A 57,671-nucleotide genomic window follows, 5' to 3' on the forward strand; every position below is an offset into this window, starting at 1 on the left:
CAAAACTAAAAGGCATGAGTCCGGTACGGTACCGGATTCATGCCCAACAAGTTGCTTAAAGATATAATGTGTCTAACTTTACGGGGTCACTTCATTGGACGGGTGGTCCTGATTGCAGTAGAAACGAACTGGGATGCTCTATCCTGGGTTTATTTGTAATAAAATAAGATCAATAGCACAAGCCATTTACTAGATTTAAGCATCTAATGATAGAAAAGGATGTGAATACATGAGCATAAATCCGTTTAAGGGATATCGGATTACGAGTTCATTTGGCTATCGAATTCATCCTATTTCTGGTGGTCAGACATTTCATCGTGGAATCGATCTCGTCACAGAGCCATGGAATGGGCCCATACATGCATTTATGGACGGGACTGTACGTTTTGCTGCGGAAGGTGCTACAGGCTCAGGATTCGGTGGTTACGGGCTTACGGTTGCAGTACAGGATCATAGGGGCTACTTGCATTGTTACGCTCACCTTTCCCGAATTGCAGTGAAAGTTGGACAGCAAGTGAAACAAGGACAGCTTCTTGGCAACCAGGGGAGCACGGGTGAAAGCACGGGTCCGCATGTGCATTATGAGGTACGCAAAACGAGCTCCCCTTCGTATGGATACACGGCTAGTGAAAATGGTGTTGTTGATCCAGGGATATATTTGCAATCTGAATATAGTTCGACGGTTGAAGGACAGGAGGGGACCCCAATGACGACGGAGGAAAGGGCACGATTAACAGCGATGGGGAAGATGCTGGAATCCCAGTCAGCCTGGATTCAGCAGCAGAAGAGCATTTCCAGTATGGCTTGTCCGTCTTGGGCTGAGGAAGCTTATCATTACTACCAACCATATATAATGAACGAAACAGGCAGTTATGACTTTTGGAGATTACTTGTCATCATGTATCGTAAGGAGAAGGGAATCAAGGTCTCTTCCAGTTCCTCAGGTTAACGAACAGATCAGGAGTATACGTGAAGATTGATTTAGGCAAAAGCAGGCAGACAACCATTTATTGAATGTTTCCAGTTCGCCCGGTTCATCCCAACGCAAACGTCATATGTTAGGGTATACCTGATGAAGAGGAGGCAATCACATGAGCGAAGTAGGATATGGCTGTGGGGGCAACGTAGGCGGCGTAGGCGGATACAATATGTTCACAAACACGGGTGCGATCTTGGTACTGTTCATTCTGTTGGTTATCATCACTAAAGCATTCTTTATTTAATATGATGAACAAATCGGTATTCAAAAAGGGAAGCCTTAACGGCTCCCCTTATTTGCGTCAAATAATATAACCGTGTAAGAAGTTCACTTGAGCTTGGGTTACTCTAACTGCTGCTGCGCATACCTAAATACTAATGGTTACTGGATATAAATTTCAACGATAGCTACATCTCTTTCCTTCGCTAAATCAATGAAGGCTGTAGAGGTCTGAACGAGTGGGCGGAAGTAATCCGCAGGGTTATTCAAGATAATCAGACCGGTTTCGCCGGTCGTGAGCAGAACCCTTTTGCCAATAAAATTGGGTAGCATGTGTTTGATGAGTTCCTGCGTAACTTCAGCATTCAACTGGCCGAAGCTGAGGCTGTACAGTTCGCATAGCACGGAGATTAATTCCTGCTTGGTCTGATACACCCGATTAGTCGTCATCGCGCTGTACACATCGGCTACAGCCGTTATACGGGCAAATGGATGAATCTCGTCACCTTTCAGTCCGTAAGGGTAGCCGCTTCCATCCTCGCGCTCATGATGCTGGAGGGCAACGGTTGCAAGGATCTCGTCCTGAGTGGACTCTTTGACAATCTCATAACCATATAACGTATGTTTCTTCATTTCTTCGAATTCTTCCGGCGTTAACTTGCCCGGCTTATGTAAAATTTCAGAAGGAATCTTGGACTTGCCAATATCGTGAAGATATCCTGCTTTGGCCACGGTTAGACACTCCTCAGGATTGTAGCCCATCCAGCCGGCGATATAAAAAGCGAGCATTCCGACTTGTAAGGAATGGTTGTAGGTATAGTCGTTATCCCCGTCAAGCATCAGCAGCAAGGAGACAACGTCCTTTTGTTTTTCAAGCTGTCCCGTTAGGGTTATCAGTATTTCATCGACCTGAGTCTCATCAATAAAACCCTTCTCCATCGCTTGTCCAAACAGAGATTCTGTACCTTTGATCGTATCGTTAAACAGGTTAGTTAACAGACGGGTTTGATCGGAAGGTAAGGTTTGTGCATCAGAGTGGAGGTCAGATGTTGTATGCTCTACATCTGCGTAATCGATTCCGTGCTGCAGCAGCTTGGCAATATCATCGTCGCTGAGTGTGGAACCTTTCATCAGCATGTGGAGACCCGAACTGTTGTACACATCATTTTTTAACAGGTCGCCAGTTTTAAGATCAGTAACATGCACTCTCACGTGTAAACCACCTTTTCCTCGACTAATATCGACATATATGATTATAATAACAAGAAAAAAATGGGTTGACAACGACTTATTTACTAATTTCATCACCCGTCGAACAGGTCGAATGACTAGTTATTTAATTGTCTGTGGGGTTCCAGGGTCCTAGTTGATGACCTTTCCACTCGGAACCATCTTCCCATATTTCTTTTTTCCAGATGGGGACATTCTGTTTGAGTCTTTCAATCGCGTAACGGCTTGCATCGTAACAGTCACTGCGATGAGGGGAGGAAACGGCAATAACGACGCTGATCTCCGCTACGTCTACCTTCCCAATCCGATGGCTAATCGCACATTTTACGCCTGGCCAGCGTTCATTGATTTCACTGCCGATAGCTGCCATCTGAGAAAGTGCCATAGGTACATAGGCTTCATATTCAAGATAAACCGTTCGTTGTTGTCCGGTCATTTCACGGGTAGTGCCAACAAAGGTAAGGGCAGCTCCATGGTTTGCCGTAATGACGAGCTCCGTTGTAGCTTCGACGGACAGTGGGGACTGGGTGATCAGAAATAATCCATCATCCGTACGATGCTCAGGATGGGATGAACGATGTCCGTCACCATTCAAATGGGAACCATCTCCTCCCGATACAGGGGGAATTAAGGCGAGTTCATCCTGGGCCTTGATTATAATATCGGCAGAAGCATACTGCTGGTTTACTGCCAGAAAAGAAACACGTATTTGAGCAGCCGCTTCAGGGTAAGCAAGGCCCAGTTTTTCTTTTAATTGCACAGGAGTTGGATCCGTTCCGGGATAATCATATTCAAGCAGGGATGTGCCCAGACGTTCAGCGATTCCTGCAAATAGTTGAATTGTTAATTTCATGGAAATTACTCACCTCTTTTTAATCTCTAAACCCTATAAATATATCATAACGACGCGGAAAATGTTATGCTTATCCATTAGAAGAATGTACGTTATCGACGATAAGAGGGAGGCGGTGTGATGAGCACCAAGAAGGCGCAAACATTAACGATTCTACACACCAATGACATCCATAGTCATTTTGGCTCCATGAGCTCCATCGCCGCCATGATCGGACACGAGAAGGAACAGGCTGGAGAATTTCTGGTAGTGGATATCGGAGATCATATGGACCGGATGGCAGTTGAGACGGAGGGTACCTTGGGGGCAGCCAACGTGGATGTCATTAACCTGACTGGTTATGATGCGATAACGATTGGGAATAATGAAGGACTAACATTTACATCCGAGCAACTGGCGCAGTCTTACTCTGGACTTCTGTGTCCTGTTGTATGTGGAAATGTTGTGGACCAGGCTACAGGCCTGCCACCAGTCTGGATGAAATCCTCTCTCATTTTGGAGAAGGGGCCATTTCGCATCGGTTTGCTTGGTGCTACAGCACCCTTTACCGCTTTTTACGAATTGTTGGGATGGGATGTATTGGACCCGGTAGAGACGCTGCGTGGGCAAGTTGAAGCTTTGCGTCCTCAGGTGGATGTAGTCGTTATCTTGTCCCATCTGGGACTTTCCACAGATCGCAGATTGGCTGAACAGATCCAAGGCATCGATGTCATTCTGGGCGGACATACACATCATGTACTGGAAGAACAATTAATCATTGGTCAGACGGTGCTTGGGGCGGCAGGCAAGTTTGGCCAGTGGCTCGGTAAGGTGGTACTGGAGCGGGAATATGAAGCGAATGAACTTACACTGGTGAGCAGCGGCTGTGTTCCGGTTCAGAACATGTTGCTCGAAGAAAGCGTATCGCTGGCTATAGATACACACCGGACGGAAGCTGAGCGTGCGCTGGGCCAAACAGCCGTTATTACGGACAGGACGCTGACCATTGATTACGATCATGAGTCACCGTTTGCGTCATTGCTTGCCCAGGCAGTTCGGCAGTTCACTGGAGCGCAGTTGTCTCTTGTTAACGCTGGGCAGCTCCTTGGAAATCTTCCGCAGGGGAATATCACGAAGGGAATGTTACATTCCCTATGTCCATCTCCCATTAATGCCTGTACAATATGCTTGAATGGAATTCAGATTCGGGAGGCTCTGGAGCAGTCCCTGTTGTCAGAGTTTTCACGTAAACCGATTATCGGGTTTGGATTTCGTGGGGATATTTTAGGAACATTGTGCATGGATGGTATGGATGTGGAGTATGACCCCCATTCGCCTCCATATGAGAAAATCCGTGCCATATATATTGAGGGCGAGCCGATTCATGATGAACATGAATATGTGGTAGGAACACTCGACATGTTTACCTTTAACGTGGGATATCCGTCCCTTGCTCTTGGAACGGATATATCGTATCGACTTCCTGAATTCATACGTGACCTGCTCGAAACGGAATTAAAAAGGCCTGGGGCGCTGGATGACAGCCTGCGATCCCGTTGGCATAAAATCTAACAAGTACTTGCCTTCTGCTGAAGCGGCGGCTAGTGGAAATTACATCTACGGAGCGGGAGAGGATAGGCTGTGCGTTTAGTACATATAAACCTATTGCAGCCTGGCATGAAGCTGGGGAAACGAATTTATAGTGAAGAGGGTTTGGTTCTGCTGAGTGAGGGAGTGGAGCTGACCAGTCGGTTGATTGGACGTCTGAAGGACCTGGGGATTGGATATGTGTATATTTCGGATGCAGCAACAGAGGATATCATCATTCCGGATATGCTGCAGGAAGAGACCAGGCGCAGAGCGTTGGTTGAGATTAAACAGCAGTTTCAGAGTATGTCGGGTCTCAAAACCAAAAGCCGAATCCCACACTTCGGAAAAGCACTTAGCGGGTTAATGAATACGATTCTGGAGGACATCGGCAGTCAGAAGGAAGCAATGATTATGCTGATGGATATGAACGCCAGTGATTTTGACCTGTATAATCATTCTCTTAATGTATGTGTGTATACGCTGGTTCTTGGTGTGGCATCGGGTTATACCCGCCAGCAATTAATGGAGATTGGTCTGGGTGCCTTGTTACATGATATTGGAAAAACACAGATTGCTCCAGAAATTCTGCACAAGCCTGCCAAATTGAGCGATGAGGAATTTAAAATCATACAGCAGCATACTACATATGGACATCGTATTCTCAAAGACGAACCGGGTATACCGCTCCTTGCTGCCCATTGCGCATTACAACACCATGAACGGATTGATGGCAGCGGCTATCCTTTTGGTTTGAAAGACAAAGAGATTCATGAGTACGCCAAATGGCTGGCTCTTGCCGATTCGTATGATGCGATGACAACCAATCGGGTATATAAACAAGCTTTGCTGCCACATCAAGCTGTGGAAGTATTATACACGGGTTCAGGAACTTTATATGAACAGCGAATGCTGGAGAAATTCCGTGACTGCGTAGCCATTTATCCCTTAGGTATCTCCGTCACGCTGAGTACAGGGGAGGTCGGGGTTGTTGCAGACATCCATACGCGCATTCCGCAACGACCACGTATTCGTGTTCTCAAGGATGCAGACGGACAGACATTAAGTGCACCCTACGAGATCGATCTGTCTACAGCGTTGTCTGTTATGATTACAGGTGTTGAGGGTGTGGAAGACGCTACGCCAGCTTCAGCGCGTGGCGAATTATTTTGATATCCTTACGTCAAATGGCGAATGGGTCAACGCTCATTTCGTAATATCCGGGCCAGCAAGGCCTTGATATTACGCGGGCGTTTTTTGTCATGTAATGGACAGAGCATGCTCATGCCAGAGCACAGGAAATTGTGCTATGATTAAAGATAACTCCAAAAGTTGCAGACGGGGTATGTTGTAAATAAAACTTTTTAGGTTAATAAAAGGAATAAGGTGAAGAACAATGACCATGCTAAACTCAGGATCGGTAGAACCGATGCCTTTATCGCCGACTAATGATCCTTGGGATCCGATCGGCTCTTTGCGTACATATGGACGCCATGTGCTGACCAGTGTAGAAATGACCGTGACTCATCTGTGCAATATGCGCTGCGAGCATTGTGCGGTAGGAGATATGTTAACGATGCGCGAAGCACCTGCGCTTCCGCTGCCTTTGATGATTAAAAGGCTGGATGAGGTTGAGCACCTTCAGACGATCAGTCTGACGGGTGGTGAGCCGAGCTTCAGCCAGAAGACCGTGGATGAGATGATCATTCCGCTCCTCAAATATGCCAAGGAACGGGGCATTCGTACCCAGATTAACTCCAATCTGACGCTGGATTACCGTCGGTACGAGCAGCTTCTGCCTTATCTGGACGTTATGCATATCTCATTCAATTATCTGAATGCCGATGACTTTCACCAAGTCGGGTTTGCCAACAGTGGTAGACCTGTAAAACGGGAAGTCGCGGTGAAGATGTATGAGAAAATGATTGAAAATTCCCAAAAACTCAGTGAAGCGGGCATGTTTATCTCTGCGGAGTCCATGATTAACTTCCGTACTCATGACAAGCTTGAGGGCATTCATCAATTGATCCGTGAGATGGGCTGTGTCCGTCATGAAGTGCATCCGATGTACAATTCGAATTTTGCTTCTTCGCTGCCGGTGCTTTCCCTTGATCATATGAGAGCAGCAATTCATCGTTTGTTAGATGTGCGTGACAAGGATATGTGGATGCTGTTTGGTACACTTCCGTTCTTCGCATGCAGTGCAGCAGAGCAGGATCGCGAACTGATCAACCGCCTGTATAGCGAGCCTAAAGTGACGGTTCGTAATGATCCCGATGGTCGTAACCGAGTTAACGTGAACATGTTCACTGGGAACGTGTATGTTACCGATTTTGCCGACATCCCGGCGTTTGGCAACATTAGTGACCGGAAGCTGGATGACGTATTCCATGAGTGGTCGGCGGAACATCCTTTGAATCAGACAGTGAACTGTCATTGTGATGCTGCTTCTTGCTGCGGTCCGAATCTGCTGGTGGCAGATATGTATTATAAAGGTGTGGATTTCAAATCGAGAAAAGCAATTACACGTTGATATTCCAGGTGTATTCCTGAAATAGAGAGAAAAGGGGAGTTTCGACTTGGGTATTCATACCGAATTTCATCTTGGGCAGTTGGTTTTTAATCTGGTCTGTGTGTTTCTGCTCGTATTTTTGAATGGTGTATTTGTCGCAGCGGAATTTTCTCTGGTCAAAGTTAGACAAACACGCCTCACTCAATTACAGAGTGAAGGGAATAAGTTGGCTGGTTATGCACTGAAGGTGAATGGTAAATTGGATGCCTATCTATCGGCAACCCAGTTCGGAATCACGCTGACATCGCTGGGGCTTGGTTGGCTAGGTGAACCGGCTATTTCCGAATTGCTGGTAGAACCTCTGATGTTCAAGCTTGGTGTAGCGGACACAGGACTTATATCCACGGTATCGGTCATCATTGGTTTCTGTATCATTACGTTCTTGCACATTGTACTGGGTGAGCTTGCGCCCAAATCTCTGGCGATTCAAAAAACAGACGGAGTGGCTTTGTTGCTATCGGCGCCGTTGCTGTTATTTTATAAAATTTTCTTCCCATTCATCTGGGTACTGAACGTATCAGCCAATGCACTGCTGCGTTTGGCGGGCATCGAACCCGCCAGCGAAGGGGAGGCCCATTCGGAAGATGAGCTTCGCATCTTGATGAAGCAAAGTGCGAAGAGTGGTGTTATCGACAAGGATGAAATCAAACTGATGGATAACATCTTTGATTTCTCCGATATGCTGGCACGTGAAATTATGCTGCCACGTACGGATATGGACTGTCTGTACACTCATATGTCGCTGGAAGAAAACCTGAAAATCATTAATGCAACGAAGCATTCCCGTTACCCTGTAGCTGTTGAGGATAAGGATGAGATTATCGGATTTATCCACATTACCGATCTGCTTCTCGCTGAACCAGCCCAGCAGCATGATCTGGCTGCGCTTGTTCGACCAATTCTGAATGTTCCTGAATCGATGGAGATCAGTCATGTACTTCGTCTGATGCAGAAAAAGCACTCCCAGATGACGCTGGTGGTCGACGAATATGGCGGTACAGCCGGCTTGCTGACTGCTGAAGAGATTTTGGAAGAGATCGTTGGTGATCTATATGATGAGTTCGAAGACGAACGTCCGCATATGGAGCGCAGTGGAGAAGCCTTTTCCATCGATGGTCGTTCCCTGATTGAAGAGGTCCATGAATGGACAGGAGCTGTCATTGAGGATGAGGAAGTCGATACGATTGGCGGCTGGCTATTCAAGGAATTGGAAGGCAGCGCGGTCAAAGGTAAAACACGGGAGCAAAACGGTTATGTCTTTGAAGTGGAAGAATCCACCCGTCTCCGAATTACCCGTGTGAAGGTATATAAGCGACCCGATCCTGAAGAAGATAAGGTGGAAATAGAAAAGGAACCAGGTTCGATGCAGGATGATGATCGTGAACGTAACAGGGACTGAGTATTGATGAAATAATCATTGATGCTTATGCCGCCATATCAAATGAAGTGACCTTTGGACACTGCCCAGCGGGGTAAGTTGTTCGAAGGTCTTTTTTTGCGTTCCGCTAAATATGGGATTAACTTGGGGGACAGCGACATATGGTTATAGAGACGGGAAATGAAAGCTTGTAATGTAGGGATGTCGAATGTACCAAATCAGTGATGAAGGAGGCGTTGTTCTGTGTCAGATCCGCAGCTTCGTGCTTACGCCCCTTTTGTGGGGCCGTTTGATCCATGTCCACCGAAGACGATTCGGACGTACCTGGTTCCTCCGCAATTGTTTATCCCATTTCAGCCGATGGGCTGGCCGCAGTACAGTCCCGCAGAAGCTTTAAGAATTGGAACGTTGTGGCCTGCTTTATACAGTCCTTATACACCTGCGAGCTCGAAGGGAAGGAAGGTGGAAGCAGATGGAACCTGAAGCACCCAAAGCCTGTGATGCAAAATACTATGAGCTGCTGGAGGAACTTCAGGCCCTGGATTTTGTATTGGTTGAGCTGAATCTGTATCTGGACACCCACCCGGGCGACTATCAAAGCATCGAGCAATACAACAAATTCAGCCAGGAGCGGATGAGAGTGGCACATGAGTTTCAGCAATTGTACGGACCGCTGATGAACTTTGGGCATGCTTTCTCCAAATATCCGTGGGAATGGTCCCAGACACCATGGCCTTGGCAAGTGTGAGATAACATCCTCGGGTTTCCTTGCAGTCGTTCCAGGCCGGGAACTCGAGGGATCGTAACAGGTAGGATTTGATTTAAAAGAGGAGGCGTCTGCATGTGGGTGTATGAGAAAAAATTGCAATATCCCGTTCGGGTTAGCAAATGTGATCCTCATATGGCGAAATTGCTGGCTGAACAGTATGGAGGCGCAGACGGAGAACTGGCGGCTGCCCTGCGGTATCTGAACCAGCGGTATACAATTCCGGACAAGATTATCGGGCTGTTGAATGATATAGGGACGGAGGAATTTGCTCATCTTGAGATGATTGCAACAATGATCTACAAGCTGACAAAGGATGCGACTGTGGAGCAACTGGAAGCAGCGGGGCTTGGGCCGAACTATGCACAGCGTGATTCTGCTTTGTTCTATACGAATTCTTCCGGTGTACCATTTACAGCAGCCTACATTGCTTCGAAAGGGGATCCAATCGCAGATTTGTACGAGGATATTGCAGCGGAAGAGAAGGCTCGGGCTACATATCAGTGGTTGATCGATCTGACGGATGACGTGGATCTACAGGACAGTCTCAAGTTTCTGAGGGAACGGGAGATTGTGCATTCCTTGCGTTTTCGTGAGGCAGTCGAGATTCTTAAGGATGATCGGGAGACAAAGAAGATTTTCTGATGAGGACAACATATCATTCTCATTGCCGTTCTCTGCAAAGGGAGCGGTTTTTGCGATGAAAGGAACGTTTAGAGCATGCTCCTCGTTGGTTTTGAAGTAATGGGGATGGAATGTTATCCAATGTAAGTTATCATTCAAATATAAAATAATAAAAAAGCAGGACCATCCTTTTTTTGTTAAAAAAGGCTGCCCTGCTTTTTGGAATTCCGTGTCAAGCTCTCAGTATTCAACGACCATGGCAACATTTTGCCACCCAGCTCCGACTGTCCAGAACAGCACTTTATCACCACGCTGAATTTGGCCGGATGTAATGGCTCGATGTAATGCAATAAACGGACTGCTGGTTGAGGTGTACCCGAACTCGTCTCCGATGTAGACGGCAATATCTTCGCCAATGCCAATGTTTTCGGATACAGCACGTATATTGCCAATAGATAATTGGGAGAAACAAGCGGCTTTGATCTCGTCGGCTCCTATCTCGTTACGACTCAGCAAAGTTCGAATCGATTCAGAGGCTGCACCTACACAGATGGAATCATCAAACGGTATGAATTTGACATGGAAGGCCCCCGCGTCAACACCGGTTTGGCCCAGTTTTGCAAGACCTTGTGCCGGGAAAAGAGAATTGCCGTACACACAGGTATCGGTCTGATAGATCGAGTCAATAAAACCGACAGCCTGCTCATTCCGCTCAACAATGACAGCTGCTGCTGCGTCCCCAAAGTTCGCGAAGTATACAGGATCATCCGGACTGGCGTGAGGAGCCACGTAATCCGAGCCAATAATCAAAGCACGACGAATTCTGGGATTGCTCATCATCTGACGGCTAACTTGTTCAAAGGCTGCGGTCATGCCCGCACAGTTGGCATTGCTATCAATGCAGATCGTATGGGATGCCCCGTTAATCAGGCGATGAATCATTAAGGAATTCGTAGGAAAGATGTATTCCGGCGTTTGACTTGCATAAGCAATCAGATCGATATCGGCACCGGTGAGTCCGGTCTTTTCGAGCAAATTACTGGCGGCCTCAAAGGCCATGCTTAGTGAGTTTTCATCATCGTTGTCAATTTTGTAACGTGTATCACGCCCAAGTGCCTTTAACAATCCCCGAATATCTACACCTCTTGCATCAAAATGTTCAATATAAAAGTCATTGCCCACCTTGTTCGTTGGATGATAGATATCGATATCTACAATACGAATTCCAGCCATCTTCATTCTCCTTCTGAGCGGATGGGTGAACCCTCAGCTTGTCCGCCTGGTTTATTAGGTCGTAACCGTGGAGATGATCTCAAGATTTTCCAGTCCGACAGACCGTCCAAGACGGGACAGCTGCATTTTCAGAATGGCATTATTCTCAAGCGTCAACACCACTTTTTTATATTCATCTTTTTTGAACATCTGCAGGCAGCCCTCGAGAAGAGGCACAATTTCCGGAGCGGTAACATTCAACTTTTTGCAATCAATATTCAGCTCATACTCCTTGGTGTTAATCGGAGCGATCGTGTCCTGATATGCCGAGATGGAACGTAAACCGTCTTCTTGAGAGAAAGAGCCCTCCAGTTCAATGTTCAACACCTTGTTCGGAACGTCAGTATTCAGTATAAAACTTCCCATGATTGTTATCTCTCCTTTAAATGAGTTAAGGCTATCCCGCTCACCAAGACATAGGCCTTGAGGCCCTCGCTGAATGCTTCTGAGATGTAGGCGGATTCGAAGGATAATTTAACCATATTATAAAGGTAGAGATGTAATAAGATCAATAAAAAAGTCGAATCGTGTATAAAAATGTAGAAGAGTGAATTATTGGATTTCATCCAGTGTAGCGAGCAATATATTAAAAGCACTGATGATCCGCGGTGCTCCAACACAAGGTGCCAGATGCAGCAAAATTCCTTTGAGCTGATCTACAGTTACACCGACACTTAGCGCCATCGTATAATGAACCCCCAACTGCTCATACTGCCCTTGTGAGATCAGTGAGGAGATAATCGCAACTTCCTTCCATTGATCGGTAATAGTGGTACGTTGAAAAATATCACCGTAAGCCGTTCCCATAATAAACTCGGCGAGCTCAGGGAACTGATCCTTAATGGGTGCCAATGCTTTTGCACCATATTCACCCGAAAGCTTTGCAAAACGCTCCAATCCTTGAGTTACTTGTTCACTCATGCCTATGTTCCTCCTAATTCAAAGTCACGGTACGGTGAGCCGTGGGTGGAATCTCGTCGCGATCGGTAAGAAGCTCAATTACAGTAACTTGGTTCAGCTGCTGCGCGGTCTGTAGAGCAGATGTGAATTCGGCCCGTGTTTCCGCCCGGAAAGCAACAGCGCCGAGAGACTCCGCAAACTTTGCCGCATCCACGGGAACCTCGTACAAGGTGCCATCGATCCGGCCTGTTGTTTTTTCCATGCCTTTCAGTGCCATATCCAGCTGTTTATTGTTCACGACGATGAAGATGACATGCAGATTGTTGCATACAGCAGTGTTAATCTCGGTTCCAAGCATCATGAAGCATCCGTCACCTGTAATGCATACGATGGTTTCTTCCGGTGCGGCAGTCTTGGCCCCAATAGCCATGCCGATGGCATTACCCATGCAGGCAAAGTAGGCGTCAAACACAAAGCTGCCGGGTTTCTTGACTTTATATCGTTGAACGGCATGAAAACCATGACTACCATCATCTACAAACAGCTTATGATCATATGGAAGCAGTTCACTCATTTCTTCCAGCACGGATGCCAGGGACAGGTTCGGCAGATCCGGGAGAGGTACGGTGTAATCTACAGTTGTCGTTTCTTTTGGAACAATAGGTTGTTCTGTCAGTGTACCGAGCAAAAACTGCAGGTTGTCCTTCAAGTCTCCGGTGATATGTAAGGTTTGAGCGTTAAGTATTTTACCAACGAATGTAGGATCAGCGTCGAATTGAATCAGATGTGCAGGATGGTTCTCAGGCTTCAAATTACAGATCGTCATATCACTTAGACGTGAACCGAGTACGATATAGAGATCACTTTGATTCAGTAGTTCATCTGCATGAGGGAAGCCACCAACACCGCAGGGCCCATGATATAGGGGATGATCCCAAGCAATGGCACCTTTTCCGCCAGGAGAAGTAATGACAGGAATATTGAAATGTTCGGCAAAATGGAGCAATTCATCATGGGCTCTGGCGCGGCTGACGCCTTTGCCTGCAATAATTAAAGGATGACTGGACTGTTGAAGTAAGGGGAGGATACGATTCAAGTTGGATACGCTAATCAGGGGTTCTGGCTCCGGGATGACAACCCGAAAGTCAGCAAGCTGTTCGGTTTGTACATCAAAAGGAAGACAGAGATGGACGGGCCCTTTGTTGGGACCGAGTGCAATGGAAAGGGCGTGATTCAATATGGTGCTGAAATGATCACCACGCTCCACCAGTTTGCTGAATAGCGTGGCAGGACGGAACATCTCCGCCAGATCAGCCAAGTAGGAAGAAGAGTCCTGACATTGCGGAAGCCCCAATTCCTGAATGGATTGATGACCCGTAATAAACAGGACGGGCAAATTATTGGCCTTGGCATGGGCTGCAGCGGTGAGCAAGTTGGTTCCGCCCGGACCAGAAGTGGCGAAGGCCACACCCAGTTTCCCTGTTTGGAGGGCATAGCCCGATGCGGCAAAGCCTGAACTGGATTCATGGCGACCTGGAATGAATTCCAAACCGTAATCGACCATTTTCAGGACAGCAGGACAGATGGATTTTCCGATAATACCAAAGACATGAGTAACGCCTAAATTACGCAGAGCTTCTGCCAAATAGTCCGCAACTGTTCTCATGCGGGACACCTCGCTTCACAAAATAGGTTTTTGGACCCACAGGTCAAGTTCCATTTTTGGAGTGTATGTCGTTGTCTAAGGTTGTAAAAGGAAATAAATCCTTGTTAATAGGAAGAGTAGCTTTTTTTGTGGTTTTTTGTCAACCGCTTTTATGAGTATAAGTTCCTGATTCTTAGGTTGGAAACGCTTAATGTCTTGTCCCATATGAGAAAATAAATTGGTTATATATTCCTGCAACGAATTACCTATAAACAAGATTTATAGAATTAAATGTAAAATAATATATAATATGATGTATTTTTTTGTGTAGATCAAATTAGAAGCGTATGCTTTCCATTTCGTCCCGTGCAAGGATTGGCAATATTATGCTTTCTGTTATACTGAAATTCGATGGGAGTGAGTTAAATGACAACGATAAAAATGGCCGTAATTGGTCTGGGCAAAATGGGAATACATATGATACATCAGGCAACAGAGGCAGAACTATCCGAAAAAGTAGAGATTGTAGCAGTGTGCGATTCCAGTGAGGAAAATTTGACATCGTTTGCTTCCTCGCATCCGGAGACGAAGACGTATATGGATTTCAAGCAATTGCTCGACACACATCCGGTTGATCTGCTGTACATAGCAGTTCCACCTAAATATCATTATCCAGTCGTTATGGGGGCATTAAAGCGCAAGATTCATGTATTCTGTGAGAAGCCATTGGCCAATAGCGTGGAGGAAGCTAGAGCAATGCTCGAGGCAGCCGAGAAGGCTGGTGTAGTACATGCAATTCATTTCTCCATGCCGCATGAACCATCAGTAGTGAAATTGCAAGAGCTGATTCGTCAGGAAACGATTGGTGAGATTCGCAAAATCGATCTGATTCTGCAATTCCCTCAGTGGCCACGAGCGTGGCAGCAAAATGCCTGGATTACCAGCCGCGAGCAGGGCGGATTCATTCTTGAAGTGGGAATCCACTGGATTCATATGATCCAAAATGTGTTTGGTGCTATCCGTGTGATTAACAGTGAGGTTCAATTTCCTCAAAATACAGGTGAATGTGAACATGAAATTCAGGCCGCGATGGAGCTAGAGGATGGAACCCGAATTCAATTAAATGGGATTGCTCATTTTGCAGGTGAAGAGCGTGTATCCATGGTGGTTTACGGTACAGAAGGAACGATTGCCTTGGAAAACTGGGACCAACTATGGAGTGGGCGCATCGGAGAGCCGCTTGTTCCCGTCGAAGTAGATGAATCCTTAAGCCAGCTGCCTGTACTTAAACACGTCATTGCCCGTATTCAAGGCCAACCTGCCAAAATATACGATTTCAACGATGGCTATCATGCACAGCTTGTCCTTGAAGCGCTGCGTAATCCGGATCAATCCTGATCGAAAAAGGTACTGAGCTAGAAAAGGATTCATGTTAAATGTTCTTTCATTTTGAAAAAAAGAAGCAGATCCCTATAGAGTGGGATCTGCTTCTTTGTGTTATCTGGGACTGATCAATAGGGTCAGGACAGCTTGAATCGGTTAACCAATTGATCAAGCGCATCTGACATTTCGTTCAATTGCTTGGACGTATCCGCCATTTCCTGTAACGACGCAAGCTGCTCCTCGGTCATAGCCGATACTTCCTCCGTGGCAGATGCGGTGTCCTCTACAACGGCTGATACTTCGTTAATGGATGTCATTACTGCTTCGCTGCCTGTGGTGAGCTCTTCAACCACAGCGGATACATCCAGCATCTCAGCGCTGAGGTCTTGAATGTGCTGCGTAATATTCGCAAAGGCTTGGCCCGCGTCTTCAATCGTCTGTAAGCCTTCGCTGACATGCTGTGTACTGCCTTCGACTTCATGAACGGTGCTCTGTATACCAGCTACGACCGTCTCCAGAATGCTTGTAATTTCTTTGGCAGAGGTGGCGCTTTGATCTGCCAGATTCCGAATTTCGCCAGCGACTACAGCGAATCCGCGTCCATTCTCCCCTGCACGCGCCGCTTCAATTCCAGCATTGAGCGCGAGTAGATTCGTTTGTCTTGCAATGCCTGACATGGAATCGGCAATGTTGATGACCTGATCGGACATTTTGGATATTTCATGAATGGCTCCCTGAACAGACAGGAAGGATTGTTCGATGGTCCCCATTTTGCCAACCGCATTATTAATTCGCTGCTGTCCATCGAGTGCAATGGACTCTGTGCGTACAGCGCGTTCAGCAACCTCCGATGCGGAGCCAGCAACCCGGTTGAGTCCGGTCAGGGATTGTTCCATGGCGGCAACCATCGTCTGTGTAAGTGCAACCTGCTCATCTGCGCCTTCGGCCACACGTTCCATGGCTGCGGCAACCTCTTTTCCGGCCAGATGACTGTCGGACACGCCTTTATCCAGCCGGTCAGATGCGGCGTTCAGGGTGGTAGCGTTGCTTTGGACGTCCAGCATCATCTGCTGCAAACCAAGGAGCATCGTATTGGCTGCCTCCGCAAGTTCCCGCGTTTCATCCTTCATCGGCGTGGCAATGCGCAGTGTCAGATCGCCATTGGAGGAGCCGATGTCATTCAGCGCGCGGATTACTGTTCGGATGTTTTTTACAATGGAACGGGATAGAATCAAGGCTGCAAAGATCGAGATCAAGGCCACAACGATAAGCGCTCCGTAAAGCTCCCAGTTCAAAATTTTGTTCTTTTGCTTCAGCGCTTCGGTGCGATTTTCAGTCAACGCCAGCTCATTGGTGCGAAATGTATTCAATAAACCGCGAATCTCATCCATATCCTTCTTGCCGGGGTCCTCCACAAAAAATTGCCTTATCGCCGCCATATCATTCGCTTTTCGAAGCGCAATAACCGGTTCGCCAGCGATTTGAATCCAGTCATCCATTTTAGCTGAAATTTTTTCAAGAAGTGCCTGCTGTGCCGGGTTATCCGAGACAAGCACCGCAAGCTGATCCTTGAGTATATTCTTCTGTTGAACGCCTGTGTTATAAGGGTCCAGGTAGTTTTCTTGTCCTGTAATTACATAACCTCGTTGTCCTGTCTCCATGTTCACCATAATATTTTCAATCTCATAGGTTAGATCATGTACCTTCATATCGTGATCCACCAGAAAGTCCAGTTCTCGTTGCAACTGGCTGATACTGTTTTGAATCAATAAAATAGAGCCAGCGAGCACCGCGAGTACGAGCAAATAACCTAAACCAATCTTATAAAAAATTTTGAAGGTCCTGTGCTTTTTCATGTTTGTTATGCCTCTCCTTGGGGTATATGTATTTGTCGAAAAAACTTGAACAATAGCTATTATAGTCCTTTAGGTGTGGTGTCTAAAGAACTATTTTCAGTATTATACTTAAAGGATGTTTACTTGTATATAGTTTGTTTAATTTAAGTATAATGTTTGTGGATTTTGTATGGCGTCGACGATACAGATGTTTTACATTGCGCGGTTTACACTGCCAAACGTTTATGTTTATCATGGAAGGGGAACGATTCCGAATACATATCCCAATCCGAAAGGAACATTGGACATGACAAAAGAGACGGTATTGCGTAAACCGGAAGCGATGATTTTTGATATGGATGGTACTTTGTTTCAGACGGAAACTCTGTTGTTGCCAGCCTATCATCAGCTGTTTGATACATTGCGGGCCGAAGGGCATTTTGAGGGAGAGACTCCTCCTGAAGAACGAATGCTGGGAAGCCTGGGGATGTTGCTAGAGGATATATGGAAAGTGGTTATGCCCGAAGCTTCAGTTGCGGCCCATCGACGTGCAGACGAATTGCTGCTTCAGTTGGAGATTGAAGGGTTGGATGGGGGAAGCTCGCAGCTGTACCCACAAGTAAAAGAGACGCTGAAAGCGTTGAAAGAACAGGGTGTGCGGTTGTTTGTCGCCAGCAACGGGCTGGAGGACTATGTCAAAGGCGTGGCCTTCGCCCATGAGATCATGCCGCTCTTTGAAGGCGTGTATAGTGCTGGACAGTACAAGACCGCTTCCAAAGTTAACTTGGTTCAGATCCTGCTTGAGAAGCATCGGATTCAGGATGCATGGATGGTAGGGGATCGCTCTTCGGATGTGGAGGCAGGCAAAATGAATAACCAGACCGTTATCGGCTGTGCCTATGCAGGGTTCGGACGGGACGAAGAACTGGCAGGATCAGATGTACTGATCTCTGATTTTACGGAACTGCTTCGTTTGTATCGGGAAGCCGAGTAGAACAAAACCCAAAAAACCGACCACCCCTAGTCCATTCGGACATTGGAGTGGTCGGTTTTTTAGTTCAAGGAGGATTTGGTTCACTACCAATGAAGTCTGACGGTCATCACCGGGATCCTCTGGTTCTTTTGAGGGTGGCGGATTTACCTTTTACGCGTTTGACCGGTTTAGTTACCTTCACCCCCCGAGGGGGACGAATTGTATTTGCATGATTGCGGTACACCCACAAGGCGTACTCCAATGGTTGGGTGATCGCTTTGGAATAGATATCATTCTCACCAATGCGGGCAAACACCTCACGCGCAGGCTTCGGATTCACTTCAAGCAGATAGATGTGCCCGCTCTTGTCAATCGCCAAATCGAGAGCCAATTCACACAAGTTGCCATAGGTGTTTTCCAGAAACGTAGCTACATCAATCCCGAATTTCTCGGCCGTTGCGTAAATTTCTGTTCGCTGCTTCTCATCCGTGATCCATTGTTTCATCAGTTTGTGCATCGCTATGGCCTGACCACCACCATGCAGATTAGAGGTAACACTTTTCTCCGCACCCATCCGTCCGGCACATCCGGTCAATTCCCACTGTCCTTCGCCGTTCTTCTGGACCAGCATTCGATAATCATGAACACGGCCATTCGGAAGCTGGAGTTGAATCCCCTGTTGAACCAGATATTTGTCTTTCATATTCCAGTTCTGGAGAAGTGAACCCAAGCGTGACAGATGGACTTTACGCGGGGTGATGATCCGCCGCTTCTGGTCCCGTCCTTGTACGAGAACTGTATTGGCCTCGCTGCCACTGCGTTCAATGCGGAGAATTCCGCGCCCTCCGGTTCCATTAATGGGCTTCAGGTAGAGCAGGGAGGAGGCCTTCAGCATTCGATTGACGTCGGACATATCCTGATACAGAAAAGTGTCGGGCAAATGCTCACGAAAGGCTGATTTCGCCGAGAGTGTCTGATGGATGGTCCACTTATTACGCAATGGGCGGTTGAGAAAGAGCAAGTGACCATACCTTTGCCGAAAGGCAAGCAGCTGCTGGAATCTGCGATTGCGCTGTATGCGGCAGCGGTCGAAGATGATATCCGGGAATGAACGCCATTCCCGGGACCAGCCTTTTCCCGAATGAAAGACCATGGCCTCAATCTGTTTGCCTCCTGGATGTACATCGGCAGGTGTGAACACATATATATCGAGTCCCCGCTTGCGCCCTTCAAGGATCATTCTGCGGTATATGCTCCGTTCTTCCAGAGCGCGATGTTCATTTAAGTACAACGTCATAATGCCCAGAACAGGTGAGGACACAAACAATCACCTTCTTTAGCTGTTATTCCTGTTCATCATCGTTTGGACTGACGGGCAAGGTAGGCGCTGTACTGAAAAATACGTTCCAATGACCTCCGCCGAATCTGCGGTTCATCGAACTTCATCGGCTTTGCATTCGCTTCAAAGAACCAGATCTCGCCCAGATCGTCAATGCCCAGATCCATGGACATTTCACCAAGCGTATGGCCTGAGCCTCGCTCCACTTGTCTCGCGATCAACAATGAAGTGGACTTCACCCGCTTCATCAATGAAGTCGACATTTCTTCCCCGAACAGATCAGTGAGCAACTTCTCTGGGTCCTCCACCGTACCTCCACGCGGAACGTGGGTGGTAATGCTTCGGGAGCCAGCGAGACGGGCGCCAACACCGGTCACGCTCCACTGTCCTTTGCCGTTTTTCTGCACAAGTACCCTGAGATCGAATGGGCGCTTGTGAGACGACGCCAGCTCAATACCCTGTTGCATGATATAAGGTGTGTGCCCGGTCTCCTTGCGAATTCTTGCCCATAACTTGGAAAGGGTTGCTGCTTTGTAGGTGGTGCTTTTTCGGGTACTCTGTATTTTAAGCCGGTAAGGGAGACGTTCTTTTTCCTGAAACTTGAGCATCATGATGCCTTTGCCAGCCTTGCCGCTCTCTGGTTTCAGATACAGGTAGGGATGTGACCTTAACACCGTTCCCAGAGAGGATGCAGTTCGCATCCGTCTAGTATAGGGAATCAGCTGCTGGGTAGACTTGGATTTCTTGAGCCATTCGAACAAATTCCATTTATTGAAGAAAAACGGGTTATACAGTTCGATTCCAGAATGCATGCATTCTTCAATTTTTCGCTGTACTGAAGGTTTGCGTTCATCTTCCCGATTGGGAATCCGATTGTAGAGTACATGGGGAAGGGGGAAGGACTGTGAAGTCCATCTCCCAATCCCATTGTTGTACGTGTATCCTTTCACGGTGGGGCCGCTCACATTCAAATCTCTTACAGTCACGACGTACACCACATATCCCATATTTTCGCCTGTCTGCACAATATCCAGGAAATTTTGATGGTTTCCTCTGAACATCCGTTGATCATCATGCATGGTCAGGACGGCAATGACGGGTTTAAAATCATCATGCAGGCTCATCAAATACCGTCTCTCTTCCGGAATTTGCTCAAATACAGGCAGTGTTCCAAAATGTGCTCCACCGACGATTTTCCTTCCACCCGCAGAGAAGGGTGGCGGAAAATGGAGCGCCCTGGTTTGGCGTTCGCTTCGAACATCCATACATGTTCCTCCTGATCAATGCCCAGATCAAAGCCAATCTCACCAATCAGATGCTGGTGCTGGGTTTCAATCGCCTGGGCAAGTGTAATAGCGACGGATTTGGCATGCTGAAGCACTTCACCCGCTCGGTCGCCAAAGTTGCGGCTGAGCGCCTGCTCAGGGGTCATCAGGGAACCGCCATTTTTGATATGTGTGGTTACGCTGCCTCGGCCAGCTTTCTTGGCGCCAATACCAACAACCACCCATTGATTGTTTCCATTTTTATGCATGTGAAAGCGGAAATCAATCGGACATTCGTCGATCTCAATGAGCCGGATACCCTGTTGAACGACATAACCGCGAAGCTGTTTGCCGTGTCTGCCTTGAAGCATACGCATCAGGCTATTAAATGAACCAAAACGCAGCAGGGCGTTGCCGCCTTTTTTGCGATAACGGGCGAAATATCCACGTTTGGGCGAATAGGTCAATCGATAGATCCCGTTGCCCAGACTTCCTGCTGTTGGTTTGTAATAGACAAACTGATGGCGTTCCAGCATTTCTTTCATCTGCTCTACCGTCGGGTTGGTGATGGATTCAGGAATATAGCGTCCTGCTGCCGGGTCGTTCTCCAGCAGTTTATAAATATCCGACTTGTTGAAGAAACTCCAATTGAAGAAAGGAATTTTGCGCCGAACGAATCGCTCCCGCAGCTGATTGATCGCTGGTGAGAAGTCAGAGCGGCGGCTGGGTAATCGGTTATACACGACGTCTGGCAGAGGTACCGTTTTCCGACTGAAGCTTCCGTTGTCATTAAGGAAAAAACCGGACACCGTTTCGTTCTGCCAGTTGATATCTCTTGGAGTGAACGCATAAATATAGGATTTACGGCTTCCTTCTCGGAGCAGTTGTTTGATAAAACCGGTACGGGAACCAAACGGATTGGAGCCAGACGAAGGTCCGTCAGACAGCACCCCGATCAGTGGACCCAACTGGACTTCATCGTTCTGCAAGTTGCGGAGGTAGATGCTGCCCCGTTTCGGAACGTTCATCAGATTGCGTATGCCAGAAGCGAGATAGAGATGTTTGCCAGCCTTTTTGATCGGTTTGATGGTTGCGGGCACCCGGTCACGGCCAAACCGCAGATGAATCGTTTTTTTGCCGGTTAGATTTAGGCTTTTCATTAATGCGTTGGATACATAAACCACTTTATCCGGTTGCTGTGTGAAATGCAGATTGCAAAAGGTCAAACTCATGATTTATCCTCCTATCCTGAAAAGATCCTTCGGCTCCATGGCAGCGGGGCGCTGCGTGCCTCAACCGCCGTGAATCGGGATGGGTTTCAGGCCAGCTGTGCTGGATGTATTCGGCATTTTCATTGGACGCTTCACGTCCGTGAGAACATGTTGTTGCAGCAAATAACGGGCATAGGCAAGCGGCTGGGTGTAGGTCAGACTGTGCATACGGGGGTCACCCGCCTCTGCGAATGAGGAACGTCCCGGTCTCGAATTCACTTCGATCAGCCAGAGGCGACCCTGAACATCTGCTCCGAAATCAAGACCCAGTTCGGCCAGTCTGCCAAATTGGCTTTCCAACAGGGTAGGGATGCGGGCAGCAGCCTGCCTGATCTTCTCCAGTAGAGTGCTGGTTTGCTTGCTCCCATATCGTTCCAGCAGATAAGGATGCACAGGGTACGCCTTTCCCCCTCCATGCAAATTGGAAGTGAGTGAGCCAGCCGGCCCTTCCCGTACCATACATCCGGTTAGAGACCAGCGTCCTTGCCCATTTTTTTGCATCAAGGCTCTAATGTCGAATGGTCGTCCGTGATGACTCAGTTCCAGGTACGGCTGTAAGATCATCTTTTTACCGGCCTTGTGTGAATCCAGCCAGGCAGAGACATCCTGGCGATGCTCAAATGTACGGTGAATCAATTCATTGCGAGTATTTCTGCCCTCCATAATCCAGGAGGTGTGGTGATCTTCGCGATAAAGGCGAAACGTATCTTTACCATGGGTGCCCGATACAGGTTTGAAGAAAATGCCTTTCGGCCAGCGCTCCAGCCATTTCTCCCATCGGGTATCCGACTGAAGAAGTGTCGTAGGCGCAAGAAGAGCACGCAGTCTTATATCAGTAGACAAGGCGCGATATACCTTCCATTTACCAGGCAAGGAAGCAGACCAGTAACGACCGTGGTGTCCGTTGCCTGAGGAAACTAGCTGCTGAAGCTGCTGTTTGAATGTTCTGGGAAGTGGGAGCAGACAGCGGTCCATGATTAGGTCCACAGCAGGAAGAGGCACGATGTTCCATTCTCCTCTGTCAAATACATAGCCCTGTGTGAGCCGAGATACGCTGGGGTTATTCGCTACGGCCAGCACAATGATATTTAGGCCGTAACGGTCGCTTTCCAAACTGAGACGACGACAGAAGAGTTCATCCACGAAAGGAGGCGAGCCTTCTGTTGCCCGAACCAGGATGGCTAGTGTGTTTGTCTGATGTTGCAGGAACATGCCGCTGCACCTCCTCTAATGGATGACTCTTCAGAATCCGGCCAGATAGGTAGAGTATTCCAGCATCGCTTTGACCGAAGGCCGGATTTTGCTCTCGCTAAGTGGCGTATTATCGTTCTTGGATGGTTTGGAGTTTACTTCAAGCAGCCAGACCCTTCCGCTGGTGTCCAAGGCAAGGTCGATGCCGAGTTCACCGAAATGGGCGGGGATGGCACCTTCAATGCCTTTGGCGATATCGAGCGCCGCCGTATGCAATCCTGCATACGCAGAAGCTTTGGCTGATGAGGATAATTGGGTTTTGGCTACAGCTTCCTTGACGGTGCTGAGACTTCCACCTCGTGCCAGGTTGGATACATAGTGACTGCCGCCTGCAATACGTGCGACGATGGAAGTGACACTCCATTTGCCCGTACGGTTTTTTTGCACAAGCGCACGGAAGTCTACGGGTCTGCCGCTGTTATCAATCAGGGAAAGACCCTGTTGGATCTGGTAGCGCGTTGTTTTCATTTTCCCAGACAGACTGGCATACAGTTTATCCAGAGAAGCATACGTTTGTTTTCGGGTCCCCCCAACGCTTGTAGCGAGGGTGAGGAAGCTGCCGTCGCTTTGACGAGAGACCCGGATGATACCTTTGCCAAGCGACCCGCGAACAGGCTTCAGAAAGACAACCGGATATCGATTGCACATCGTTTTGAGTGTGGCGGAAGCTTTGAGCAAATGGGATTCGGGTAGTACCCTCTTCAGTGTTGAAATGGACTTCAAGGCATCGAATACTTCATTTTTGTCCAGAAACTTTTCGTTGAAGGTTTGTGTACCGTAGAGCGATTTTACTTCTTTCATAAAATGCTGTACGCTAGGTTTGTTCTCAAGCTTACGGGACGTCAGCCGGTTATTGACGACGTCTGCTATAGGCAGAACGGTCTTTTTCCAGCCGTCATCATACACCCAGCCTTTCATATAACCCGTTACCGCTCCAATATCCTCCGGTGTGAAAAAGGATACATAGGCGCCCTTCTTCCGGCAGGCGTTCACCAGTTCTTGACAGAACATCGTGATGGAGCCAAAGGGCCGATCGGGCTGATCGGGGTAATCCTGGCTAACTAATACACTGATGTAAGGTCCAAGGCGCAGCGTACGGCTGGCTGAACGATAAGATATGCTCAGGACCGAACGGGGAACAAGGCCGGTCTTGCTGGCTACCGTCTGATTGATGCGCAGACCGTCATACCTAGGAACAGGGATGACAGTGACCTCACGGCGGAAAGAGCCGAATTGCAGCTTAAGCGGCCTTCCCGAAGGGATTTTAAGCGCCTTGAGCACCCCTTCGCCCAGCATGATGACGTCGTCCTGCAGGATGCCCGAGCCGGTAACCTGAATCGTTACTTTTTTAGTGGACATCACGGATCTCCTTCCGGGCGGCAACTTGATGTCTGATCTCGAAGTTGAACGGCATCTGAACATGGCATGTGCTTCATCATATGAGGACATATAACCCTTGGTGATTGACCCATTTGGATTAAATGCATTTGATGCTCGGGAGGTAATGGATGGCATGTTTCCGCAACCTTTGTTTGACGGAAGTGAAATACGTGTATTAACACGGGTGAACGTTGCGATGAGAATGCGAATGAATACGAATGGATAACAGAAGAACAACCCAATTTGAGGAGGAATTATAGTGAACATTTATGACAAAGCCAATGATTTGGCCAAAGCACTGAGAGAAAGCAGCGAGGTGGAAGAAATTACTTCTGCGATGAAGCTGATCGAAGTAGATCCGGAAGCAAAGGCTATGCTGGATAATTTTCGTGATCAACAGATGGAATTGCAACAACGCATGATGAGTGGGGATATGCCTGCACCGGACGAAATGGAGAAAATGGAGAAACTGTTCGAAGTATTGAGCCTGAACCTGAATATCCGTCGTCTGTTTGACGCTGAACGTCGCCTGAGTGTCATTATCGAAGACGTGAACAAAATTATTGCAGACAGCCTGGGTCATCTGTACGGTGGCGCTGAAGCCTAAACCTTGTCCCGTTTTTTTGCCTGAACCTCTCATATTAGCTCCTTATCGTTCATAGACTAGACATATAGAGTCGATCAAGAACGAAGGAGCTGTGAATGGTGAAAAGGTTAAAGAAAGCAAAACATGTGATCTATCTGGTTATCGCGTTGTCGATGCTGGTTATTGCGTTGCCGCGGATTTCCTTTGCTGGTGGAATGGACTGGGTTAATATTTTTGGCATCGTATGGGTGCTGTTCTCGTTATTAATCATTGGTGCACATCTGCATTTTATTCTTGGTGTGGATGAAGAGAAGAAGCGTGCACTGGAAGCTGTTCGGCGGGCAAAGCTTCGGCAGTGGGAGATGAAACTGGTGGACAAGCAGGAGCAGAGCAAATCTGTATAAGATTTGGATCACATACGACATGGTAATAGAGATGGTTCTATCTGTCTAAGTAAGGCCGGATTCCCTTTGGCATAAAAGGAACCGGTCTTTTTTTATGCCCGTAATTGCTGTTCCGATTATTCAGATCAATGTAGCGAGGTTCTTTAGGAGAAAGGTACGTAGAATGGGGTTATTTTCCTAAGGTCGTGTTATAATAGATACAGAATAGTACAGATGCATCTTGGGGGGTGGTACAGATGGACGGACAGGAAGAAAACGTGACGAAGCACGAACAATTGCTTCAACATATTGAACAACTGAAGGTAGGCAGTAAAATATCGGTACGCGGACTGGCGCGGGAGCTGGGCGTAAGTGAAGGAACAGCATATCGTGCGGTAAAAGAGGCAGAGAACTTCGGACTGGTCGTGACCAAGGAACGAATTGGAACAGTGCGGATCGAGAAAAGACCTCGCGGTATGACCGAGCAGCTGACTTTTGCCGATGTGGTAACCATCGTCGAAGGTCATGTGCTGGGTGGAAGTGACGGTCTAGCCAAACCGCTTCACAAGTACGTGATCGGTGCGATGAAAGAGCAGGCCATGGCCCGTTACATTGACGCGGGAAGCCTGTTGATTGTTGGTAACCGGGACAATGCACATTCCCTTGCCCTCGAACAGGGCGCTGGTGTATTAATTACAGGTGGCTTCGGTACAAGCCGTGAAGTGAGAGTGATGGCTGATGAGTTGGGTCTGCCTATCATTTCCTCCAGACATGACACGTTTACGGTAGCTTCAATGATTAACCGTGCGATCTTCGATCGACTGATTAAGAAAAAGATTATGTTGGTAGAGGACATTATCGGTCAGAAACCGCGTCTTCAGGTGCTAAAGGTGACCAGTTCAGCCGCGGATTTTCATCTGCTGGTTTCCGAAACGGGAGAGCATCGCTTCCCGGTAGTAGATGAATGGAACCGGGTTATCGGTATTGTTAGTCTCAAAGATGTGAGCGAGTTAAAAGAGGATCAGAGTATTGAGAAGTGTGTTGTACGCCGCCCGATCACAGCTTCGCTGCAAACCTCACTGGCTTCGGCTGCACAGATCATGACGTGGGAAGGCATTGACTTCCTGCCGATTGTAGATCGGAATCGTAAACTGATTGCATCCGTCACACGTAAGGAAGTATTGCAGGCGATGCGTGATGCACAGAAGCAGCCACAGCTTGGAGAGACGTTTGATCATCTGATCTGGAATGGGTTTGCGGAAGAGCGCGGAGAGCAGAACGAATTGTTTTTCCACGGATTCATCATTCCGCAGATGGCGACAGACCTCGGTACCATCTCGGAAGGCGTTCTGCTGAATGTGATGACACAGGCGGGACGGCGCGCAGCCTGGGATGTTACAGGAAACGACCATGTCGTGGATAATGTAACAACGTATTTTGTTCGTCCGGTACAGATTGAAGATCAGATTCTGGTTCGTCCCATTATTCTGGAGACAAGCCGTCGGACCTGCAAAATGGATATTGTCATTTCCCGTGATGGGAATGTTGTATGCAAAGCGGTAATGACCCTGCAATCCATTGACCATGCCTAGAAAAAGAGAGTATCCTCTTATCGAAAGAGTGAACTGTACCCCGAAATCGGCGTGGTTCAGGCTTGTTCGATAGATGAGGATACTCTCTTTTTGGCAAAAAGCAATGACATCGTGCTAAGTGCATCAGGCAGATTGTCCGGATGTCTTGCCAGTTCCACCGTCTGCATGCTGCTGAAGACGGGCATAGTAACTGCGGTTACGTAATCCGGCAAATAAATTGTACGCTCCCATAATCAGAAATAGCGCTTCCACAACAACGGATAGCGTAGAACCGGTAAACACAAACATCAGGATGAGGGAAAGAATAATCAGCATGCTACCCATCCAGATGTTGGTCCATGAGCGATAAAGACCTATGGCGATGGGATCAGTGGTCCTGCGCGAACGAATGCTGTTCAGAGCTGAACAGACCATGGCCAGGGCAAAGATGGCGATTAGGGCATATTTGAGTACATCGATGAACACAAAGACGCAGCTCCTTTTCTGGAAAGCATTTACTGCCCTTATTGTACCATGCAGGCAGAGGGCAAGGGCAGTTTTTTTCCGGGGCTGTCATCCATTTCCTAAGCCGGAACGTGCATCCGAATCTGTACCCAAACTTGCAGCACACCTTCCATCACCAGCATCGTTTTCACCTGGACGGTATATTCCTTTTCTCTGACCGTATACACTTTTTGGTTCAGCATAATCCGCGTCATTTTGCTGTACTCATCAATATTGAAGACGTCGCGACCCCGGAGCACCTCAAGTTCATCCCCCAGTTTCTGCAACATCACTTTTAGGGAGGCCTCGTCCGGACCTTTGTCAGAGTCTTCTGCACGGACCTTGATTTCCTTGATGACGGTTTGGCGTTTACTGTATTTTTTCAGCGTTTTAATATCCTCCTCATTCTGATGCAGCTGAAGCTGCAACTCCTGATTGTTGAGCCACAACTCGTTGTAACTCAGGTGAAATACACCATTGTACACCACACAACCGGCGATCATTCCCAGAACAAAGACAGCAGTCATGCGCATAAGCGGGCGGTAACGTGAAAAAGGCGGGATTCTCATGGGCGCTGTCCTGGAGTCATGCTAACCCCGTCCTCCACCGCAAACCCATTTCACCAGTTCAGTACCCATGTGGGCGCCCATAAAGGCGGATATCAGGTACAAAATTTGTTTGACTGCCGGAGACAGGTTGCCGTCCAGTACGTTGCTTTCGATCACCCGCATCGGATCGATTGTACCGCCAACGGCCGCTGCGAGCGCCCAAATTTTAATTTTCCCAGCGACATCAAGCATCGTCTGTGTCGGAGGCTGGAGAGAGACCACCGCTCCTATACCTCCAATCATCGCGCCGCCCAGCACGATCCCAAACGCAATGAAGAAATCAAGAATAGCTTTGGACAAAAATGTGCTCATCCGGCAACACCCCTTTCAGACCCAGCAGCATACCTCCTGTCTCTGGTCCGTAACAGGGGGAGCGGCTTGTACTTCTATTGTATGGGCGTGCCCCCAAACGTTATGATAAAATAGAATAATAAAACACGCTCCATTAGGATGAATCCTAATATTTCATTCATTTCATTAATAGAGCATTTTACAGTAATACAGAAAACGACTTTCGGTCTGAACCGAAGGATGACAAATAAGGATAGAAGAAGACAGTGCAGTAAACTGATGCTAAAAGGTTGATGCGACTGTCCATGGCGAAAGGAAGAAAAAAACATGAGTTCTTTTGTGCATTTGCACGTTCATAGTGAATATAGTTTGCTGGACGGCGCTGCGCGTATACCGGATCTCGTGAATAAAGCCGCGGATCTCGGAATGACTACGCTGGCATTGACCGACCACGGTGTAATGTATGGTGCTATTCCTTTCTATAAAGCATGCGTCGAGCGGGGAATTAAACCGATCATTGGGTGTGAGGCTTATATGACTGCCGGGTCTCGCAAAGAGCGGGGAAGCCGTAAGGATCAGCCGATCCATCATCTGATTTTACTAGCCAAAAATATGACGGGTTATCAAAATCTGATGAAACTATGCTCCATCGGACATTTGGAAGGCTTCCATTACAAACCACGTATTGATATGGAGAGTCTGGCTGCCCATCACGAGGGTATCATCTGTCTAAGTGCTTGTCTGGGGGGAGAGGTTCCCCAGCATTTGCTGCATGGACGTGAGGAAGAGGCAAAGCGTGCGGCGCTGCGTTACAAAAATATTTTTGGTGCCGATTTCTATCTGGAACTGCAGGATCATGGGCTATCTGAGCAAAAAAGAGTGAACCCTCAGCTGATTCGTCTGGCAGCAGAACTGGATATTCCATTGGTAGCGACCAATGATGCGCATTATCTGTCCGAAGAGGACGCTGAGCTTCAGGATGTGTTAATCTGCATCGGAACAGGGAAAACGGTAGATGATGAGAATCGGCTGCGCATCGAAACCAATCAGCTCTATCTCAAGAGTGAACAAGAAATGGCGCGTTTGTTCCCCCATGTGCCCGAGGCTTTGGAGAATACAGTTCGCATCGCGGAGTCATGTGAGTTGCAGCTGGAATTCGGCAAATCCATTTTGCCGGAGTACAGACCGCTTCCTGAAGGGAAAAGTCCTTCTGCCTATCTGCGTCAGTTGTGCGAAGAGGGAATGGAAGAGCGCTATAGTGAATCATCACGTTGGACGGACTCGGAGCTCAGAGCTGAACTTGAACAGCGGCTGGATTATGAGCTCGGGGTTATAGACAGTATGGGATTCTCGGATTATTTCCTGATCGTCTGGGATTTTATCGCCTATTCTCACCAGCAAGGAATTGTTACCGGACCGGGACGTGGCTCCTCGGCAGGTAGTCTAGTTGCCTACACCTTGCGTATTACAGACGTTGATCCCATGAAGTATAACCTGCTCTTCGAGCGGTTTTTGAATCCGGAACGGATCTCCATGCCGGATATTGATATCGACTTCAGCGATGAACGTCGGGACGAAGTCATTGAATATGTGGCGAAAAAATACGGCAAAGCCCATGTCGCCCAGATCATTACCTTTGGTACGATGGCTGCCCGTGCAGCCGTTCGGGACGTCGGACGTGCATTGAATGTGCCTTACGGTGAGGTGGACAAGGCAGCGAAGCTGATTCCTGCACAGCTTGGCATTAACATTCAGCGGGCAATGGAAGCCACCCCTGAACTGAAGGCTCTTTATGAGACCAAGCCGAAAACACGTGAATTGCTTGATATGGCCATGAAGGTGGAAGGTATGCCTCGTCATGCTTCCACGCATGCCGCGGGGGTTGTCATCTCCCGTGATCCGCTGACGGATGCTGTTCCGCTTCAGGAGGGCAGTGAGGGAACGGCCTTAACGCAATATTCCATGGAAAACCTGGAGTCTATTGGACTGCTCAAAATGGACTTCCTCGGTCTGCGTACCCTTTCAATTATTGAACGCTGTCTGCGCTGGATTGGTGAGAATGGCGAAATTCCGGATTTCCGTCATATTCCTGACGACGATGCACTCACATATGAGATGCTTGGTCGAGGCGACACGATGGGGATATTCCAGCTCGAATCCGCAGGGGTGCGTCGTGTCCTGAAGGAGCTGAAGCCAAGTGTATTTGAAGATATTATTTCCGTGCTGGCCTTGTATCGTCCGGGCCCAATGGAGTTCATCTCCAAATACATTCAGGGCAAACATGGACAGATCGAAGTGGATTACCCGCATGCGGATCTGGAGTCCATCCTCAAGGATACGTATGGCATTATTGTATATCAGGAACAAATTATGCAGATTGCTTCCCGGATGGCAGGCTTCTCTCTCGGTGAAGCGGATTTGCTCCGCAGAGCGGTTTCCAAGAAGAAACGGGAAGTATTGGATCTTGAACGTGGGCATTTCGTTCAGGGCAGTCTGAAGCAAGGATACAGCGAAGCGGAGGCAGACCTAGTCTATGACATGATCGTCAAGTTTGCCAACTACGGTTTCCCACGTGCTCATGCCGCTGCGTATGGCGTGCTTGCTTTCCAGACGGCTTATCTGAAAGCACATTATCCCATTCATTTTATGGCATCCATGTTAACTGCCGTTATGGGCAGTCACCGCAAAGTAGCGGAGTACGTTGTGGAATGCCGTCGCATGGATATTGAAGTACTTCCACCGGATGTGAATGAGAGCGGCATTCTGTTTACACCTGTGCTTGCATCAACCAACAGAACAAAGGCTGGACAAGCGGCGGAAACCCAACGTTTAGAGGGAGAACATGGGGAGGGTGGTACAGCAAGTTCTACGATGGAACATGCCATACATGTTGATGATCATTATTCCGGACAAGCGGAGTACGGTGAAGCACCTCTACCAGATGACCCGGGTCCCGCACCAGACGAAGACGGTAGTGCATATGAGTGGCAGGCAGCAACGGCTATGCCAGAGAAGTCCTATGATCGGATTAATTCGGGCGTAGTGACTGTTTCTACAGCAGAACGTCTGCATGGGACTGGGGAAGAGGAGTCCTCGCATTCTGAACAGCATGAAATGTCTGCTGTACAGAAGAAAGATGGATTGTCGGATCAGAACTCGGATGTAGATACAGCAACCGGGGCGATACGTTTCGGTCTGGCTGCAGTAAAAAATGTAGGTACCCAGGCGATGGAGAGTATCATGATTGTTCGGCAGGAAAGACCGTTCGACAGCCTACTCGATTTTTGTCGTCGCGTCGATTTGCGTGTATGCAATAAACGTGTGATTGAATCGCTTATTCAGGCGGGAGCCTTTGACACATTGCCCGGGCACCGTGCCCAATTATTGGCGATGCTGGATGAGACCGTGGAAGCGGCTCTGAAATGGCGCAAGGAACGTGAGGATCTGCAAATTCAATTGTTTGATTTTGTCGAGACGCCGAACTGGGAGATTGAATATCCTCAAATTCCGCCTTATTCCGGGAGTCAGCAATTGGAGTTGGAACGTGAGCTGTTAGGTTTGTATCTATCTGGTCATCCATTAGATGACTATGAAGATGTGCTTGAATCCAGCGGCGCAGATCGCATTATGGAGCTGACGGAAGCGGCTGACGATACGATGGCCGTGGCAGCCGGGATGGTCGTGTCTGTGAAGTCGATTACGACGAAACAGGGCAAGGCTATGGCGTTCATGGAGCTGGAAGACCAGATTGAACGCTGTGAAGTGGTTCTCTTTCCCGAAGTATGGCGGCGCAGCCAGCAGCATGTCGGGAAAGGTGAACTGCTCGTCGTGCGCGCCAAGGTGCAGCAGCAGGACGAAGGGTTCAAGCTGCTGGCTGAGGAAGTGGCGCCGTTGTCACCGGCGGCACTGGAACAGCAGCTGCGCAGCCGCGAACGGCGCGGTAAGCCCGGCGGCAGTGCTTGGCGCCCGGCGGCTCCGCCACGGCAGGCGGGCGGTGCGGGAGCAGGAGCTCAGCGCAGCAGCGCAGGCGTGAATGTTGGAGCTGCACGCAGCAGCGGAGGCCAGGGTCCGGCAGCGTCGCACAGCGCTGGGGGTGGATCTGGCGCGTCCGATGCGAATGGGGCCGCTTCCGTGGCTCGTCGGGCCCCTGAGGCCGCTGGCGGCACGGAGCAGAGTCGTGGGCCGCGAGTGGTGGAGCAGCGGGTGTTCGTGAAGATCACCCCGCAGTCGGAGAAGCCCGAGCTTCTGGCCCGACTGAAACAGTTGCTTCAGCAGCATTCGGGCCCGGTGGCGACGGTGCTCTTCTATGAACAGCAGCAGAAGCTGCTCGCATTGAGTGATGCCTACCGGATTAAACCTTCGCCCTCTTTGTTCTCCGAGATGGAGAAGATGCTGGGTGAGGGCACGGTCAAAATAAAATAATAGCCTATCACGCAAGAGATTGTTTCTCGATTCAAAGCGCTAACGAATCTACCGCGCCTTAAAGGCGGATGATCGTAAAATGCAAAATTTAACGAACTTCAGTGACGGTACTCCGGTACAAAACTGCGGCACGACTTTATAGAATGACGAAATAACATCTCTGTGATTCGTTAAACCGCAGTTCTGTGGAAATTGGAGCTAATAACGTGCGCTGGATTCGTTAGGTCCGAATCGAATAAAACTTGAAAGGTGTCTCAAGCCATGCTCATGACTTTTGTGACACCTCTCTTATTTCCAATGATGAAACCTGTTCGGCCAACTGCCGAGCAGGTTTTTTGTATTTATTTTACCAATTCCATCAGGTATGCAGGCGAAGGAGATATTGAACGCAAGCAAGAATGTAATATGTGAATCTTTTTACATAATTTATAGGATAAGCTGACTGCCAAAGCGAATGCGTATTCCGCATTTTTTATGAACATTTTGGAAGTTTGCCGCATACACTTGAGAACACCGAAGGACCTGGGGGTCCTCGGGGGAGCGATGCGGGAGGTCGAGATATGTCATATGAAATCGTAGAAGCCATGCTGGCCCGGCGGGGTGTACAGATTGATGCAATCGCGGAAATTGTATATCGTCTGCAAAAAGGGTACCACCCGGAACTGACTATGGATGACTGTGTCACGAGTGTAAAATCGGTACTGCAGAAACGTGAGGTGCAATATACGCTGTACACAGGTATAGCCCTCGACGAGCTTGCTGAGAAACGCCTTTTGCCGCAACCTTTGCAGGCAATTATGGAGGCGGATGAATCCCTGTATGGAGTGGACGAGACTCTTGCTCTTGGCATTACCCATGTGTATGGTATGATCGGTTTAACCAGTTTTGGTTATCTGGATAAAGAAAAGATTGGTGTCATTCATGATCTGAACGAAGCAGGACCAGCTATACATGTTTTTCTGGACGACCTGGTTGCCGGGCTCGCCGCTGCTGCTTCTGCCCGAATTGCTCACAAAAATATTAAAGCCAAGAAATATCCATCTGATATCTGATTTTCTTCATTTGTGTTTTTCATTCATTTGGTATCTTTTGTTTGTTCAATGGAAGGTCATCCAGGGTGGCTGTTGCTGCCCTGAGCGGCCTCGAATTCCTTTTTGATAAAGAAAGTCTTAGGAACATTGTATCAACCATATCGGTTATCCTCGCGGGACAAATGTCCCTCTAGATCTCGTTTTCTCCCCAAAGGTCCCGAACCCTTCCTTGCAGAAAAAAAGTGAGGTATGTTATCATTAGTCCAATATACGGGCTCTGAACATTAGCTTAGGGGGCGGACATGGCATGTGGACGGTGATTTACATTGCACCGACAGCAAAGGTTGCGGACAAGATTAAGACCAAGCTTTCGGAAGAAGGTTTTCTGGTACAGACCCGTCCCATCAGTTTATCCAAGCAGCAATTTGAGATTCGCGTCCCTTCAGGGGAATTGGAAGAGGTTCAGGAAGTGCTGAATTCGATTCTGCATTCCTGATTCATTCGATATCAGACGTGCCTTGGCAGATGAAGAAGTACCAATGGTACATAAGGGACTGACCGCGTAAGCGGAAAGAGGAATCGACTTGCATGTATTGTATGCTGCTGTCCTTCCTTCTTTTTTTGTTAGGACAAGGACTGACCAGATTGCTCCCAGAGACCCTACCAAGACAGATTCAAACATCAGCGCAACAATCTTTCGGTTATTGCAGGTAACATCAATCGTGCTGACAGAAGCCGCTGATCCTTGCCTTATACCGGCGGATTTTTTTGTTGTGAATGCTGGACAAGGCCCATGGCAGCGTATGGGTCGTAAGCGGTTTACCGCAGCGCGCGGATGAAGTTGCTACATGCAACGGACTGCAGGTTGCGGCCATCAAATCAACGGCTGGAGAGGTGTAGTTGTGTTCAAAGATATATTCCAGAAAAAACGGAAGTACGCCACCATACCTTCCGAGCGTGCGCTTCGTGGCGAAGGTCAGGAAGCTGGAGAACGTCCAAAACGGGAAATACCTGAAGGACTTATGAACAAGTGCAGCAAATGCGGCACGATTCAATATAGCAAGGAATTGGAAAAAAACCTGAAAGTATGTCCGGCTTGCGGCTACCATATGCGTTTGAACGCAATGGAACGTATCGCCATGGTTCTAGATGAGCAAGGGTTTGTGGAGTATGACGCTGATATGGTATCAGTTGATCCACTTGAATTCCCTGGATATAGTAACAAACTGGAACAACAGCGCCTGAAGTCAGGACTGAAGGAAGCTGTCATTACGGGTGAGGGAACTTTAGAAGGTTTGCCTGTGGTTGTTGCTGTCATGAGCTTCGACTTCTTCACAGGTAGTATGGGTTCGGTTGTAGGGGAGAAAATTACCCGTGCGATTGAGCATGCAACAGAGAAACGCTTACCTTTGATCATTTTCTCAACATCTGGGGGTGCCCGGATGCAAGAGAGTATTCTTAGCCTTATGCAAATGGCGAAAACTAGTGCGGCTTTGTCCCGTTTGGATGAACAGGGCGGATTGTATATTTCGGTCATTACCGATCCTACGACAGGTGGGGTTTCGGCCAGTTTTGCGAGCCTTGGTGATATCATCATCGCCGAGCCGGGAGCTGTATTTGGCTTCGCCGGTAGAATCGTCATTGAGCAGACGATCCGTCAGAAACTGCCTGATGATTTCCAGACGGCAGAATTTAATTTGCAGCACGGTCAGCTGGACATGGTGGTCCATCGTAAAGAACTTCGAGCCACCCTTGGCAAGCTTCTAGACATGCATAGTGAAAAAGGAGGGGTCTAAATGGCGGGTGAGTTGCCATATGAAGCGCCTCTGGTTGAGATGCGCAAGAAGATCGAAGAGCTCGTACAGTTTGGACAGGAAAAAGGCATCGACTTCACTGATGAAATTGCCCGCCTGGAAGAACGTTATCATAGACTCGAAGAAGAGATTTATACCGGCATAACGGCTGCCCAGAAAATGCATCTGGCGCGGCATCAGCAGCGTCCGACGGCACTGGATTTAATCCAATTGATATTTACCGATTTCATTGAGTTGCACGGTGATCGCATGTTCGGAGACGATCTGGCGGTTGTTGGCGGACTGGCGAAGCTAAACGGAAAAACAGTAACGGTCATCGGCCAACAGCGGGGGAAAGATACGAAGGATAATATCGCCCGTTTTTTTGGGAGCGCACATCCAGAAGGATTCCGAAAAGGGCTGCGTCTCATGAAGCAAGCGAACAAATTTGGTCGTCCAATTATTACATTCGTTGATACTAAAGGGGCGTATCCGGGTAATACTGCTGAAGAGAGAGGTCAATCGGAAGCTATTGCCCGTAACCTGCTGGAAATGGCGAAGCTCTCGGTGCCTGTTATTATAGTGGTCATCGGCGAAGGCGGAAGCGGCGGGGCCCTGGCTATGGCTGTGGGTAATCGTGTGTTGATGCTGGAGCATGCGATTTACTCAGCGATCTCTCCGAACGGTGCTGCGTCCATTCTTTGGAAAGATGCATCCAAGGCAGATCAGGCGGCCGAAGCGATGAAAATAACGGCCAAAGACCTTCTTGAGATGGAGGTCATTGAAGAAATAATCCCTGAGCCACGCGGTGGTGCTCATCGGGATTATGAAGAATCTGCGGCTGCAATTAGCGAGGCATTGGTTCGTCATCTGGACGAGATGAAAGGCTGGACTGGTGACCAATTGAAGCAGGATCGGTATGAGAAATTCCGTAAGATTGGATCAGTCACGTTTGAACCTGAGGTGCAAATTGAAGCCCCTCAAGTACCTGTTGAAGTCGATCCAGCGGGTAATTTGTCGGGAAATGCTGAATGATGTGACGAATTTCCTATACAAATGAGCAAAAGTATAGTAAATTTAATAGTTGGAAAAAGAAAAAGAGATAAAAAGATAGACCTTTAAAATCGGAGGAAACCCAAAATGCGCAAAACAAAGATTGTATGTACGATTGGTCCATCCAGTGAATCATTGGAGAATACCAAAAAATTGATTATGGCCGGTATGAACGTGGCCCGTTTGAACTTCTCCCACGGTGATTTCGATGAGCACGGCGGACGGATCACAGCAATTCGCCAAGCATGCGAAGAGCTGAACAAGACAGTAGCGATCTTGCTGGACACCAAAGGACCGGAAATTCGGACAGGTAAACTCGAAGTGGAGCCAATCGAATTGGTTCAAGACGAGTACATCACTTTGACAACAGAAGAAATTCTGGGCACCAAAGAACGTCTCTCCATTACGTATGCAGATCTTCCGAGTGATGTTGAACCGGGATCTACAATTCTGATCGACGACGGTCTGATCGGACTGACTGTGGTGGAAGTACAAGGCACCGAGATCAAATGCCGTATCGTTAACGGCGGTACGATCAAAAGCAAAAAAGGTGTTAACGTTCCTGGCGTTGCCATTTCTCTGCCGGGTATTACTGAAAAAGATGCTAACGATATCGTATTTGGTATCGAGCAAGGTGTCGATTTCATCGCGGCTTCATTTGTTCGTAAAGCAAGCGACGTCCTTGAGATTCGTGAATTGCTTGAAAAACACAATGCTGGACATATCCAAATCATCTCCAAAATTGAGAACCAACAAGGTGTGGACAACCTGGATGAAATCCTTGAAGTGTCCGATGGCCTGATGGTTGCTCGTGGAGACCTGGGTGTAGAGATTCCTGCGGAAGAAGTACCATTGGTACAAAAACGCATGATCGAAAAATGTAACGTTGCAGGCAAACCGGTTATCACAGCTACACAAATGCTGGATTCGATGCAACGCAACCCGCGTCCAACACGTGCAGAAGCAAGTGACGTGGCTAATGCGATCTTCGACGGTACAGATGCAATCATGTTGTCTGGTGAAACAGCTGCTGGTAAATACCCAGTTGAATCCGTTCTGACAATGTCCCGTATTGCCGAAAAAGCAGAATCTGCTCTGCCTTACCAAGAGCTGTATCTGAAACAACGTGTTGCACAACAAACAACAGTTACTGAAGCAATCAGCCAATCTGTTGCCCTGTCAGCTCAAGATCTGAACGCTAAAGCGATCATTACTTCGACTGAATCCGGTCATACAGCACGCATGATTTCTAAATATCGTCCAGAATCTCCAATCATCGCGGTGACAACGGAAGACAGAACTTCCCGTCGTCTTGCACTGGCTTGGGGTGTAACACCAGTCAAAGGAAGACTTGTTGATTCCACTGACGCTTTGTTTGAAAATGCAATTGAAGGCGGCGTGAAATCCGGACTTGTAAAAGAAGGAGATCTTGTTGTTATTACAGCGGGTGTACCTTTGGGTCGTTCGGGTTCCACTAACCTGATCAAAGTAAGCCAAATTCCAAACAACGCATAATTGTGTTTGGACGAGAAGCAACAGGAATGAAGCAATGGGGCGTTTGCGTCCCGTTGCTTTTTTTCCATCTTTATGAGACTTTATCGTCGCTAGATACGTAATAATTGGTATATCGAAGGAGGCCGGTAACATGCAACAACAAAGCAATGGCAGTTGGTACACGGCACGCCTTCGCGTGCGTTATCAAGAAAGTGATCAGATGGGTGTGGTCTATCACGCCAACTATTTGAATTGGTTTGAAATCGGTCGAACCGAGATGATTCGCCAAATGGGGTATACATATCGTAAAATGGAGGAACAGGGGTTACTGCTTCCGGTAACCGGACTGGATGTGAAATATCATAAACCTGCCCGGTATGATGATGACATCATCATTTTCACCCGTATTGCTGCATTTAGTGGTCTGCGACTGAACTATGAGTATGACATAAGGCGCATGACTCCAGACCTTAATGAGCAGATAGGCAGCGGGCAACGAGTATGGTCATCTGAGGAGTCCCTTCCTGGTGAACGATTGGTTACAGGCTCTACCCAACATGTATGGGTCAATGGGGACTGGAAGCCAGTCAGGCTGGATAAGGCAGCTTCTGAGCTCTACAGCGCGCTTGAGAAAGTGTGGCTTTCAGGAAAGGGGTAATACGTAATGCGAAGATGGATGTGGGCCCTGCTATTAATCATTCCGGTGATTGAACTGTTTGGTTTCATTCTTATGAGTGACTGGATTGGAGCCGGAAAGACATTGCTTCTCATGATTCTCACGTCCTTGATCGGTATAGCAATGTTGCAGTTTGAAGGACGAAAAGTACTTATTGATGCCAAATCCGAGATGGAGCGCGGTAAGGTGCCCGGAAGGAAAATGGTAGATGGACTATTTATTTTTGTCGGTGGTTTTCTACTGTTGATCCCGGGATTTATCACAGATCTGATCGGTTTTACACTGTTGTTCCCAGTAACACGTTCAGTGTACCGTCTATTCTTCCTGGGCTGGCTGGAGAAAAAAATGAGAAACGGAAGTATTAAGTTTTATCGTGGTCCGAAAAAATAGGATATACCAGCATCAGTTGAAGAAAGGCACCCACCATCAGATTCAGTCTGATGAGCGGTGCCTTTTTTAGTCTTGATTATATGCGGATGACAGAAAGCAGAAATCATGATTTCATCGGACACGTCCGTTAATAATATATGTTCGGAGATCACGGAACACGTTCGCTCGATTAAATGCATCAAGGATAACGAGGCTGACAGGGCCGATGATCAAACCGAGTACACCGAACAGTTTCAATCCGACAAACATGCCAACCAATGTGGCCAGAGGATCCAACCCGACACTGCTGGCAAGCACTTTGGGTTCAATGATTTGGCGAGCAATCAGCACAATGAGATATACAATACTGATGCCGATTCCCAGGTACAAGTCTCCATTCATAAGCAGGTATGCTGCCCAGGGAACCATCACCAGGCCAACGCCGAGATAAGGAAGCAGATCCACCAGACCGATAAGCAATGCAATCGTGAAGGCAGACTTAACCTGGAGCACAAGCAATCCAATCATGACAAATAATGCGGTGATGGAGATCATGATCAACTGGGCTCGTGCATAACCGAACAGGGCTTTTTTCAGATCATTCCATATGTCGGTAATCGGTTTGCGAATGGATGAGGGTACCCAGCCCGATACGGTAATGCTGTGTCTGGTCCAACTTTTGCTTATAAAGAAAGTTGACAGCAGAACCACGATTAATACGGCTCCCATATTGGGGAGAGAAGTGAGCAGGTTCAGGATCATGTTGAAAAATCCGGTGACCAGGTCCGTTACAGCTGTACCTACCGTTTCGGTTGTTTTGCTAATATTGCTGTTAATGGTCTCCTGATAGTTGGGATTTTCCTTGTAAAATTCATTGATCTGTCCAATTAAACTCTGAATCGTGTCATTCTGGGTCCAACGGATGAACGTAGCCTTAATCTCATCGACATGAAGGTCGAAGCTCGTCGTTAGTGAAATGACTTCCTTTACCATACGGGTTACCGCAGCAGACAATACGACGACAATGGCCCCGAAATAAATGATTAGTGATAAGGTTACAGCCAGCCAGCGGGGAAATCGGGCCTTGTATTGAAGCAACTTCACCAGAGGGTTCATCGCATAAGCGATAATCCAGGCGATGGCAAAAGGATATAACAGCGGGAACAGCAGGTATATAGCAACGGCAATGAGTATGGTCGCAATAATCACCCATAAGCCGCGCAACAGGCGTTTCATTATGATTCTATCCAAGCATCAACTCTCCTTATTCCATTTCAAGCTACCACGAAGGAAGCATAGGAAGCTATCTAGTTAATATAGAGCAAATACACTGATTTGAAACGCCAGGATGTCGTCGAATTATATCTTTTCTTTTGCCTAGAGTATGCCTCATGTTCACAAAATATAGCAATAAAAACTTGATTTATAGCACGGATTTATATAAAAAGAATAAAATGTCAACCTTGTTTTTGTAAAGGTTTTCAAAAATGCTTTATCAGTCCGATAAAGAAGTTTGATGTGCGGATGACCTCGCATCATGTTCACATAAACGACAAAATCCAGTATGATGAGATAAGGAAATACCGATTGACAGATATGAAAACCGGATATTGAGGTATTTATTAATTTTAAAATGTAAATGGTTACAAAAGAAGGACGAGTGCGTTTGAGCACGTAGATGACACTCTGGATGGGTTCTTGATTTCGTTTATTAAAGGAGAGATGTAATATGACAGCTACCAAAGGTCTGGAAGGCATCGTTGCAACAACCTCTTCGATCAGCTCCATTGTAGACGGTGTGCTTACATACCGTGGTTACGATATTGACGATCTGGCAGAACATGCAAGCTTTGAAGAAGTTGCCTATTTACTGTGGTTTGGTAAATTGCCAACTACGGATGAACTGAAATCCCTTCGCAAAAGCCTGAGCGATTACGCGCCGATTCCGAGCGAGTTGATTGCACAAATCCAATTGTATCCGAAAAACATGAGTACCATGGCAGCACTGCGTTCCGCGGTATCCGCACTGGCTCTGTACGATGAGCAGGCTGACGAGATGACAGCGGAAGCGAACGAGAACAAAGCGGTTAAGCTGCAAGCGCAGTTGCCAACCATTGTGGCAGCCATAGCCCGTATCCGTCAGGGCAAAGAACCTGTGGCTCCAAAAGAAGGCGCTTCCATCGCAGAAAACTTTTTATATATGATGACTGGAGAACAACCAGCCGAGACCGCTGTTAAAGCCCTTGATCAAGCGCTTGTCCTGCATGCGGATCACGAGTTGAACGCTTCTACATTTGCAGCACGTGTAACAGTAGCTACGCTTTCCGACATCTATTCGGGAGTAACTTCTGCGATTGGCGCATTGAAGGGGCCATTGCATGGCGGTGCAAATGAAGCCGTTATGAAAATGCTGAATGAGATTGGAACACCTGATCGTCTGGAAGCAGCTATTCAAGAAAAATTGAACAACCGTGAGAAGATCATGGGCTTTGGACACCGTGTCTACAAAAATGGAGACCCACGTGCGAAACATCTGCAAAAGATGTCCAAGGAACTGGGTGAAATGAACAACGATACACGCCTGTACGATATGTCAGTGAAGATCGAAGAACTGGTGACAGGACAAAAAGGTCTGAAACCAAATGTAGATTTCTATTCCGCTTCCGTATATACCCAATTAGGTATTGAAGAGGTCCTGTTTACACCGATCTTTGCGATTAGCCGGGTATCAGGTTGGACTGCTCATATTCTGGAACAGCTTGCGGATAACCGTATTATTCGTCCGCGTGCCGAGTACACAGGCCCAACAGATCAGAAGTACGTTTCAATCGAACTTCGCTAATGGCATCAAAACCAGTATAATAAAAAGGACGGGGTGAAGGGGTGTAACATGTTGGCTGAAATTAGCAGCACGTTCATAACCCTTCCTCCAATAAGACAAGCGGTGTGTTATCATACTGCATCTACGAAACCCAAGGAGGAATTATACTAATGAAATTAGAAAAATTTGCTCACCCAACTGAAGGCGAAAAAATTCAAATTGATAACGGTACACTGCAAGTACCTAATAACCCGATCATTCCATTTATCGAAGGTGACGGTACAGGCCGTGACATCTGGAAAGCTTCCAAACGTGTATTGGATGCAGCTGTTGAAAAAGCATATGACGGCAACAAAAAAATCGCATGGTATGAAGTGTTTGCTGGACAAAAAGCATTCGATACATACGGGGAGTGGCTGCCAAACGATACGCTTGAAGCTATTCGCGAGTATATCGTAGCGATCAAAGGACCATTGACTACACCAATTGGCGGCGGAATTCGTTCCCTGAACGTAGCGCTTCGTCAAGAACTGGATCTGTACACTTGCTTGCGTCCTGTTCGTTATTTCGATGGTGTACCTTCTCCGGTTAAACGTCCTGAGTTGGTAGACATGGTCATTTTCCGTGAGAATACGGAAGATATTTATGCGGGTATTGAATACGCAGAAGGTTCAGAAGAAGTGAAAAAAGTAATCCAATTCCTGCAACAGGAGATGGGTGCAAACAAAATCCGCTTCCCTGAAACTTCCGGTATCGGTATCAAGCCAGTTTCCTCCGAAGGTTCCAAACGTTTGGTACGTGCAGCAGTACAATATGCCATCGATCACAACCGTAAGAGCGTTACATTGGTACACAAAGGTAATATCATGAAATTTACAGAAGGTGCCTTCAAAAACTGGGGATATGAAGTTGCTGAAGACGAGTTCGCTGACAAAGTGTTCACTTGGGCACAATACGATATCATTAAAGAAAAAGACGGTACGGATGCAGCTAATGCAGCTCAAAAAGCAGCTGAAGATGCTGGCAAAATCATCGTGAAAGATGCTATTGCCGATATCGCTCTGCAACAAGTATTGACTCGTCCAGGTGAGTTCGATGTAATCGCAACGTTGAACCTGAACGGTGACTATCTGTCCGATGCACTGGCTGCACAAGTTGGCGGAATTGGTATCGCTCCAGGAGCGAACATCAACTATGTAACAGGACATGCTATCTTCGAAGCTACTCACGGTACTGCACCTAAATATGCAGACAAAGATGTCGTGAACCCTGGTTCCGTTATTCTGTCCGGCGTTATGTTGCTTGAGCACCTGGGATGGCAAGAAGCGGCTAACCTGATCTACAAAGGTATGGAAACATCCATCAACAACAAAACAGTTACTTATGACTTTGCACGTCTGATGGACGGCGCTACTGAAGTGAAATGTTCTGAATTTGCTGATCAAATCATTAAAAACCTGTAAGGGGAGATGTGAATCGTGACTATTCAGCGCAAAAAAATCACAGTAGTCGGCGCCGGATTTACCGGAGCTACAACGGCTTTGATGCTTGCCCAAAAAGAACTCGGGGATGTTATTCTGGTTGATATTCCGCAATTGGAAAACCCGACTAAAGGTAAAGCGCTCGACATGTGGGAAGCTAGTCCTGTTCAGGGCTTCGACAGCAATATCGTCGGTACTTCCAACTACGAGGATACTGCAGGTTCGGAGATTGTTATTATTACGGCAGGTATTGCCCGTAAACCAGGTATGAGCCGTGATGATCTGGTCAACACGAATGCAGGAATCGTGAAGTCTGTTTGTGAAAATGTGAAAAAATATTGCCCTGATTCCATCGTCATTATTCTAAGCAACCCGGTAGATGCAATGACATATGCAGCTTATCAGACGCTTGGTTTCCCTAAAAACCGCGTAATCGGCCAGTCCGGTGTTCTGGATACTGCACGTTATTGCACATTCATTGCACAAGAGCTGAATGTATCGGTTGAAGACGTCCGTGGATTCGTTCTTGGCGGCCACGGAGACGATATGGTACCACTCGTTCGTTATTCCAGCGTTGGCGGTATTCCAATCGATACCCTCATCCCGGCAGAGCGCATTGAAGCCATCGTACAACGCACACGTGTTGGCGGGGGTGAGATCGTTAACCTGCTCGGAAACGGCAGCGCATATTATGCACCAGCAGCTTCATTGGTGCAAATGACCGAAGCCATTTTGAAAGACAAAAAACGAATCATTCCGGTTATTGCTTACCTTGAAGGTGAATATGGCTACAACGACTTGTTCCTTGGTGTGCCAACCGTTCTGGGTGGTAACGGAATTGAGAAAATATTTGAACTGGAACTGACTGCTGAAGAAAAAGCGGGACTCGACAAATCTGCGGATTCGGTTCGTAACGTCATTTCAGTAGTTAACTTGTAAGTTTGAAAACTTTTTGACAGGAACAGACAGAAAACCTTCGGATCATCCGGAGGTTTTCTTTTCTTTGGATAAGTTCCCCAGTATAATGAGATGTGATGTATAGCACACTGACTGAAATTTTTGAGGAGGATGGACATTTTGACAATGATTATGTATTTGCTCCATATTATTGGAGCACTGGCGATGGGCTTCTATCTGATCTTGCCATTCGTTGTGGGCAAAATCCGTACATTGAGTGCTGCCGCTCAAGAGGGAGCATTTGCATCGCTCCGTTCATTAAACCGTATCGCACAGTACGGACTTGTAATTCAGCTTCTTACGGGTGGTTACTTGATGACCAAGGGTGAGTATTCCTATCTGTGGATGGGCGTGGTAGTGGTTCTGTTGCTGGCTATTGCAGCAATCGGTGGCATTATGGGTAAACCGTTACGCTTGGCAGCAGAGGCTGTGAAAAGCAACCGTGATGTCAGTGCAGAACAAAGTAAGATTCGTACGTTCAGCACATTGCTTGCCGTATTCCTGCTCATTATGGTGTATCTGATGGTGAACAACCAAGTGATCTAACAATAGCTGCGAACGAGTTTTATTTGCGAGCTGAACTTAAAGCGTTTGCACTTCAAACGTTGGGACAAGCTGAATAAGAAAGTAAGGTCTTGAACCGTATTGAAATAGACAGCCCAGAGGCTGTCTATTTTTGTTCGCTCCGTCTGGGGTGATGTCTGACAACCATCAAGGTGCTAGTGTTGAAATAACGGCATATATGGCTCACGTAGTTAAACGCTACATTTAGTTAACCCAAGCTTACAGCGTGGGCAAATACGGTGTTACGACCGTTACGCTTGGACTCATATAGTGCCGTATCGGCATCACGAAGCAAGGATTCCAGAGAATCGGACCCTCCATTATATTGTGCCACTCCGAAGCTTGAAGTCAGTGAAATACGAGTACCTTGTACCTCCAGCGGGTCATTCAACAAAGCCACGCGTAACTTCTCAGCAAGCTGCTCACCGTCTTGGAGGGAGGCATTGGGTACCGCGATAACAAACTCCTCTCCTCCATAACGTGCAAACAACATCTCCGAATTCAGATAACGATTACATACAGAGACCACATGAATGATGGCCTGATCCCCAACGTCATGTCCATAGGTGTCATTAATTCGTTTGAAATGATCAATGTCAAATAATATAAAGGCCGTCGGCCGCAGATTAAGCTGGGCTTCACTCAGTATCTCTCGACCTCTAAGCAGGAACTGCGTGCGGTTATATATTTTGGTGAGACCATCGAAGTAAGCCAGTTGCTTCAATTGTTCTTGTAGGAAACGTTGCTCTGTAATATCAATCAGCATAATCAGTGTGCCAACGGCTTGTCCTTCTTTGTTATGCACATAAGAGGTTCTCACCTGATAACAGACGGTCTCTCCGTTCAATTGCCAGTACAGATCGGTTTGCAGACCTTCTCGGCCATATTCCACTGGAAAGGTCTCACCGGCAAGCGACAGCCATACATCGTTAAGGTGTTGACCCACCATGCTGAAATCAAGTTCTGGGAGCATATCACGCAGAGATTTGTTGTAATCGACGAGGCGATTGGAACTATCCAGCACAATAACACCTTCACGCATGCTCTCAAAGATACTATCCTTGGCGATAGGTACGATGGTTAGCAGTCGGGAGGATAGAATAGCCCAGATATACATTGCGGATGTAATGCACATGAGAACCGGAACTGGATCCATACCACCTGGGGTCAGACCAAGTAAATACACAAAGGCCGCTACCATGGGAATAAGCTGTGAAGTGATCAGTGTGAGTAACTGACGACGATACATCTTTTTGGTATGTTTCCATTGTCCGACGAGAATAAGGCAGGCACATAACAGACAGGAAAAGGTGAATGCGCCATGAACAACGTACCATTGCCCTACGGCAATATCCATTAGAGGGACGGAACTGTCTTCTCTTAGCCATACTCTTTTATAGAAAAGATGATGTAAATCATTTGTTGCCACCATGAACAAGGTAATGGAAGGGATTACAAACAGTGCAGCAGAAGCTTTTTTGGATAATTTTTTACCCGTGTATTGCATCATGAGCATCAGCCCAAGAGAGGCGGAGAAAGGCATACCAATGTATTCGATGACCGTCCAGAATTTCATCTGCTCCAGTGTATTGCTGGCGAGTTCAATCGCGTAACCGAAGGTGTAAACCGACAGAGCTGCTGTATAGAGAATGAATATTTTCGAACTGGGGATTTCTGCTCTTCTAACATAAGTATATAAACACAGAAAAACATTCAGCACAGCTGAAGTTGCTACAAGTGTTATATAAGAATTAATGTGCGATTCCATGGGTTTGGTCTCCATATTAGATCAGAATATTTGCTTAGTTGGGAAGCATGAATGCATGACATCGCTTCATCCAAACTGGATTAATTTTATTTAAAGCTTATCTGTATACTGTACATTGTACATCAGCCCATACGGCATAGGAATACAATTTGGTTGGTGAATCCGTTCAATTTCGATAAAATTTTCGAATGATTGGCATAATAGGTCGAATTCAATGCGGCTTTGCCTCAGTTGACAGCATGTCTGCGAGAAACGATAAAGAAACAGCCATTAGAGTATTGGGAATTTTTCTGTTTAACGGCCAAAAGCGAGTGGTAAGTATGTATCGAGGCAAGAGACAGTGACTTTGGAGCATGAGCATGGGAAAAGGGATTAATCTGTATTGTTCATGCCATCCTACAGAATGAATCTGAATCAGGACATTCCATTTTGAGAGGAGAAATGCCAGATGTCAACCGACACACAAAACAAAAAGACGATGCCTGCCCAACATCAGGATCAGCGCCCGGGTATCGAATCGGAGATGCACCCCAAACCAGAGTTTGAGAAACCTGAATATAAAGCAGCTGGTAAATTGTTAGATAAGGTTGCTCTGATCACGGGTGGAGACAGTGGAATTGGACGTGCTGTTGCCGTTACATATGCGAAGGAAGGCGCGGATGTAGCGATTGTATACCTGAGTGAGCATGAGGATGCAGAAGAGACCAAGCGTCAGGTCGAACAGGAAGGACGCAAATGCATATTGATTCCCGGTGATATTGGTGACGATGCCTTTGCCAAGAAATCCGTGCAGCAGACAGTGAATCAACTAGGCAAGCTGGATATTGTCGTGAATAATGCAGCGGAGCAGCATCCCCAGCAGCAGCTGGAGGATATTACTCCAGAACAGCTGGAGCGTACGTTCCGCACAAATATTTTTGGCATGTTTTATATTACACAGGCTGCTCTGCCACATCTTAAGAAAGGCAGTACAATCATTAATACAACCTCCATTACCGCATATCGCGGAAATCCGACGTTAATTGATTATTCATCTACGAAAGGAGCTATCACTTCTTTTACACGCTCTTTGTCGATGAATGTTGTGGAGAAGGGAATTCGTGTGAATGCTGTTGCTCCAGGGCCAATTTGGACCCCGCTCATTCCATCCACATTTGATGAGAAAAAGGTGAGTGAATTTGGTGCTACTCAGCCGATGAAACGTCCAGGGCAACCGAATGAACTGGCTCCAGCTTACGTATATCTCGCTTCGGATGATTCTTCCTACGTGAGCGGTCAGGTGATGCACGTTAATGGCGGCGAAGTGGTCAACGGATAATCCATTGACGACGTATTTCAAACGAAGGCGTATCGTTACCAGCATGACTGGTCGGTACGTCTTTTTTTAATGAGCATATAGCGGAAGAGATATGATTTTGATCCAGTTTACAAAAGTCGGGATCGGCGTTGATGCAACCATGATACTTTATCATTAGGCTTGCCTGGAGATAGTTCTAGAACTGACGCCGCGTGCTGCTAATCAAAAATGGCAGGGTCTCCATGCTATCTGTGATATGATATAGACCGACAAGTAAGCTTCGGAGGCGGTCACATGAAGATTAGCAAACAAAATGCGGCACACTATATATGGGGTGGACAGTGCGATGGTTGGCATCTCGTTCAAGATGAAACACTGAGCATTATTCATGAACGTATGCCTGCAGGAACTTCTGAAACCCGGCACTACCATTCGATAAGTCGTCAGTTTTTCTTTATTCTTAGCGGTGAGGCTTGTATGGAACTTAACGGGGAAGAGTTTGTGCTTGAACTCCATGAAGGGATAGAAATTGCGTCGGGCATGCCACATCAGATGCAGAATCGGGGCGAAGCAGACGTAGAGTTTCTTGTCATTTCACAACCCACCACTCGTGGTGATCGAATAGAAATGGATATGTAATTATTAATTTTATAACAAAGGAAGAGATAGATGAGACCGTTCCGAATTCGCCTTGCCATCATTATGATGGTGCTGATCGGTATTTCCGTCATTGTGGCGGGGTATACGATGGGCAGAGTTTTTAAGACTACTCACATTAATGCACTGGAGCAAACGATGGTGCGTGAGATCAACTTGCTAAAAGCAACGTTCCCGTTCCATGATGCAACCAATCCAAAAAATGCAGAGACACAGAAATATTACTCAGAACGTGCGGTTGAGCTGGATCGACTGACGGATTCACGGGTAACTTTTATCAATAAAGACGGAACGGTCATTGGCGACTCGGAGAGCGATCCCAATTCGATGGACAACCACTTGAACCGTCAGGAGATTAAAGAAGCGGTTGGGCAAAATTATGGTCAGTCGATTCGTTATAGTGCAACATTAGGGCAGGACATGCTGTATGTGGCGCTTCCTGTGAATTCGGATCAAAGCGACATGATCGAGTTACCCAGTGGGAAATTTGATGGTTACATTCGACTATCCATGAGTCTTGAAGCTGTTGATCAGGGTCTTCAGCAGGGCTGGATTTTGATGTTCTTCACCTTGGGCCTTCTGTTCCTGATTGTGGCTCTGGTAAGTTACCGGGTTGCGCGGGGACTGACATCGCCCATTGAGCATATTACGAAGGTGGCTCACCGGATCACCAAGCTGGATTATGATGCTAGAGTGGATGTAACTCGTAATGATGAGATCGGTCAACTGGGACTTGCCATTAACGGAATGGCAGACAGCCTTCAGATGCAACTGAAGACGATCAGGGATAATGAAGCGCTGCTGCAAAGTGTGCTTGCCAACATGACGGGCGGCATTATAATGATCGATGCTGGTCAATCTATTGCGCTGGTCAATCGGGAAGCGGAGCGTATGCTTGGCATTCAGGCAGAACGGGTTACTGGCAAACCATATATTGAATTGAAGCGGCATTATGAGCTGACACGCACGATTGAAGAGAGTGTTGCATTGCGAGAACCGATGCATGAAGAAGTAAGTGTGTTCAATCCGGTCGAAAAATTAATTCGTATTGATGGAGTACCGATGTCCGAAGATGACGGCGCTTATCGGGGGATGCTCTTCCTTCTGCAGGATGTAACAGCAATCCGCAGGCTGGAATCAATGCGCAGTGAATTCGTCGCGAATGTATCTCATGAACTCAAAACGCCGGTGGCCGCGGTCAAAGGTTTTGCCGAAACGCTTCTCAGCGGCGGGGTACAGGACAAAGAGACGGAGCGTTCATTCCTGCAGATTATCTATGATGAAGGTGACAGACTGAATCGATTAATCGGAGATATTCTGGAGTTGTCCAAAATTGAGTCCAAACGGGCTCCCCTGCAGTGTTCACCAGTGCATGTGCATTCGTTCTTCGAGATGGTTCTAGGTACCCTGTCCAAGGTGGCTGAGAAGAAAGAGATTCGCCTGGAGATGAATGTTCCCGAAGAATTGTATATTGAAGCTGATGAGGATAAAATGAAGCAGATCTTTATTAATCTGTTATCCAACGGCATTAATTACACTCCTGAGGGCGGACGGGTAAAATTACAAGTGTCGGTTGAACATAATGAGGACGAAGAAGAAGTTGTATTTGCAGTATCCGACACAGGAATTGGTATTCCGAAGAAAGATTTGCCGCGGATTTTTGAACGCTTCTATCGGGTGGACAAGGGCAGATCCCGTAATTCGGGAGGCACTGGACTTGGACTTTCAATTGTGAAACATCTGGTAGAATTGCACCATGGCAAACTGTCTGTAGAGAGTGAACTTGGCATGGGGACTACGTTTCGTGTTATCCTTCCATTAATTCAGGATGAAGAAATCTAGTGCGATGGAAGTGAAATGTAAAAGGAATGTGCTGTTTTACACAGAGTTAACAATTAGGTGCTATGATAATGAAAGTGTTGTGGCAACAGACAACCTATAGGAGAGAAGGGGTATCATGGCGCAGCGTTTGCTCGTTATTGAAGATGAACCAACATTATCAAGATTGCTTACGTACAACCTGACACAAGAGGGCTATGATGTTATTGCTGAGGATCACGGATCTTCAGGTTATGATCGGGCGTTGTCCCAGGAGTTTGATCTGATTCTGCTGGATCTGATGCTTCCTGGAATGAACGGTCTGGATATTCTGAATAAGTTACGAATTCAGGGTGTTAGCACACCGGTCATTATTCTCACAGCCAAAAACGGTGAAGCCGAAGTTGTACAAGGCTTAAAATCAGGGGCCGATGATTATATTACGAAGCCATTTGGTGTATCCGAATTGCTTGCTCGCGTAGATGCAGTGTTAAGACGTTATTCGAACGGTGAAGATTTGCCGCAACCAGAGGATAAAGATGGTTCCCGTATTATTCTGGGAGAGCTTGAGATTTATCCTTTGAAGTATGAAGTGACACTGGGTGGACAATCCATCAGTCTTCGTCCCAAGGAGTTCGAGGTACTGCTTTATCTGGCCAAGAAGCCGGGTGTTGTGCTTACACGGGATGATCTGATGAATGCGGTCTGGGGCTTCGATTATATCGGAGGACAGCGCACGGTGGACGTTCATGTTAGTTCATTGCGGAAAAAGTTGGAGCTGGACCCGGAATCGGTTCACATTGATTCGATTCGCGGTGTAGGTTATAAATTGGTTGTAAAAAGAAAAACTCCCCATCATTCAAGTTAACAATGATCGGGGAGTTTTTTTTACATTCCGTTAACATAAACAATTATTTTCCTTTACGTATAGGGAGTAGGATGAAGCTGTCTGAGTGATACTTTATACCTATATATTCCACCTCAGGACGGAGCTCATACGTAAAGGAGATTGCGCATTTATGCCCATGTTGCTCGAAGTGAAGCCCGACCAGCCCGAAGAAATGATAAATACGCAACAGGAACAAGTTGTAGCTCCCATGGGAGAACAAAAAGATGAAGATGAAATTGGGGTCACCAAAGAGAATGTAATTTCATTACGGGACTATTGCCGTCAAATACCTGTAGTTGACGTTCACACTACCTGCGGGGAAGCGGCAAGCCTGCTCAATCAGGATCAGGAATATCCGTGTATTGTATTATGTGATGATCACATGCGGCCATTAGGTTTGTTGATGCGAGAGACATTATACCGAATGTTGAATGGACGCTTCGCGGCAGATCTTTTCTATCGTAAGCCGGTTGTACACGCAGCTGACTCTTCTCCTGTTATTGTCGATGTGCACGCAGAAGCGACCGCGATTATTGACATCGCTCTTGCACGCAGTGAGCAATATTTCTACGATTGTTTGATCGTTACGGAAGAAGACCGATTGCTGGGTGTGTTGACGATGAGGGATGTTATGTCCCTTTCCCGTAAACTGCAGCATGTGGCTTCAGAAGAACGTGTACATATTATTACACAGAGCAGACAGGAAATAACGAGAATCAACGACTCCGTCACCAAACTGGTTCAAGCCGCTCAAAAGGCTGGGGTAGAAGCGTCTCAGATCATGCAGTTGTCCGAACGGGGAGCGAGCAGTCTCAGTCAGGTTGATGCTTCCTATAACCGTGTATATCAGCATATGGAGGGTCAGCAGAAACACGCCGATGACATGCTGAGCTCTATCGACATGGGTTCCGGGATGGCACGTTCCATTCGTTCATTGGCTGACCAAAGTGGGTTACTCGCTATGAATGCTTCCATCGAAGCGGCACATGCGGGGGAGTACGGACGGGGTTTCCAGGTCGTTGCTGGTGAGATTCGTGCACTAGCCAAGCAGACCCGTGAGGTTGCGGGAAATATGTCCTCTTTACTGGATGATATCGGAGGATTGACCAGACAGACTGTAGAACTGGTGAGAGCAAGCGCGGCAGAGATTGACAGCAGCTCCGTTCATGTAAACGAAGGAGGGGCTGCATTCAAACAGCTGAACACGGCTGTAGCAGGCATGTCCCATATTGCAGAGGATATCGCGAAGGAAGGCAAAACGGCTGGAGAATTGGCCGAGCACATTCGGGAGAGACTGGAAGATATGGTCCGGGCGTATGACTAAACGAAGATAGGCTGGGCATCATTCATACACAATGATCGGATAGGAGGGTCATGGGTGTGAAAGATGTCTCTTTTTACATTCCGTTAACATGAAAGTGATACTGTTTTTACAATGAGAGGGTAGGATATTATAGATGACCGAGAGCCAAGTTCAATCATTGGCATCGGTCTACGTAAGGGAATCTGGTTGTCCCTGCCGCGAAGGAGAAGTGAACATCCATGAAGGACCTCATTCACATTGAAGGACTTAATTTATACTATGATACGCATCACGCGCTTAAAAATATATCGATGGACCTGCCGGAGAAGACAGTTACCGCGTTTATCGGTCCGTCGGGCTGTGGTAAATCGACCTTGCTTCGTACATTGAATCGGATGAATGACATGATTCCAGGCGTACGTGTGGAAGGACAAGTTATGTTGGACGGTTCCGACATTTATAGCAATGAGATTGAAGTAGAGACGCTGCGCAAGCGGGTCGGAATGGTATTTCAGCAGCCTAACCCTTTTCCAAAATCGATCTACGATAACGTGGCCTACGGACCACGACTTCATGGGGTGACGCAAAAAGCCGAACTGGATCGTTTGGTTGAGCAGAGTCTTGTTCATGCTGCACTGTGGGATGAAGTGAAGGATGTGCTCAAAAAATCGGCACTCAGTCTCTCCGGTGGACAACAGCAGCGCCTCTGTATTGCACGTGCTCTGGCCGTGCAGCCTGACGTACTGCTGATGGATGAAGCAACGTCTGCACTTGATCCAATCTCAACGCTCAAAATTGAGGAACTGGTCAAGGAACTGCACCACAAATACACAATTGTAATGGTAACCCACAACATGCACCAAGCTGCTCGTGTATCGGGTCGTACGGTATTTTTCCTGAACGGAGAAGTGGTGGAGGCAGCGGATACAGAAACATTGTTCTCCACACCGCAAGATTCCAGAACCGAGGATTATATATCCGGACGGTTCGGATAAGCTAGCTGAGTTCGAACGATCCCGGCGTGTCCGGAGATGATGGATAAGGAGGACATGGAATCTATGATTCGCAGAAGAGAATTTGATCAGGAGCTTGAGGAACTGCGCACACTGCTTCGGCAAATGGGTGAGCATGTTGGCACAGCGTTGGATGGTGCTATTGAAAGTTTACAGACGATGGATGCCGAGAAAGCTCAGGTCATCATCAAGAATGATGCGAATCTGAATGCCTTGGAAGACAAGATTATGGAATTGGGTTCCAAGCTCATCATTACACAACAGCCGGTAGCGAAGGATTTGCGACGCATTATTGTTGCCTTCAAAATCTCAAGTGACTTGGAGCGTATGGGTGACCTTGCGCTGGATGTGGCCAAAGTGACCCTTCGTATGGATGGGCAGGAGCTCATTAAACCGCTTGTGGATATTCCAAGAATGGCGGAAATCGTGAAGTCCATGATTGAGGAATCCATTGAATCCTTCCTGAAAGAAAATACGGATCTGGCCTACAAAATGGCTCAGACCGATGATCAGGTTGACCAATTGTACAGTCATATGATCAGTGACCTCTACTCGTTTATGACAGACCATCCAAATAAGGCTTCCCAAGCGATGCTCTTGATGTTGGTAGGACGTTATATCGAACGGATTGGTGACCACGCAACAAACATTGGTGAGAGCACGGTGTATCTGGTAACAGGAAAACGCCCTGATTTGAATCAATAGGTAACCGTTTTTAGTGGAATTGGGGTATTATTCGTAGCGAAATGAAGGGACTTTCTCTCGGGCGGCCTGTGAACAGGTCATCCGCGGAGGGAGTTCCTTTTTTTGCAGGCCAGATCATGGCCTATAAAGATGACTAATTTTTTTGTTGTAACAGGTGTGTATGGTATCATGAGAGTAGATGTGATTGAAGGATTGACCATACGATACGCGAGGTGCTGGAATGGACAAGTTTATTCTTATAGATGGAAATAGCATTATTTACAGGGCGTTTTTTGCAATGCCACCGCTAACTAACTCGAAAGGCTTGCACACCAATGCGGTGTACGGCTTCACCACGATGCTGCTGCGCTTGCTGGAAGAACATAAACCGACACATGTGATGGTGGCATTTGATGCAGGCAAAGTTACGTTCCGACACGAAGGTTACCAGGAGTATAAGGGTGGTCGGGAGAAAACACCACCGGAGTTGTCGGAACAATTTCCGCTGCTGAAAGAGCTGCTTCAGGGCTTCGGGATTGCCCAGTTTGAGCTTGCAGGGTTTGAAGCGGATGATATTATCGGAACATTAACGAAACGTGCGGATGAAGCCGGAAGACAGGTTCTCGTTGTGTCAGGTGACAAAGATATGCTGCAGCTTGCCTCTGAACATGTGCATATCGGGCTTACGCGCAAAGGGGTAACCGAGATTGAGCTATACGATCCCGCTCAGATCAAGGAGCGCTATGGTCTGACCCCGCTGCAAATCATTGACCTCAAAGGTCTGATGGGCGATGCGTCCGACAATATTCCGGGCATTCCTGGTGTTGGAGAGAAGACGGCTCTGAAGCTGCTGCACCAGTTCGGTTCGGTTGAGGAAGTTCTTAACGGCACAGGTGAGCTAAAGGGCAAAATGAAAGAAAAAATTGAGGCTCACGCCGAAGATGCACGTATGAGCAAGCAGCTTGCCACGATCCACCGTGAAGTTCCATTGGAACAAACTTGGGAAGATATGCAGTTTGCTGGCTTAAAAGAGGAACTGGCAGGTCCGGCTTTGGCCAAGCTCGAATTCAAGTCTTTGCTAGAGCGCCTGTCATTCCGTGCAAGTGTAGTTTCTGAACAGGAAGCCGTTCCGGCGGCCGTAGTGGAATCCTCCATTGCAACAGAAGAAACGATTAGTGAACTGTTCAGTTCACTCGAATCCATTGATGTGCTGCATGTGGAGACACATGGTGATAACCCGCATCAGGCGAAACTCATTGGACTTGCTGTTGGTTCAGCCGAAACCTATACATTCCTGTCTTCCGAATTGCTCCAGTCAGATGCAGCTGCCCCAGTACGAGAATGGCTCGGCAATGCAGATCAACCCAAGCGTGGTTATGATCTACATCGTGTTGATCTGGCACTGCATGCGCATGGCATTGAGTTTGCTGGAGCGTCCTTTGATGTGCAATTGGCTGCCTATTTGCTTGATCCAACTGAATCGAATCAGACGATTAGCGGCCTGACCACGAAGTATGGTCTGCCTTCCCTCGTGGAGGATGATTCGGTTATGGGCAAAGGTGCAAAATACAGAGTGCCTGAGGCGAATATATTGGGCGATTTTCTATGTCGTAAAGCGGCGGCAGTAGCAGCCATTATTCCACTCCAAGAGCAGGCACTGGAGAGTAATGAGATGAACGCACTTTTCCATGAACTGGAGATGCCATTGTCACGTATTCTTGCAGATATGGAGAAACAGGGGATTAAGGCTAATACGGCAGATTTGAAGGCTTTGGGTAGTGAGTTCGAAGAAAATATAAGTAGGTTGATGGCGGAAATCTACAAGCTTTCCGGTACGGAATTCAATCTGAATTCACCGAAACAGCTGGGTGAGATTTTATTTGATAAACTCGGTTTGCCTGTGGTGAAGAAAACAAAGACAGGATACTCTACGGATGCCGAAGTATTGGAGAAGCTGGCTCCATATAATGATGTAGTCAAACATATTCTGCAATATCGTCAACTTGCCAAGTTGCAGTCCACATATGTAGAAGGACTGCTCAAAGAGATTTCAGATAAGGATGGCAAGGTGCATACGTTTTACCGTCAGACGATTGCGGCTACTGGACGTCTTAGCAGCCAGTTCCCGAACTTGCAGAACATTCCGATTCGGATGGAGGAAGGCCGTAAAATCAGAAAGGTATTTGTTCCTTCCGAACCAGGGTGGTCCATTTTGGCAGCAGACTATTCGCAGATTGAACTGCGCGTCCTTGCACATATTTCAGATGATGAGCGGCTGAAGGAAGCTTTTGTCCAGGACATGGATATCCATACGAAGACGGCCTCAGATGTGTTTGGCGTGAAGCCAGAAGAGGTGGATGGAGACATGCGTCGTTCTGCCAAGGCGGTTAACTTTGGTATCGTATACGGGATCAGCGACTACGGTTTGTCTCAGAACCTGCACATCACGCGGAAAGAGGCAGCACAGTTCATTGATCAATACTTTGAAGTATTCCAGGGTGTGCGCCGATATATGGATGATATTGTGAAGGAAGCCCGTCAGGATGGTTATGTCAAAACGTTGTTGGAACGCCGTCGTTATCTGCCAGAAATCAATGCAAGCAACTTTAACCTGCGTTCCTTTGCGGAACGGACAGCAATGAATACACCGATCCAGGGAACTGCGGCAGATATCATCAAGCTTGCCATGGTACAGATGGATGAAGCACTGCGTGAACGCAAGCTGAAGAGCCGCATGCTATTACAGGTGCACGATGAGCTTGTATTCGAAGTGCCTGCGGATGAAATGGAACTGATGAAAGAGCTGGTTCCTTCGGTGATGGAAAAAGCATTGGAGCTGTCAGTGCCGCTAAAAGCGGAAGTCAGCTACGGAGAAAACTGGTACGAGGCTAAATAATAGATCCCAAGCGGGTTTTCCGTTATTTTACAAAATATTTT

51 protein-coding genes are annotated in these 57,671 nt (G+C 47.4%); 34 read left to right on the forward strand and 17 right to left on the reverse strand.

Annotated elements, in window-relative coordinates; translation table 11 throughout:
- Positions 1–229 precede the first annotated feature (229 nt).
- Positions 230–949, forward strand: a complete 720-nt coding sequence (locus CRO25_RS34215; protein WP_079697684.1) for a M23 family metallopeptidase — start codon at positions 230–232, stop codon at positions 947–949.
- Positions 950–1,091: 142 nt separating this feature from the next.
- A complete protein-coding gene (locus tag CRO25_RS33740; protein WP_211754048.1) occupies positions 1,092–1,223 on the forward strand; it encodes a YjcZ family sporulation protein in 132 nt (43 codons plus the stop codon).
- A 137-nt stretch (positions 1,224–1,360) separates the two neighbouring features.
- Here CRO25_RS33740 and CRO25_RS31920 read toward each other — a convergent pair whose 3' ends face one another.
- Together CRO25_RS31920 and CRO25_RS34220 are read right to left on the reverse strand one after the other, a co-directional pair.
- Positions 1,361–2,410, reverse strand: coding sequence for an HD-GYP domain-containing protein (locus CRO25_RS31920; protein ID WP_079697685.1), 1,050 nt, complete (start codon positions 2,408–2,410; stop codon positions 1,361–1,363).
- Between the two features lie 124 nt (positions 2,411–2,534).
- A complete protein-coding gene (locus tag CRO25_RS34220) occupies positions 2,535–3,281 on the reverse strand; it encodes a molybdenum cofactor biosynthesis protein MoaE (protein WP_079697686.1) in 747 nt (248 codons plus the stop codon).
- 120 nt (positions 3,282–3,401) lie between these two features.
- Between CRO25_RS34220 and CRO25_RS31930 the strand changes: the two genes are divergently transcribed.
- From CRO25_RS31930 to CRO25_RS31960, 7 genes are all read left to right on the forward strand, one after another.
- A complete protein-coding gene (locus CRO25_RS31930; protein WP_079697687.1) occupies positions 3,402–4,832 on the forward strand; it encodes a bifunctional UDP-sugar hydrolase/5'-nucleotidase in 1,431 nt (476 codons plus the stop codon).
- 69 nt (positions 4,833–4,901) lie between these two features.
- A complete protein-coding gene (locus tag CRO25_RS31935; protein WP_063564294.1) occupies positions 4,902–6,020 on the forward strand; it encodes an HD-GYP domain-containing protein in 1,119 nt (372 codons plus the stop codon).
- Between the two features lie 223 nt (positions 6,021–6,243).
- Positions 6,244–7,380, forward strand: coding sequence for a radical SAM/CxCxxxxC motif protein YfkAB (yfkAB, locus tag CRO25_RS31940; protein ID WP_097115852.1), 1,137 nt, complete (start codon positions 6,244–6,246; stop codon positions 7,378–7,380).
- 52 nt (positions 7,381–7,432) lie between these two features.
- Complete coding sequence (locus CRO25_RS31945; RefSeq protein ID WP_372829737.1) at positions 7,433–8,818, forward strand: hemolysin family protein; 1,386 nt, start codon at positions 7,433–7,435, stop codon at positions 8,816–8,818.
- Positions 8,819–9,040: 222 nt separating this feature from the next.
- Positions 9,041–9,280 (forward strand): spore coat associated protein CotJA, encoded by a 240-nt coding sequence (locus CRO25_RS31950; RefSeq protein ID WP_063564296.1) that lies wholly within the window; start codon positions 9,041–9,043, stop codon positions 9,278–9,280.
- The gene (locus CRO25_RS31955) at positions 9,270–9,545 is read left to right on the forward strand and encodes a spore coat protein CotJB (protein ID WP_063564297.1); all 276 of its coding nucleotides are present in this window, start codon (positions 9,270–9,272) and stop codon (positions 9,543–9,545) included. The genes CRO25_RS31950 and CRO25_RS31955 overlap by 11 nt, the downstream gene beginning before the upstream one ends.
- A gap of 93 nt (positions 9,546–9,638) precedes the next feature.
- Entirely contained in the window at positions 9,639–10,208 is a 570-nt protein-coding gene (locus CRO25_RS31960) for a manganese catalase family protein (RefSeq protein ID WP_063564298.1), read from the forward strand.
- 219 nt (positions 10,209–10,427) lie between these two features.
- Here CRO25_RS31960 and CRO25_RS31965 read toward each other — a convergent pair whose 3' ends face one another.
- The 4 genes from CRO25_RS31965 to CRO25_RS31980 all read right to left on the reverse strand — a co-directional run bounded on the left by CRO25_RS31965 (position 10,428) and on the right by CRO25_RS31980 (position 14,025).
- Positions 10,428–11,420, reverse strand: coding sequence for a 3-oxoacyl-[acyl-carrier-protein] synthase III C-terminal domain-containing protein (locus CRO25_RS31965; protein ID WP_063564299.1), 993 nt, complete (start codon positions 11,418–11,420; stop codon positions 10,428–10,430).
- Positions 11,421–11,474: 54 nt separating this feature from the next.
- The gene (locus tag CRO25_RS31970; protein WP_063564300.1) at positions 11,475–11,825 is read right to left on the reverse strand and encodes a hypothetical protein; all 351 of its coding nucleotides are present in this window, start codon (positions 11,823–11,825) and stop codon (positions 11,475–11,477) included.
- Between the two features lie 186 nt (positions 11,826–12,011).
- Positions 12,012–12,380 carry a carboxymuconolactone decarboxylase family protein gene (locus CRO25_RS31975; RefSeq protein ID WP_024629113.1) on the reverse strand — a complete coding sequence of 123 codons (369 nt, stop codon included), beginning with the start codon at positions 12,378–12,380 and terminating at the stop codon, positions 12,012–12,014.
- Between the two features lie 13 nt (positions 12,381–12,393).
- On the reverse strand, positions 12,394–14,025 hold the full coding sequence (locus CRO25_RS31980) for a thiamine pyrophosphate-binding protein (protein ID WP_063564301.1): 1,632 nt from the start codon (positions 14,023–14,025) through the stop codon (positions 12,394–12,396).
- 405 nt (positions 14,026–14,430) lie between these two features.
- Here CRO25_RS31980 and CRO25_RS31985 point away from each other — a divergent pair, with 405 nt between their 5' ends.
- Entirely contained in the window at positions 14,431–15,402 is a 972-nt protein-coding gene (locus tag CRO25_RS31985) for a Gfo/Idh/MocA family protein (protein WP_079697688.1), read from the forward strand.
- A 122-nt stretch (positions 15,403–15,524) separates the two neighbouring features.
- On the opposite strand, the gene CRO25_RS31990 is transcribed toward CRO25_RS31985, so the two are convergent.
- On the reverse strand, positions 15,525–17,243 hold the full coding sequence (locus CRO25_RS31990; RefSeq protein WP_079697689.1) for a methyl-accepting chemotaxis protein: 1,719 nt from the start codon (positions 17,241–17,243) through the stop codon (positions 15,525–15,527).
- A 286-nt stretch (positions 17,244–17,529) separates the two neighbouring features.
- Here CRO25_RS31990 and CRO25_RS31995 point away from each other — a divergent pair, with 286 nt between their 5' ends.
- Positions 17,530–18,216: an HAD hydrolase-like protein gene (locus tag CRO25_RS31995; protein ID WP_063564342.1), complete on the forward strand. Its 687-nt coding sequence runs from the start codon at positions 17,530–17,532 to the stop codon at positions 18,214–18,216.
- Positions 18,217–18,322: 106 nt separating this feature from the next.
- On the opposite strand, the gene CRO25_RS32000 is transcribed toward CRO25_RS31995, so the two are convergent.
- From CRO25_RS32000 to CRO25_RS32020, 5 genes are read right to left on the reverse strand one after another with little or no spacing between them, the layout of a single operon-like run.
- Positions 18,323–19,516, reverse strand: a complete 1,194-nt coding sequence (locus CRO25_RS32000; protein ID WP_063564304.1) for a YheC/YheD family protein — start codon at positions 19,514–19,516, stop codon at positions 18,323–18,325.
- A gap of 35 nt (positions 19,517–19,551) precedes the next feature.
- A complete protein-coding gene (locus tag CRO25_RS32005) occupies positions 19,552–20,658 on the reverse strand; it encodes a YheC/YheD family protein (protein ID WP_079697690.1) in 1,107 nt (368 codons plus the stop codon).
- Complete coding sequence (locus tag CRO25_RS32010; protein WP_079697691.1) at positions 20,658–22,031, reverse strand: YheC/YheD family protein; 1,374 nt, start codon at positions 22,029–22,031, stop codon at positions 20,658–20,660. The genes CRO25_RS32005 and CRO25_RS32010 overlap by 1 nt, the downstream gene beginning before the upstream one ends.
- Before the next feature lie 60 nt (positions 22,032–22,091).
- Positions 22,092–23,282: a YheC/YheD family protein gene (locus CRO25_RS32015; RefSeq protein WP_063564307.1), complete on the reverse strand. Its 1,191-nt coding sequence runs from the start codon at positions 23,280–23,282 to the stop codon at positions 22,092–22,094.
- A 30-nt stretch (positions 23,283–23,312) separates the two neighbouring features.
- Positions 23,313–24,680, reverse strand: a complete 1,368-nt coding sequence (locus CRO25_RS32020; RefSeq protein WP_079697692.1) for a YheC/YheD family protein — start codon at positions 24,678–24,680, stop codon at positions 23,313–23,315.
- Between the two features lie 280 nt (positions 24,681–24,960).
- On the opposite strand from CRO25_RS32020, the gene CRO25_RS32025 reads away from it, so the two are divergent.
- From CRO25_RS32025 to CRO25_RS32035, 3 genes are all read left to right on the forward strand, one after another.
- Positions 24,961–25,308, forward strand: coding sequence for a YlbF family regulator (locus CRO25_RS32025; RefSeq protein WP_024629123.1), 348 nt, complete (start codon positions 24,961–24,963; stop codon positions 25,306–25,308).
- 95 nt (positions 25,309–25,403) lie between these two features.
- Positions 25,404–25,691 carry a hypothetical protein gene (locus CRO25_RS32030; RefSeq protein ID WP_063564309.1) on the forward strand — a complete coding sequence of 96 codons (288 nt, stop codon included), beginning with the start codon at positions 25,404–25,406 and terminating at the stop codon, positions 25,689–25,691.
- 236 nt (positions 25,692–25,927) lie between these two features.
- Positions 25,928–27,262 (forward strand): DRTGG domain-containing protein, encoded by a 1,335-nt coding sequence (locus CRO25_RS32035; RefSeq protein WP_064639320.1) that lies wholly within the window; start codon positions 25,928–25,930, stop codon positions 27,260–27,262.
- 123 nt (positions 27,263–27,385) lie between these two features.
- On the opposite strand, the gene CRO25_RS32040 is transcribed toward CRO25_RS32035, so the two are convergent.
- The 3 genes from CRO25_RS32040 to CRO25_RS32050 all read right to left on the reverse strand — a co-directional run bounded on the left by CRO25_RS32040 (position 27,386) and on the right by CRO25_RS32050 (position 28,665).
- Entirely contained in the window at positions 27,386–27,727 is a 342-nt protein-coding gene (locus CRO25_RS32040; RefSeq protein WP_179132321.1) for a YtpI family protein, read from the reverse strand.
- Between the two features lie 98 nt (positions 27,728–27,825).
- Positions 27,826–28,314, reverse strand: a complete 489-nt coding sequence (locus tag CRO25_RS32045) for a hypothetical protein (RefSeq protein WP_063564310.1) — start codon at positions 28,312–28,314, stop codon at positions 27,826–27,828.
- A 21-nt stretch (positions 28,315–28,335) separates the two neighbouring features.
- A complete protein-coding gene (locus CRO25_RS32050) occupies positions 28,336–28,665 on the reverse strand; it encodes a YtrH family sporulation protein (RefSeq protein ID WP_024629128.1) in 330 nt (109 codons plus the stop codon).
- Positions 28,666–28,971: 306 nt separating this feature from the next.
- Here CRO25_RS32050 and CRO25_RS32055 point away from each other — a divergent pair, with 306 nt between their 5' ends.
- From CRO25_RS32055 to CRO25_RS32090, 8 genes are all read left to right on the forward strand, one after another.
- Entirely contained in the window at positions 28,972–33,066 is a 4,095-nt protein-coding gene (locus CRO25_RS32055) for a DNA polymerase III subunit alpha (protein WP_079697693.1), read from the forward strand.
- A 560-nt stretch (positions 33,067–33,626) separates the two neighbouring features.
- On the forward strand, positions 33,627–34,118 hold the full coding sequence (locus tag CRO25_RS32060) for a phosphatidylglycerophosphatase A (protein WP_024629130.1): 492 nt from the start codon (positions 33,627–33,629) through the stop codon (positions 34,116–34,118).
- Positions 34,119–34,404: 286 nt separating this feature from the next.
- Complete coding sequence (locus tag CRO25_RS32065; RefSeq protein ID WP_017689496.1) at positions 34,405–34,593, forward strand: hypothetical protein; 189 nt, start codon at positions 34,405–34,407, stop codon at positions 34,591–34,593.
- Between the two features lie 406 nt (positions 34,594–34,999).
- Positions 35,000–35,893 (forward strand): acetyl-CoA carboxylase, carboxyltransferase subunit beta, encoded by an 894-nt coding sequence (accD, locus tag CRO25_RS32070; protein WP_063568087.1) that lies wholly within the window; start codon positions 35,000–35,002, stop codon positions 35,891–35,893.
- The gene (locus CRO25_RS32075) at positions 35,894–36,925 is read left to right on the forward strand and encodes an acetyl-CoA carboxylase carboxyltransferase subunit alpha (RefSeq protein WP_064639318.1); all 1,032 of its coding nucleotides are present in this window, start codon (positions 35,894–35,896) and stop codon (positions 36,923–36,925) included.
- A gap of 105 nt (positions 36,926–37,030) precedes the next feature.
- On the forward strand, positions 37,031–38,458 hold the full coding sequence (gene pyk, locus CRO25_RS32080; RefSeq protein WP_063568089.1) for a pyruvate kinase: 1,428 nt from the start codon (positions 37,031–37,033) through the stop codon (positions 38,456–38,458).
- Between the two features lie 130 nt (positions 38,459–38,588).
- Positions 38,589–39,095, forward strand: coding sequence for a thioesterase family protein (locus tag CRO25_RS32085; protein ID WP_063568090.1), 507 nt, complete (start codon positions 38,589–38,591; stop codon positions 39,093–39,095).
- Between the two features lie 6 nt (positions 39,096–39,101).
- The gene (locus CRO25_RS32090; protein WP_063568091.1) at positions 39,102–39,503 is read left to right on the forward strand and encodes an FxsA family protein; all 402 of its coding nucleotides are present in this window, start codon (positions 39,102–39,104) and stop codon (positions 39,501–39,503) included.
- A 111-nt stretch (positions 39,504–39,614) separates the two neighbouring features.
- Here the strand turns inward: CRO25_RS32090 and ytvI are convergent, their stop codons facing one another.
- Complete coding sequence (gene ytvI, locus CRO25_RS32095) at positions 39,615–40,733, reverse strand: sporulation integral membrane protein YtvI (protein WP_063568092.1); 1,119 nt, start codon at positions 40,731–40,733, stop codon at positions 39,615–39,617.
- A gap of 478 nt (positions 40,734–41,211) precedes the next feature.
- On the opposite strand from ytvI, the gene citZ reads away from it, so the two are divergent.
- From citZ to CRO25_RS32115, 4 genes are all read left to right on the forward strand, one after another.
- Complete coding sequence (gene citZ, locus CRO25_RS32100; protein WP_063568093.1) at positions 41,212–42,324, forward strand: citrate synthase; 1,113 nt, start codon at positions 41,212–41,214, stop codon at positions 42,322–42,324.
- A gap of 149 nt (positions 42,325–42,473) precedes the next feature.
- Positions 42,474–43,766: an NADP-dependent isocitrate dehydrogenase gene (gene icd, locus CRO25_RS32105; protein WP_063568094.1), complete on the forward strand. Its 1,293-nt coding sequence runs from the start codon at positions 42,474–42,476 to the stop codon at positions 43,764–43,766.
- Between the two features lie 15 nt (positions 43,767–43,781).
- Positions 43,782–44,723, forward strand: a complete 942-nt coding sequence (gene mdh / locus CRO25_RS32110; RefSeq protein ID WP_072733980.1) for a malate dehydrogenase — start codon at positions 43,782–43,784, stop codon at positions 44,721–44,723.
- Positions 44,724–44,861: 138 nt separating this feature from the next.
- A complete protein-coding gene (locus tag CRO25_RS32115; RefSeq protein ID WP_090808739.1) occupies positions 44,862–45,287 on the forward strand; it encodes a hypothetical protein in 426 nt (141 codons plus the stop codon).
- Positions 45,288–45,513: 226 nt separating this feature from the next.
- On the opposite strand, the gene CRO25_RS32120 is transcribed toward CRO25_RS32115, so the two are convergent.
- Positions 45,514–47,073 carry a histidine kinase N-terminal 7TM domain-containing protein gene (locus tag CRO25_RS32120; RefSeq protein WP_079697694.1) on the reverse strand — a complete coding sequence of 520 codons (1,560 nt, stop codon included), beginning with the start codon at positions 47,071–47,073 and terminating at the stop codon, positions 45,514–45,516.
- 448 nt (positions 47,074–47,521) lie between these two features.
- On the opposite strand from CRO25_RS32120, the gene CRO25_RS32125 reads away from it, so the two are divergent.
- The 8 genes from CRO25_RS32125 to polA all read left to right on the forward strand — a co-directional run bounded on the left by CRO25_RS32125 (position 47,522) and on the right by polA (position 57,630).
- Positions 47,522–48,391, forward strand: coding sequence for an SDR family oxidoreductase (locus CRO25_RS32125; protein WP_079697695.1), 870 nt, complete (start codon positions 47,522–47,524; stop codon positions 48,389–48,391).
- A 273-nt stretch (positions 48,392–48,664) separates the two neighbouring features.
- Positions 48,665–49,009: a cupin domain-containing protein gene (locus CRO25_RS32130; RefSeq protein WP_079697696.1), complete on the forward strand. Its 345-nt coding sequence runs from the start codon at positions 48,665–48,667 to the stop codon at positions 49,007–49,009.
- A 30-nt stretch (positions 49,010–49,039) separates the two neighbouring features.
- Positions 49,040–50,869 carry a two-component system histidine kinase PnpS gene (pnpS, locus tag CRO25_RS32135; RefSeq protein ID WP_064639306.1) on the forward strand — a complete coding sequence of 610 codons (1,830 nt, stop codon included), beginning with the start codon at positions 49,040–49,042 and terminating at the stop codon, positions 50,867–50,869.
- Positions 50,870–50,984: 115 nt separating this feature from the next.
- Positions 50,985–51,713, forward strand: a complete 729-nt coding sequence (locus CRO25_RS32140) for a response regulator transcription factor (protein ID WP_053783546.1) — start codon at positions 50,985–50,987, stop codon at positions 51,711–51,713.
- A gap of 151 nt (positions 51,714–51,864) precedes the next feature.
- Positions 51,865–53,058, forward strand: a complete 1,194-nt coding sequence (locus CRO25_RS32145) for a methyl-accepting chemotaxis protein (RefSeq protein ID WP_079697697.1) — start codon at positions 51,865–51,867, stop codon at positions 53,056–53,058.
- Positions 53,059–53,276: 218 nt separating this feature from the next.
- A complete protein-coding gene (gene pstB / locus CRO25_RS32150; RefSeq protein ID WP_063568101.1) occupies positions 53,277–54,032 on the forward strand; it encodes a phosphate ABC transporter ATP-binding protein PstB in 756 nt (251 codons plus the stop codon).
- 63 nt (positions 54,033–54,095) lie between these two features.
- The gene (gene phoU / locus CRO25_RS32155; RefSeq protein WP_063568102.1) at positions 54,096–54,755 is read left to right on the forward strand and encodes a phosphate signaling complex protein PhoU; all 660 of its coding nucleotides are present in this window, start codon (positions 54,096–54,098) and stop codon (positions 54,753–54,755) included.
- A gap of 220 nt (positions 54,756–54,975) precedes the next feature.
- A complete protein-coding gene (polA, locus tag CRO25_RS32160) occupies positions 54,976–57,630 on the forward strand; it encodes a DNA polymerase I (protein WP_072733975.1) in 2,655 nt (884 codons plus the stop codon).
- Positions 57,631–57,671: the final 41 nt, after the last annotated feature.

This window comes from Paenibacillus sp. RU5M, assembly GCF_900221055.1.
Taxonomy (GTDB): Bacteria; Bacillota; Bacilli; order Paenibacillales; family Paenibacillaceae; genus Paenibacillus; species Paenibacillus marchantiae.

Excerpts from the sequence above, each read along its gene's own strand:
- CRO25_RS31990 (WP_079697689.1), bottom strand. The coding sequence starts at position 17,243 with ATGAAAAAGCACAGGACCTTCAAAATTTTTTATAAGATTGGTTTAGGT.
- CRO25_RS32085 (WP_063568090.1), top strand. The coding sequence starts at position 38,589 with ATGCAACAACAAAGCAATGGCAGTTGGTACACGGCACGCCTTCGCGTG.
- CRO25_RS32075 (WP_064639318.1), top strand. The coding sequence starts at position 35,894 with ATGGCGGGTGAGTTGCCATATGAAGCGCCTCTGGTTGAGATGCGCAAG.
- CRO25_RS32050 (WP_024629128.1), bottom strand. The coding sequence starts at position 28,665 with ATGAGCACATTTTTGTCCAAAGCTATTCTTGATTTCTTCATTGCGTTT.
- yfkAB (WP_097115852.1), top strand. The coding sequence starts at position 6,244 with ATGACCATGCTAAACTCAGGATCGGTAGAACCGATGCCTTTATCGCCG.
- CRO25_RS31930 (WP_079697687.1), top strand. The coding sequence starts at position 3,402 with ATGAGCACCAAGAAGGCGCAAACATTAACGATTCTACACACCAATGAC.
- CRO25_RS31965 (WP_063564299.1), bottom strand. The coding sequence starts at position 11,420 with ATGGCTGGAATTCGTATTGTAGATATCGATATCTATCATCCAACGAAC.
- CRO25_RS32015 (WP_063564307.1), bottom strand. The coding sequence starts at position 23,282 with ATGTTCCTGCAACATCAGACAAACACACTAGCCATCCTGGTTCGGGCA.
- CRO25_RS34215 (WP_079697684.1), top strand. The coding sequence starts at position 230 with ATGAGCATAAATCCGTTTAAGGGATATCGGATTACGAGTTCATTTGGC.
- pyk (WP_063568089.1), top strand. The coding sequence starts at position 37,031 with ATGCGCAAAACAAAGATTGTATGTACGATTGGTCCATCCAGTGAATCA.
- CRO25_RS32060 (WP_024629130.1), top strand. The coding sequence starts at position 33,627 with ATGTCATATGAAATCGTAGAAGCCATGCTGGCCCGGCGGGGTGTACAG.
- CRO25_RS32120 (WP_079697694.1), bottom strand. The coding sequence starts at position 47,073 with ATGGAATCGCACATTAATTCTTATATAACACTTGTAGCAACTTCAGCT.
- CRO25_RS32145 (WP_079697697.1), top strand. The coding sequence starts at position 51,865 with ATGCCCATGTTGCTCGAAGTGAAGCCCGACCAGCCCGAAGAAATGATA.
- CRO25_RS32010 (WP_079697691.1), bottom strand. The coding sequence starts at position 22,031 with ATGAGTTTGACCTTTTGCAATCTGCATTTCACACAGCAACCGGATAAA.
- CRO25_RS32125 (WP_079697695.1), top strand. The coding sequence starts at position 47,522 with ATGTCAACCGACACACAAAACAAAAAGACGATGCCTGCCCAACATCAG.
- CRO25_RS32045 (WP_063564310.1), bottom strand. The coding sequence starts at position 28,314 with ATGAGAATCCCGCCTTTTTCACGTTACCGCCCGCTTATGCGCATGACT.
- CRO25_RS32035 (WP_064639320.1), top strand. The coding sequence starts at position 25,928 with ATGGACGGACAGGAAGAAAACGTGACGAAGCACGAACAATTGCTTCAA.
- CRO25_RS31960 (WP_063564298.1), top strand. The coding sequence starts at position 9,639 with ATGTGGGTGTATGAGAAAAAATTGCAATATCCCGTTCGGGTTAGCAAA.
- citZ (WP_063568093.1), top strand. The coding sequence starts at position 41,212 with ATGACAGCTACCAAAGGTCTGGAAGGCATCGTTGCAACAACCTCTTCG.
- CRO25_RS32140 (WP_053783546.1), top strand. The coding sequence starts at position 50,985 with ATGGCGCAGCGTTTGCTCGTTATTGAAGATGAACCAACATTATCAAGA.
- CRO25_RS32065 (WP_017689496.1), top strand. The coding sequence starts at position 34,405 with ATGTGGACGGTGATTTACATTGCACCGACAGCAAAGGTTGCGGACAAG.
- polA (WP_072733975.1), top strand. The coding sequence starts at position 54,976 with ATGGACAAGTTTATTCTTATAGATGGAAATAGCATTATTTACAGGGCG.
- CRO25_RS34220 (WP_079697686.1), bottom strand. The coding sequence starts at position 3,281 with ATGAAATTAACAATTCAACTATTTGCAGGAATCGCTGAACGTCTGGGC.
- CRO25_RS31955 (WP_063564297.1), top strand. The coding sequence starts at position 9,270 with ATGGAACCTGAAGCACCCAAAGCCTGTGATGCAAAATACTATGAGCTG.
- CRO25_RS31980 (WP_063564301.1), bottom strand. The coding sequence starts at position 14,025 with ATGAGAACAGTTGCGGACTATTTGGCAGAAGCTCTGCGTAATTTAGGC.
- CRO25_RS32130 (WP_079697696.1), top strand. The coding sequence starts at position 48,665 with ATGAAGATTAGCAAACAAAATGCGGCACACTATATATGGGGTGGACAG.
- CRO25_RS31970 (WP_063564300.1), bottom strand. The coding sequence starts at position 11,825 with ATGGGAAGTTTTATACTGAATACTGACGTTCCGAACAAGGTGTTGAAC.
- CRO25_RS32030 (WP_063564309.1), top strand. The coding sequence starts at position 25,404 with ATGGTGAAAAGGTTAAAGAAAGCAAAACATGTGATCTATCTGGTTATC.
- pnpS (WP_064639306.1), top strand. The coding sequence starts at position 49,040 with ATGAGACCGTTCCGAATTCGCCTTGCCATCATTATGATGGTGCTGATC.
- CRO25_RS32090 (WP_063568091.1), top strand. The coding sequence starts at position 39,102 with ATGCGAAGATGGATGTGGGCCCTGCTATTAATCATTCCGGTGATTGAA.
- icd (WP_063568094.1), top strand. The coding sequence starts at position 42,474 with ATGAAATTAGAAAAATTTGCTCACCCAACTGAAGGCGAAAAAATTCAA.
- CRO25_RS31975 (WP_024629113.1), bottom strand. The coding sequence starts at position 12,380 with ATGAGTGAACAAGTAACTCAAGGATTGGAGCGTTTTGCAAAGCTTTCG.
- pstB (WP_063568101.1), top strand. The coding sequence starts at position 53,277 with ATGAAGGACCTCATTCACATTGAAGGACTTAATTTATACTATGATACG.
- phoU (WP_063568102.1), top strand. The coding sequence starts at position 54,096 with ATGATTCGCAGAAGAGAATTTGATCAGGAGCTTGAGGAACTGCGCACA.
- CRO25_RS32020 (WP_079697692.1), bottom strand. The coding sequence starts at position 24,680 with ATGTCCACTAAAAAAGTAACGATTCAGGTTACCGGCTCGGGCATCCTG.
- CRO25_RS32055 (WP_079697693.1), top strand. The coding sequence starts at position 28,972 with ATGAGTTCTTTTGTGCATTTGCACGTTCATAGTGAATATAGTTTGCTG.
- CRO25_RS31985 (WP_079697688.1), top strand. The coding sequence starts at position 14,431 with ATGACAACGATAAAAATGGCCGTAATTGGTCTGGGCAAAATGGGAATA.
- CRO25_RS33740 (WP_211754048.1), top strand. The coding sequence starts at position 1,092 with ATGAGCGAAGTAGGATATGGCTGTGGGGGCAACGTAGGCGGCGTAGGC.
- CRO25_RS31995 (WP_063564342.1), top strand. The coding sequence starts at position 17,530 with ATGACAAAAGAGACGGTATTGCGTAAACCGGAAGCGATGATTTTTGAT.
- CRO25_RS32005 (WP_079697690.1), bottom strand. The coding sequence starts at position 20,658 with ATGAGCCTGCATGATGATTTTAAACCCGTCATTGCCGTCCTGACCATG.